The sequence below is a fragment of the Streptomyces sp. NBC_00285 genome (assembly GCF_036174265.1).
Classification (GTDB): domain Bacteria; phylum Actinomycetota; class Actinomycetes; order Streptomycetales; family Streptomycetaceae; genus Streptomyces.
Genome location: NZ_CP108055.1, coordinates 6,951,423 through 7,009,093, shown reverse-complemented (window position 1 = coordinate 7,009,093; position 57,671 = coordinate 6,951,423). Strand labels below are relative to the sequence as shown.

The following is a 57,671-nucleotide window of genomic DNA, read 5'->3' as shown; positions in this document are numbered from 1 at the left end:
ACGCGTACTTCTGTGTTACGCGGACCCTGCCGGGCTGAACACGCCACGGCCTTACCCCATCGTACGTTGCCCGTGCACCCGGGGCTCGCCGGGCTCAGTCCCCCGCGGGCCCGGCAGGGGCCTTGGCGCCCTTCTTCAGGAAGCCCATGTCCTCGTAGACCGGCGTCTGGAACCCGAAGGCACCGGCGTTCACCAGGTCCTTCTTCGCAGCCGTCAGCTGGGGCCGCTGGTACAGCGGGATGGATCCGGCGGCGGCCCAGATCCGGGAGTCGGCCTTGCGGATCAGGCCCCGGCTCTCCCCCTCGTCCAGCGTGGTGAGGGCCTGGTCGAAGAGCTGGTCCACCTGGTCGGTACCGACCCGGGTGTAGTTCTGCTCCACGTTCAGGGACCCGTCGGCGGCCGGCACCGGCTTGGCGAAGATCGGCCGGGCGTCGGTGGCGGGGAAGGCGGACGCGGGCCAGGAGTACAGCGCGAGGTCGTACTGCCCGGACGCGATGTGGTCCTTGAAGTAGCTCTCGTCGGACACCTTGGAGATCTCGGTCCGGATGCCGATCTTCTCCAGCATCGAGGAGATCCGCCCGGCCACGGTCCGCAGCGTCTCCGACCCCGGCCCCGACGGCAGCACGAACCGCAGGGTGAGCGCCTTGCCGCCCTTGGCCAGCACCTTCGCCGCCGCACCCGCCGGAGCGGGCGTGCCCTTGGGTGCGTACGCCCCCGCCGGCGCCCCGCCATGCTTCAGCTCGCCGGCGTACTGCTTGCCGTCCTGCGCGAGGCGCCGGGAGCCGCCGTCGCTCTTCTTCGCGTGGTCCTTGGGGTCCTTGTCGTCGCTCTTGTCGTCCTCCCCGACGATGTACGTCCCGTCCCCGTCTTCGGAGTCCTTGCCGGCCTTGGATTCCTTCTTGGCCTTCTTGGCCTTCTTGCCCTTGGCGCCGGCTGCCTTGTCCGCCTTCTTCTTCTCCACCGGCCCTCCGGGCACCCAGCCGGCGTCGGCCAGGAGCGCCGATGCCTCCTTGGTGTCCTGGCCGCCGAGGGCGCCGCTGTTGTCGGCGTAGGCGTCCTGGCCGGAGAGCGCGAGGTGACTGCCGACGGGTACGGCGGGCAGTCCGAGCGGGGTGAGGACGACGCCGGCCAGTGCCTTGCGGTCGAGGGCACGGGCCACGGCCCGGCGGACCCGCTCGTCGGTGAGCGGGCCCGAGGCGCCGTTGAGGGCGAGCTGAGTGTAGGCGGGCTCCAGCGACCTGCGGACCTCGAAGCCCTTCAGGGCCGTCTGCTCACGCTCGTACGCGGCGACCGTCCTGCGCTCCTTCTCACGGGCGCTGATCTCGTCGTCGGCGGCCTCTTCGTCGTCCCCGTGGGCGACGGCCCAGGAGTGCAGCGCGTCGGAGGCGCCGAGGTTGCTGCCGGGGCCGTGGGCCGGGAGACCGCCCGGACCGGCGAGCGGGGTGCTGCCTGCCTTGGCGCCGGCGCGCCCGGCGAGGCTGATGCGTCCGAGGGCCTCCGGGTCGATCTCGGCGAGGTCGATCTCGCCGGCGGCCAGCGCGGCGGCCCGCTTGTCGCGCGGCACGGCGTGCAGCACGATCTCGTCCAGCTTGGCGGGGTGGCCCCACCAGCGCGGGCTGCGGGTGAGGACGATCTCGTCGCCCTTGCGGTCGACCTTCTTCACCTTGAAGGGACCGGCGGTGACCTTGAGCTTCTTGCGGGCGGAGTCGTTGAAGGAGTCCGGGGTGCCCATGACGTCCTTCGGGTACAGCGGCGAGAACAGCGAGCGCCAGTCGGCGTACGGCCGCGCGAAGGTGACCCGGACCTCCAGGTCGTTGGCGCCGCGCTGGATCTTCTCGATGCGCTCGTAGCCGGCGTTGCGGGCCGTCCAGTACGCGGAGTCCTTGCCGGACAGGGCGCGCCACTGGGCGGCGAAGTCGGCGGCGCCGATCTCCCGGCCGTCGCTCCACACGGCCTGCTGGTTCAGTTTGTACAGCACGACCTGCTTCGGCTCGGTCTCCACGACCTTCGCCGACTCCAGGTAGTCCAGGTCGGCCTGCGGCCGTCCGTCGGCGTCGAGCCGGTACATCGACGGCAGGACCGCCTGGGCGACGGTGGTGGTGGTCGCGTCCGCGTCCGACTGGAACGTGTTGAGGGTCTCCGGCACCGCGTCCGCGGCCCAGTGCAGGGTGCCTCCGTCGGCGACCAGGTCGCGGGGGGCGGGTGCGATGTCCTGCTCCGCGAGTGGCTTGCTCGCCCTCTCCTCGGTACTGCACCCGGCGAGCGCGGGTACCGCGAGCGCACCCGCGGTGAGGAAGGCGACCGAGCGCATGACCGCGCGCAGTCCGACGGCGTGGTGGGACATGCCGGTTACCTCCGTGGGTGCACCGCCTGGTTTTGATCACGTTTGGCGGTATATGGAGTTGATCAGATGTATGCCGACACTGAAGAGGAAAGGGTTCGGCAGCAGTGGGCGACACGGCGCGGGAGGCAGGAAACCCCACCCGGCCGGCCCAATATTTTTCAGCCCGTCCGGCGTTTGAGGACGAGGCCCTTCGGGCGGAAGGGGGGTCTGGGGGCGCACCCCCACGGGACGCGCGCCCCGGCTCACCCACACGCATCCGCCCACCGCCGGAGGCAATCCGTGCACACCCCTTCCACGCGGCAGGTGTGACGCGCAACACTCGCAGGCGCATGACCGTTCCTGCCCAGGGCCACCGCGCCCGCGGAAGTGAGGTCACGTCATGTCCGTGAACGACGAACTGACATCGGCTCAGCGTTCGCTCGACGAAGTGCTCCGGCACGTCAAGCGCCTGGAGCAGCAGTTGGGCAGCGGTGGGCTGGAGATGCGCCGCGTCCGGATGGACGCCGACCGGCTGCGCGAAAGCCTCGCGCTGCTCAAGGAGACCGACCCGGAGCTCGCCAAAGCGCGGCGCCCCGACCTGGTCTCCATCTCGGACACCCCGTACGACAACAGCCTGTGGACGGACTCGGACGACGAGGGTCTGGGGGCCCGCGACCGTCGAGCCCCCTGAACCCGACCGGAGTCAAGAGTTGGCCACTGGTACGGAACCTCCCGACACCGAATCCCATACCGTGCGCGGCGGCGTGAGAACCGGCACGCGCGCCGCGATCGACGCCCCGCACCTGCGCACCGACCGCTGGTGGCTGGCGCCGGCGGCCACGGCTGCCGGGCTGCTCGCCTTCATCGTGTACTCGACCTGGCGGGCCTTCGCCGACACGGACTACTACGCGGCCCCGTATGTCTCGCCGTTCTACTCCCCCTGTCTCGCCGAGCGCTGCGAGACCATGCGCCACGGCCCCAACTGGGACCTCCTGGGCGGCTGGTGGGGCATCTCGCCCGCGATCATCATCCTGATCTTCCCGCTCGGCTTCCGGCTGACCTGCTACTACTACCGCAAGGCCTACTACCGGGGCTTCTGGGCGTCCCCGCCGGCCTGCGCGGTGGCCGAGCCGCACAAGAAGTACACCGGTGAGACCCGCTTCCCGCTGGTCCTGCAGAACATCCACCGGTACTTCTTCTACGCGGCGATCCTGGTCGCCTGCATCCTGACCTACGACACCGTGCTGTCCTTCAGGAACGAGCACTACGAGTGGGGCCACATGGGCCTCGGCAGCCTCGTGTTCCTGGTCAACATCGCGCTGATCTGGGCGTACACCCTCTCCTGCCACTCCTGCCGGCACATCGTCGGCGGCAAGCTCAAGCACTTCTCCAAACACCCCGCTCGCTACCGGGCCTGGCAGTTCGTCGGGAAGCTGAACGCCCGTCACATGCAGCTGGCCTGGGCGTCGCTGGTGAGCGTGGCGCTCGCCGACTTCTATGTGTTCCTGGTCGCCTCCGGCGCTTTCGACGATCCGAGGTTTTTCTGATGTCCGTGGTCGACCGGCAGGAATGGGACGTCGTCGTGGTCGGCGCCGGGGGTGCCGGTCTCCGCGCCGCCATCGAGGCCCGTGAGCGCGGTGCCCGCACCGCCGTGATCTGCAAGTCGCTGTTCGGCAAGGCGCACACCGTGATGGCCGAGGGCGGCATCGCGGCCAGCATGGGCAACGTCAACTCGAACGACAGCTGGCAGGTCCACTTCCGCGACACCATGCGCGGCGGCAAGTTCCTCAACCAGTGGCGGATGGCGGAACTGCACGCCCAGGAGGCCCCGGACCGGGTCTGGGAACTGGAGACCTGGGGCGCCCTGTTCGACCGTACGAAGGACGGCCGGATCTCCCAGCGCAACTTCGGCGGCCACGAGTACCCGCGCCTCGCCCACGTCGGCGACCGCACCGGCCTCGAACTGATCCGCACGCTCCAGCAGAAGATCGTGTCCCTGCAGCAGGAGGACCATCGCGAGACCGGGGAGTACGAGTCGCGGCTGAAGGTGTACCAGGAGTGCACGGTCACCCGGGTCCTCAAAGACGGTTCGCGGGTCTCCGGTGTCTTCGCCTACGACCGTGAGACCGGCCGTTTCCTCGTCCTCGAAGCGCCTGCCGTGGTCATCGCCACCGGTGGCATCGGCAAGTCCTTCAAGGTGACGTCGAACTCGTGGGAGTACACCGGCGACGGGCACGCGCTGGCGCTGCTCGCGGGCGCACCCCTGCTGAACATGGAGTTCGTGCAGTTCCACCCGACCGGCATGATCTGGCCGCCGTCGGTCAAGGGCCTCCTCGTCACCGAGTCGGTGCGCGGCGACGGCGGGGTGCTGCGCAACTCCGAGGGCAAGCGGTTCATGTTCGACTACGTCCCCGACGTCTTCAAGGAGAAGTACGCCGAGTCGGAGGAGGAGGGCGACCGCTGGTACGAGGACCAGGCCAACAACCGCCGCCCACCCGAGCTGCTCCCCCGTGACGAGGTGGCGCGGGCCATCAACTCCGAGGTGAAGGCGGGCCGGGGCTCCCCGCACGGCGGGGTCTTCCTGGACGTGTCCACGCGCATGCCCGCCGAGGTCATCCGGCGCCGGCTGCCGTCCATGTACCACCAGTTCAAGGAGCTGGCGGACGTCGACATCACGGCCGAGCCGATGGAGGTCGGGCCGACCTGTCACTACGTGATGGGCGGTGTCGCGGTCGACTCCGACACGGCGGCGGCACGCGGGGTGCCGGGGCTGTTCGCGGCCGGTGAGGTCGCGGGCGGCATGCACGGCTCGAACCGTCTCGGCGGCAACTCCCTGTCCGACCTGCTGGTGTTCGGACGCCGGGCGGGTCTGCACGCGGCCGAGTACGCGACCGGGCTCGCGGCGGAGCGCCCGCCGGTGGACGAGGGCCAGATCGACGCGGCGGCGGCCGAAGCGCTGCGGCCGTTCTCGGCGGAGGGCACGGAACCCGCCGCGGGGCCCGCGGAGAACCCGTACACCCTGCACCAGGAACTCCAGCAGGCCATGAACGACCTGGTCGGCATCATCCGCCGCCAGGGCGAGATGGAGCAGGCCCTGGAGAAGCTCGCGGATCTGCGGGTACGGGCCCGGCGGGCCGGGGTCGAGGGGCACCGGCAGTTCAACCCGGGCTGGCACCTCTCCCTGGACCTCAGGAACATGCTGCTGGTCAGCGAGTGCGTGGCGCGGGCCGCGCTGGAGCGCACGGAGTCACGCGGCGGCCACACCCGCGAGGACCATCCGGTGATGGACCGCACATGGCGCCGCGTCAACCTGCTGTGCCAACTCGTCGACCCGACCGGCGGGTTGGCGGCCACGGACCCGGTCCGCGGCCAGATCGACCTCACCCGTGAGACCACCGACCCCATCCGCGCCGACCTGCTCGCCCTCTTCGACAAGGAGGAGCTGGTCAAGTACCTCGCCGAAGAGGAGCTGTACGAATGAGCGGCTACACGGCCCACTTCAAGGTGTGGCGGGGTGATGTGAAGGGCGGTGACCTGGAGGACTTCGAGGTCGAGGTGAACGAGGGTGAGGTCGTCCTCGACATCGTCCACCGTCTCCAGGCCACCCAGGCACCCGATCTCGCCGTCCGCTGGAACTGCAAGGCGGGCAAGTGCGGTTCGTGCTCGGCGGAGATCAACGGGCGGCCCCGGCTGCTGTGCATGACCCGGATGTCGGTGTTCACCCAGGAGGAGACGATCACCGTCACTCCGCTGCGGGCCTTTCCGGTCGTCCGGGACCTGGTCACGAACGTCGGCTTCAACTACCAGAAGGCACGCGAGGTCCCGGCGTTCGTGCCGCCCTCCGATCTCGGCCCCGGCGAGTACCGGATGATGCAGGAGGACGTGGACCGCTCGCAGGAGTTCCGCAAGTGCATCGAGTGCTTCCTGTGCCAGGACACCTGCCATGTCGTCCGTGACCACGAGGAGAACAAGCCGGCGTTCGCGGGCCCGCGCTTCCTGATGCGGGTGGCGGAGTTGGACATGCACCCGCTGGACGCCGCCCAGGAGTCCGGCCTGGACCGCAAGAAGACGGCCCAGGACGAACACGGCCTCGGCTACTGCAACATCACCAAGTGCTGCACGGAGGTCTGCCCCGAGGGCATCAAGATCACGGACAACGCGCTGATCCCCCTGAAGGAACGGGCCGTCGACCGCAAGTACGACCCGCTGGTGTGGCTGGGGTCGAAGATCAGGAGGAGGCCTTCGTAGCGTCCCCGGGAGCGCGGCCGTGGCGCTGGGACCGGTGCTGGATCAGGAGGCCTGCCACGAACAGGATCCAGTCGGCCCGATCCACGTACGCGGACGGAAGGTGCCGGGTCCCGTTTATGGGGCCCAAGAGGGTCCACACCATTCCTCCGGCCGCGCTGACCAGCGTTCCGTAACCCCACAGCCTCGGCCGCAGGATCCTAAACCGGAGCCACGGCAGGACCCAGCCCGTCGCGATCCCCGCGACACCGCACACCGCGATCCCCGTCGTGGCGAGCAGGAGGATCCCCGTGCTTATCATGTCCACGTCCACACCGGTCATCGTGGCACAAGCTCCAGCACCCTGACCAGGTTGTTCTCCGCGATCTCCCGCATCCGCTCCGGGTTCGGAAAGGTCACAGTGGGCACCTCGGGGCGCAGATGGTTCTCTAGCGCACCCAGTCCTCCTCGTACGCCCTCCAGTCCCCCTCCGTCGCCGCGAAGTCGACGTACAGCGCGACGCCGAAGTTCGGGCGGTCCGCGTCCGTGCGGGAGAGCCCGAGGCGGACGCCCCGGACGGCGGCGGGGACGGTCTCGGCGAATCCCCAGTGGTCGAAGTTGCTCTCCCGGTAGAAGGGCAGGCCCATCAGCAGGTCGGTGGAGTTCGGGGTGACCTCCAGGGCCAGCGAGGTCTGCTGGGCGACATAGCCGCCGTACAGGCTCTCCAACGGCAGAGCCGTGTCGTACGACATCACCGCGATCTGGTCGACCCGGCGCGCGACCTGGCCGAAGTACGCCTGCGACCACCACTTGGGGTGCTCGGTGAAGGTGCCCGCGACGGAGTGCAGGGCGGGCAGCGGGTCGATCTGGTGGGCGGCGACGGAGAGGGGCACGTTGCGGGCCCGGGTGACCTGGCGGAGGGAGTCGAGAAGGTCCAGGTAGTTCTCGTCTCCGGAGTGCAGGGGCTCCAGGTCGAAATGGGCGCCGTCGAATCCGGCGGCGAGGATCTGGCGGGTGGACCGGACGACGGCGGCACGGGTGTCCGCGTCCGCGAGGTGCAGACCGTCGGGGCTCTCGGTGGCGAGCTTGTCGCCGAGCCAGGCCTGGACCCGGATGCCGGGGGCCGCCTTGTGCACGGCGCCGATGAGCCAACGCGCCCTCGGGTACGCCGATTCGGGCAGCGTCCCGTTGTGCTCCAGGGGTCCCGCGTGGACGTACAGGTCCCTGATGCCGGTGTCCCGGAGGCGGCGGGCGAAGGCGGTGACGTCGGCGTCGGTCTTGCGGCCGTCCACCCAGGCGTGGCCGAGCCAGATCGCGTCCTTGCCGCGGGTGCGGGTGCCGTCGGCGAGATCGCCGGCGTAGTTGAGGCGGAGGGCGGCGGCGACGGCGAGAAGGGGGAGCAGGACGGCGAGGACGAGTCCGAGGGCGGTCCTGCGGATCCACCGGCGGCGTCTCGGCCTCGGCTCCGGTATGTCCTCCGCGCCCTCGTCGGCCTGTGTGTTCTGCCCGTCCGTCATCAGCTCCCCGTCCCCTGTGCCGTACCCGCCCGCCCCGCCCCGCTCGCGCCCCCGCATTTCGGCCCATACGCTCCGAAACGTGACGTCATCCTTGGTACGGGGCCGGCCGCGGCGGAGCCGCTCGCACATATCCGTGCGGGTGGCGCATGCCCTGCTGGGCGTGGTGGCAGCGGTCGTGTGGCTGGTGTTGCCGTGGATGACGATCAATGACGACGCTCCGGTTGCGAGCGCCCGTACGAGTGCCGCGGCGCCCCAGGAGGCCGACTCCTCCTCCGCCGACCTCGTCCTGCCGGGTGCCGTGCTCGTCGTGGTGGCGGCCCTCGCCGCCTACGGCTCCCTGCGCCGGATCCGCCGCACCCGCAGCCGTACGACACCGGCCGCCCCCGGCACGACCCACGTCGGCGCGTACGCCTCCCCCGCGGTCCCTCCCCCGTCGGCCGACCTCGACGACCGCTCCCGGGCCGCGCTCGTCGACGCCGACAACCGCCTGCGCGGCCTCCGCGAGGAACTCCCTTTCGCCGAGGCCGGGTTCGGCTCCGAGGCGGTGGCCCCGTTCGCCCACGCGGCCGAGGCGGCTTCGGCCGAGCTGTCGACCGCCTGCGCGATCCGGCGGCGGTACGACGAGGGCGTGCCGGAGGAGGAGACGGCCCGTGCACATGCCCTCGCCGGAGTCGTGGGGCGCTGCGAGGAGGCCGCACGGCTGCTGACCGGAGAGGCGGCGAACCTGCGCACGCTGCGGGCGCTGGACCGGGACCCCGCCGAGGCCCTGACGACCGCCGAGACCCGCTTCCGTGAACTGACCGCCCGCACGGCGGAGGTCGAGACCCCTGACATGGGTGACTCCGTCACCGGGTACGTCGAGCTGGCCAAGGACAGCCTGGTCACCGCCACCGTCGACCTCAACCGGACCCACCAGGCCGGCGCCTCCGACCAGGCGGACGAGGCGGAGCACCACCTTCGGGCGGCGGAGACCGCGATCTCCCGGGCGGACGTGCTGGTGACGGCCGTGACCCGGCTGGAGGCGGCGCGCGCCGAGGCCACCGGGCTGATCCCACCCGCGCTCACCGGCGCCGAGGCGGAGCTGGCCCCCTTCCGCGACGGCACCGCGCACGGGGGCGGAGCCCACGCCCGGCTCCCGCACGCCGACACGGTCCTGGCCGCCGTACGACAGGAACTGACCTCCGCACGCCCCTACGACCCGCTCGGCGTGCTGCGCCGGATCGTGCGGGCGACCGCGCCCTTCGCGGACGGCCCCTCCGGAGTGCTCGGGGCCGCCGCGCTGCTGGTCGCCCGGGAGTCCGTGGCCGCGGCGGACGACTACGTCACCGTCCACCGTGAGGCGGTCGGTGCCGCACCCCGCGTCCTGCTGTCGGCGGCGCGCCGGCTGCTCGCCGACGATCTCCCGCGGGCGGACGCCCTGGCCGACGAGGCGCGCGACCTCGCCGAACGGGACGTACGTCTGCGCGGGCACCCCGCCTAGAACAGGCTGAGCAACGCCTCCGCCGGGTCCACCATGCCGTTCTCCCCGTCCGGCAAGGGCAGTTCGAACCACACCGTCTTGCCGCGCGGTGTACGGCGGGAGCCCCAGGCCGCGCTGAGGAGGCCGACGAGTTGCAGGCCCCGGCCGCCCTCGTCCGTGTCGCGGGCGCGGCGGCGGCGCGGCTGGACGAGGCCCGAGTCCCAGACCTCGCAGACCAGGGTGCGGTCGAGGAGCAGCCGGAGTCTGATCTCGCCCTCGCCGTAGCGCAGGGCGTTGGTGACCAGTTCGCTCACCAGGAGTTCGGTGGTGTCGACCAGGGGTTCCAGGCCCCAGCTGAGGAGCTGGCGGCGGGCGTACTCGCGGGCCCGGCCGACGCTGCGCGGCTCGCGCGGCAGCGTCCAGTCACCGACGGATCCGGCGGGCAGACCTTGCACACGGGCCATCAGCAGGGCGATGTCGTCCTCGCCGTGGTGGGTGTCGAGGGTGTTGAGGACGTGGTCGCAGACGTCCTCAAGGGGCGCGGAGGGATCGGTCAGCGCGCCCACGAACGCCTGCAGTCCTTCGTCGAGGGGGTGATCGCGGCTTTCGACCAGTCCATCCGTGTAGAGCGCGAGCAGAGCGCCTTCGGGTAGTTCGACCTCGACCTCCTCGAAGGGCTCACCGCCGACGCCGAGCGGCATGCCGGGCGGCACGTCGAGCATCAGCGCGTCCTCGCCGGGTTCGACCAGGACGGGCGGGAGGTGGCCCGCGTTGGCGAAGGTGCAGCGGCGGGTCACGGAGTCGTAGACGGCGTAGACGCAGGTCGCGAGGTACACCTCCAGGAGGTCCGCCTCGCGGGGGCGGCGGGCCGCGCGGGTGGCCTGCTGGACCCCGCCGGGGGCGCCGAGACCGCGGGCGATCTCGTCCAACGCGCTGAGCACTTCGGCCGGTTCGAGGTCCAGGAGGGCCAGGGTGCGGACGGCCGAGCGCAGTTCGCCCATGGCCACGGCCGCGCGCAGACCGCGGCCCATCACGTCCCCGACGACCAGCGCCGTGCGGTGACCCGGCAGTTCGATGACGTCGAACCAGTCGCCGCCGACCTCGCTGGGCCGGTCCGCGGAGGAGTTGCCGGGCAGATAGCGGCAGGCGATGTCCAGGCCGGCGGCCACCGGGTCGCCGGGCGGCAGCAGGGACCGCTGGAGCATCAGGGCCCGTTCGTGCTCCCGCCGGTACAGGCGCGCGTTGTCGATACAGACGGCCGCCCGCGCCGCGAGTTCCACAGCGAGATCACGGTCCCGGTCCCCGAACGGCTCGCTGCCCTTCGTCCGGGCGAACTGCGCGAGTCCTACGACGGTGTCGTGGGCGACCATCGGCACGGCGAGCGTGGACTGGACGAGGCCGCCCTCCTCGGCGGGGATGTACTGCGGGCGTGCGGTGCGCAGGGCGTCCGCGCAGGGCGAGTTGAAGGGGTAGTGGTGGACCGCGCCGACCGCGACGGGGTCGCCGGAGCCGGTGAACGGGGCGTCGGAGACCGCGCTGGCGAAGGCGACCCGGCGCAGTTCCGCGCTGCCGTCGGCGAGGCCGGGCGGGGTCTCGTCGCCGGCCAGGAGTCCCTGGTAGAGGTCGACGGTGGCCAGGTCGCAGAAGCCGGGAACGACGACGTCGAGGAGTTCGCGAGCCGTGGTCTCCAGGTCGAGGGAGTTGCCTATGCGGGCGCCGGCCTCGTTGAGGAGAGCCAGGTTGCGCCGGGCGGAGGCGGCCTCGCGGGCGGCGGCGCGGCGGGCGGTGATGTCGGTTCCCAGCCAGGCGATGCCGATGGGCCGGCCGGAGCCGCTGTGCACGCGGTAGAGGTTGATCGACCAGTGGCGGCGCTCGTCGGAACCCGGCAGGAAGCCGGTGACGTGCATGTCCGTGATGGAGTCACCGGTCTCCAGGACGCGGCGCAGGGTCGCGGTGACCCGCTCGGCCTCGGGACGGGGCAGGTAGTCGTGGACGCCCTTGCCGCGGTGGTCGTCCGGAGAGCCGCCGAAGAGGGAGGCGAACCGCTGGTTGGCGCGGCGGACCCGCAGGTCGGGGTCGATGAGCAGGAAACCGAAAGGAGATTGTCCGAAAATCGCCTGCGAGGCGGCCAGGTCGGTCTCGATGCTGCGCAGCGTGCGCACGTCGACGACGATGCAGACGGCGGCCTTCTCGCCCTCCTCGGTCCGGGTCGGCATGACGTAGACCTCGGCGAGACCCTCGCGGCCGGGCTCTCCGTCGGCCGTGCCGGGGGCGCGGAAGGGAACCACGCCGGTCCACTCTCGGCCGTCCAGGATCTCGGCCATCTTGCGCTGGCCCTGCTCGTGCAGGTCCGGGTCGATGAACGCCTCGATGGGGTCCATGCCGACGGCGCGGCTCGCGGCGATGCCGAAGAGCTGCTCCGCGCGCAGGCTCCACTGGTCGACGTGGCCGTCCGGGCCTATGGAGAAGGACGCGACCTTGATGTAGTCGTAGATCGAACCGGGCGGGCTGCTCTGCCACATGGCATCGCCGAAGGGCGCCTCGTCGGGGCGGACATACGCCCCGGCATCATCCACGGCCTCCACCCTCGCGCCGCCCGACGGGTCTTTCGACTCCGTGGCCTTCGCTGGTATCTCGCTCACGCGAACCGTCCCCTCCAGCTCACCGCGTCCGGTACCGGTCACCGGGGGCGGCTGCCCGCAGTATCCAGCACTACGGCGCCGCACAACACGGTGTTCACGATCACAGCACGATCCCGACGGTTTTCGGTCCGGGCTGCGACAACACTTCCAGTCTTCTAACCAGCGGACACCACGTCGAATCACGTCTGCCGACAACTGCCACAGGCCTGAACCAGCCGCTGGACAGGGGACGGGGTGTCGTACAGGCGTTCTCCATCGCAACCAGGTTCCCTTCGGTGCGCCCTGTCAGTCACGGCACCGCGAGTTCGAACCACACCGTCTTGCCCGTCACGCCGGGCCGGGTGCCCCAGCGGCGGGCGGCATGGGCGACCAGTTGCAGTCCGCGGCCACTCTCGTCCTCGGGCCGGGCGACACGTTCGCGGGGCGGGTCGGGGAGCGGGTCGGAGACCTCCACGAGGAGGACTCCGTCGGCTCTGCCCGGACGGACCAGACGGACGCCGATGGGGCCGGTGGCATGCCGCAGGGAGTTGGTCACCAGCTCACTGACCAACAGGGCGGCGATGTCGGCGAGGCCGTCGAGACCCCATTCGCGCAGCCTTCCGCGGACCGCCGCACGGGCGGCGCGCACGGCGCCGGGGTCCGCGGGAAAGATCCACTCGACGCAGTCGCCTTCGGTGTCGATCACGCCGATCACATCCCGGGCCAGCCCATGTCCGCTTTCGTGGGGTTAATTGGCACATACCCGATATCAGGGTCGCGGTACCGTGCCGAATGGCTTAAGCCGGAACCGCGTGCTCCACGGGTGGGGGGTGGCGCGGGCGCGGACTCGGGGGTCCACCGCGGGACGGGTGCGGGCGGGACACCTACCGCCCTGGAACACGTACTGCCCGGGGACACCTACCGCCGGGGCGCCGCGGGACGGGTGCGGGCTCGGGGATCCACCGCAAGGCAGTTACGGGCTCGATGGTCCATCGCAGGGCGGGTGCCGACGGGGCGCCTGCCGTCCCGGGACGGGTACAGGCTCAGGGTCCGCCGCAGGACAGGTGCGGGAGGGACGCCCATCGTCCCGAGGTGCCGCGGATCGGGCGCGGGCCCGGTGCGGCCGCAGTCGCGCCTCTACTGAAGCCCCGCACCCCTGGAGACCTCGCGCACCGCCGGCACGTCCTGGTCGAGCCAGTTCACGTCCCAGATCTCATCCGGCGTCAGCCAGCGCAGTTCGTCGTGGTCCTGCAGGGGCTTGGGGTCCGGGGAGGCCGGGAGGAGACGGGCCGTCCAGGCCTGGAGGACGTACGGAGATCTCAGGGGCCATTCGCCCGGGACGCGGTCCATGACCTGCGCCTGCACACCCAGTTCCTCGCGGAGCTCACGCGCGAGTGCCGCTTCCGGCGTCTCGCCCTCCTCCACCTTGCCGCCCGGCAGCTCCCAGCGGCCGGCGAGTTCGGGAGGTGCGCTGCGGCGGGCTGCGAGGAGGCGGTCGCCGTCGTACAGGGCGGCCGCCGCCACCACGATCCGTTCCGTCATGCGCCGGAGCCTACGGGAGCTGCGCGCTCCCGGCGGGGTGGGCTCAGTCGGCGGAACTCGAGCCGTTCGCGCCGACACGCTCGACCCAGTAGAGCTGCCTGTGGCCGCGCGAATCCAGGCTGTCCGCGATCTTCTGGGCCTCCGGCCTGGTCGCGTACCTGCCCACGCGGTAGCGATTGCCGTTGTCGTCCTGTCGTATGACGAGCCAGGGAAGCGTGATCGTGCCGTCGTTCATAGCGCCCCACCGCTCCTTCCCGACCTGCGTCGAGCCCCGCCCGATAAGGAAACCGCAATCCGCATATGCCCGAGCCTACGCCCAACCTTTACTCAGCGAACACGCGTTTTCACAAAGAGGTACGCAACCAGCCAGGACGGACTCCCGGGCCGGGGGCGCGCGGTGATGAACACGCCCCCGGTGGAGGGTGATGACTTCGGTCAGCGGCGGCCCGGGAACGGCTGTGCCGAGCTGCGAGAACGGCCGGATTCGAACGACGTTCGCCTGCGGGCCGGTTGGGTGTTCGCCCGGGGCAACTTCCCCGGGGCGCGCGCTACTTCACCGGAAGGTGGTACGCGACCTGGTAGCGGTCCGCCGGAATGACCACGTCGGCCGTCTCCACCGGGCGGCCCGACGCGTAGTAGGTGCGGTGCACCACGAGGACGACATGGCCGGGCACACCGCCCAGCGCGAGCAGTTCCTCGGCCAGGCCGGGGCGGGCGCCGACCTCCTCGGTGACGTTGTCCACGACGACATCGATGGCGGCCATGCGCTCGACGACGCCCATGCCGCCCAGGGGGCCCTCCTCGGGGAGCATCACGGGGGTGCGCCCGGTGACCGCGAGGGGTTCCCAGGAGGTGGAGAGCATGATCGGCTCGCCGGCCTCCCGGAAGACGTACTTCGTGCACATGACGCGGTCGCCGGGCCGCAGGCCGAGCCGCTCGGCGACGGCGACGGAGGCCTCGGCCTGCGCGCTGCTGGACTCCCAGGTACCGCGCCCCTCCCCGTCGGCCTGCTCCTGCCGGAAGGGGGTGGCGCCGGAGGCCGGGCGGTAGCCGGAGCGGGCGATCCGGCGGGGCACGGGCTGCTCGCGGACGTACGTCCCGGAGCCGGACCGGCCCTCGACCAGCCCCTCCGCCATCAGCACCTTGCGTGCCTCCAGCGCGACGGTGTCCGAGACGCCGTACTCCTCGCGGATCCTCGCCTGGGACGGCAGGCGGGTGTGTGGCGGCAGCGAACCGTCGGTGATCTTCTGGCGGAGATCACCCGCGACACGCAGGTACGCCGGCTGCTCACCGAATGTCACTGGCCGCTCCCATCAGGTTGTACAGACAGCAACAGCCTGGCAACCGTGGGTTCGACCATGCAAGCAAAGGCCAGAGAATCACTCGATGTGATGACATGTTCCCGTGGCGGGCTTTACGCAGGCACTTTCTCCCCGCTATGGGGGCGATCACACATCGAGTTCGCCACCGCTCGCGTCGGAGGCCCCGCCGCCCTCGCCGTCGTCGTACGTCGGCGGCTCGGTGGCCAGACCCAGAGCCTTGCGTGCGGTGACCGTGGTGGCCCCGTCGACGTACTCGTAGCCCTTGTCGTAATGGGTGTAGAAGCGGTCCGCGTCGTCGGCCGCGGCCGCGGCGGACGCCAGTCCCCACTGGTCGCGCGCGGCCTCCATGTCTTTCACCAGGGCCGCGACGGTCTTGGTTGCCCCGGCCGGCCAGGAGTGCGCGCGCAACGCCTTGACCTGCGTGTCGAGGCTGTTGCGGACATCCATCGACCAGTCCCGGTAGCCCGGCAGATCGTCCTCCGGGTAGTCCTCGGGCTCCTCCCACAGCACGGCGTCCACGGCGTTGAGGGACTTCAGGAAGGCCACCTGGTCCGTGTCGAGCGTGGTCGCGTCGGCGCGCAGTGAGCCGGTCAGGGTGCCGGCCCCGTCGGTGTTGCCGAAGATGCAGGTGACCGTGCGGTCGCCGAGGCGCCAGCTCTGCCGGGTGGGGCCGAAGTAGTACACGTCGACGTTCTTGGGGAGCGCCCAGGTGTCCATGGCGTAGGCGTCCTGGAGCGGGTAGCACTTCTCGTCGGCGACGTCGGAGACCCCGCTGTCCCCCGGGAAGGCGGAGCCGGTCATCAGGAACTCGCCGAACACCTCGCCCTCGTGCTCGCCCGCGCACGGCACCTGGTCGACGTCGTAGGTGAGGCCTTCGAGGGACTCCCCCGGCGCGTCGAAGCACTGGCCCTTCACCACCGAGAAGGCCGTGCCCTCGGTCGCGCTCTTCTTGAACTCCTCCCACATCGTGGAAGGGCCGCCGGTGGCGAGCACGGTCACCCACAGGGCGAGCCCCAGCGACGACAGGATCGACCCGACGATCGCCAGCGCCTTGCCGGACTGCCCGTTCTTCTTGATCTGCACCAGCGCGATCACGCCCATCACCAGCCCCACGGCCGGGAAGCAGCACAGGACGCCGAGGACGAGGGAGGCGACGGCGAGACCGTTGACCGACTTCGGGCGGGTGGAGGGGCTGTAGCCCTGTCCCCAGCCCTGGTACGGCGGGCCGTAGGGCTGCCCGTACGGCTGCTGTCCGTACGGCTGTCCGTACGGCTGCTGCCCCGGCCGTGGCGGGCCGTACGGGTCCGGGGGCGGCCCCTGGGCGGGACCTGGCTGGTGGGGCCCAGGGGGCGGGGGTATGGACACGGCTACCGTGCTCCTGGTTCAGCAGTGGCGGGGAACTGACGTACGACAGGCGCATGCTATGCGTGGGGCGGGCGGTGCGGAATGCCGGTCACAGGCGCGACGACCTGGGCGGTTGAACGGGCTCAAGGCGCGGAGGCGGGGCGGCCTTCGGAGGCACGGTCCTCTTGGCGACCGAGGTGTGGTCCCCACTGACCTTCCTGACCTTCCCAGGCGACGGGGCGACGGGGCGACGGGTGCGGCACGGGCCCGATCCGGTGGCGACCGCGGGGCTCCCGGCGGATGGATCGGCCGTCGGCGGGTCGTCGAAGACGGTGGCCCGGGTGCTCGTCTCCCGGGCGGCGGTCTCGGGCCGTACGCCGCTGTCCCCTGTCCCCCATCGACGACGCCGGGTACGGGACGTCCGCCCGGTCGGCCGACGGTCTCGACGTGACGGTGGCCCCGCGCACCGGGACGGTCCTGACGACCGTGAGGGGAGGCGCGGGATTCGTCCCGACCCCGGCCCCGTGACCGCCGGTGCGACCCGCCGGTCGGCAGGAAGAGCTGCCCGGCCCGGCCGGCTCATTCGACCGCGGTGACCCTCTCGTCCGTCAGCCCCAGACGCGCCTGCTCCTCCTCGACGATCCGCCGGGCGAGCTCGGTGTCCGACACGTCGACCGCGTCCGGGGTGGCCTCGGCCACGGCGCTGCGGCGGGCGTAGGCGTCGAACAGACGGGTCTTGGCCTCCAGCATCCTCACCATGCGTTCATCGACGCCCCCGGTGGCGAGGAGCCGGTACACCCGAACCGGCCTGACCTGGCCCATCCGATGGGCCCGGGCCACCGCCTGGTGTTCGACGGTCGGCTTGATCTGCGGTTCGCAGATGACGACGACGGAGGCGGCCTGCATGTTGAGACCGACGCCCGCTGCCTGGATCTGCGCCAGGAGCACCGCGGGGCCCGCGACACCGGCGAAGTCGTCGACGATCTGCTGCCGCCGCCCGGCCGGAACGCCCCCGGTGAGCGGACCGAACACGGCGGTGCCCTCGGCGAGTTCCGAGGCCAGCGCTTCCCCCACCACGCCCAGTACGTCCTTGAAGTACGAGAAGACCACCGTCTTCTGCCCGTTCGCGCCGGCCTCCTGAACGATCTCCCGGAGGCGGTCCAGCTTGGCCGACTTCTCGGGGCGCATGTAGGCGGCCCTGCGCATCGCCATGAAGTTGCCCGCGCGCACGGCGTCCCGGTACGCCTCCTCGTCCGACGCGCTCAGCTCCTCCCACTCGTCGGTCTGCTGGAGGCTCGGGAGTTCCGTCAGGACGTCCTCCTGGTTGCGCCGCAGATAGACCGGCGCGACGGCTTTGCGGAAGGCGACCGATCCTGCCAACGCGTCCCGTTCACCGAGGGAGTCCGCGACGTCGCCGTCGAGCATCCGGACCAGGTTGCGGAACTCCACGACCCGGTTCTCCATCGGGGTTCCGGTCATGAACAGGGCACGCCCGCAGTGTTCCGTCCACTCGGCGACCGCCTGGGACCGTTTGGCCTGCGGGTTCTTCACGGAGTGCGCTTCGTCGACCACGAGCAGTCCGACCTCTCCGCCACCCGGCGCGGGAAAACCCCGCAGCGCGTCGAACGTGGTCACCCCGACCCCGCCCCGCCCCTTCCAGTCGGCGAACGCGTAGTGCCGGTCGGGGCCGTGGAGCACCATGACGCGCAGGGCGCTGCGGGCCTCGATCTCCCGGGTCCAGTTCACGAGGACGCTCGCCGGGCAGACGACCATGAAGTGGCTCTGTCCCTCTGCGGCCAGGTGTGCCAGCACCGCGATCGCCTGGATCGTCTTGCCGAGTCCCATCTCGTCGCCGAGCAGTACCTTGCGCTGCGCGAGCGCGAACCGCGCGCCGAACGCCTGGTAGCCGCGCAGGGAGACCTGCCGGTGCGTGTCGTCGAGGTGCTGGGTCCGTACCCGCTCGGCGATCTCGTCCGGCAGGAAGCCCTCGGCGGCGGCCGCATCCGGCTGCCGCCCGGAGATCTCGGCGAGAAGGCTGTAGTACTCGGCGGAGCGAAGTTCGAAGTCCACCCAGGCCGCGACGTCGGACGCGGGTGTCCGGAGCAGGTCCACCGAAGTCTGGGCGAGCAGCCCGGGCAGGTCCGTCTGCTCCGCCTCGTCCACCAGCGCTCGGACCTCGGTGACCGCCGCCGACACCCGGGCCTTCTTCTCCTGGCCTGCCAGAAGCATCCGGATCCGTCCGGCGGCGGGCCTGGCGTCGGCGAGTGACGGACCGAGCCGTTCCGACAGGGCGGCGGCCTTGTCGACCGCACGCCGAGCGTCCGGGCCGGCCTCGACCAGTACGTGCAGGGCCGTGACGAGGACGGTGGTGCTCGGTTCCGGCCGGTCCACGTCGATATGGACGGCCACGGTCTCGTGCGCGGCCTCGGAGAGCCGGTGGGCGGCGGCGAGCATCTGGTCGGCGGTGCGCTGCCCGACCCCGGGAATCTGCCGCAGCCGGTAGGGCCCCGCCTCCAGCACACTCCCCACTGTGCGCAGCCCGCTCTTCTCGACGCTCCCCAGCCGCAGGCGCCCTTCGGTGACGTCCTGCAGTCGGGCGACGGGGATGGCGTCCAACTCCCGCTTCACCGCAGCGTCGTTGATCGGCTTCAGTGCCGCTCGCGCCGCCTCGACCGCCCTGGCGTGGTCATCGACCACCGCCTGAGCCGCCTCGTACAGTCGCGCTCCCCGCGCCACCGTGTCCCGCTCGCCACGCCCCACGCTCCCCGCCCCTTCCTCACCCTCCCCGCATCCTCCCACCGCCCGGGTGGTGCCCGGATCGGGTGACGGAGGACCGGATTCTGGCCGCGCCGACCGGGCACGGGAAGAGCAGAGCCTGGGGCCCGACTCCGGGAACCGGACGCCCGTGGCCGCGTCCTTCTCCGTCGCGCTGGACCCCCAGGTCATCTCCGACGTCAGGATCGTCGGCAACCTGGTCAATACCAAGGGGTTTGATTCGGGCTGCGTACCGCAGAGGCTCTTCAGCGGTCGCTGCTCCGACCGAACGACGAACACAGCAAGGCCCGGCACGGAAGACCGCTCCGCTTCCAGGACTACGGCGGTGGCACCGGCTTCAAGCCCTTCCGCAGCCTCAGCCGCTGATACCGGGGCCGCCACCCATCGCCACAGACCTGCCTCAGGACCGGGCCGAACAGGCCGTCAGCGCCGGGTCCGTGGCCGTTCCGCCTTCCGGATCGCCCGACACCTGGAGAGAAGACCTGACGGCAAGCCTGGCAAACCGAACCGTTTGGTCACCTATCGTGTCCCTATGCCTCGCTCCGCCGTCTCGCGCAAGACTTCGAACTCCCCTACCGCCGACACCCGACAGCGGATCCTCGCCGCGGCCAAGGACGAGTTCGCCCGCTACGGCATCGCCGGCGCCCGAGTGGACCGCCTCGCCAAGCAGGCACGGACCAGCAAGGAACGGGTCTACGCCTACTTCAGCAGCAAAGAGGCCCTCTACCGCCACATCGCCGAGCACGAAACGGCCGCGCTCATCGAGGCCACCCGCATGGACCCGGCGGACCTGCCCGGCTACGCCGGCATCCTCTTCGACCACTTCACGGCCCACCCGGACCACTATCGGCTCATCACCTGGGGCCGCCTCGAACTCTCCGACGGCGAAGCCGCCAGCGACACGGTCGACCCCATGCTGGCCACCATCACCGGCAAGGTCGAACAGCTCCGCGAGGCGCAGCGCGCCGGTCTGATCGATCCCGCCTGGGATCCGGTTGACGTGCTGGCCCTGATCAACCAGATCGCCACCACCTGGTCAGGTCAGCCGGAGATCGGCGCCGCCGCGGCCCAGCTGGCCGCGGACACCTCCGTCGACGCCCGCCGCGCGGCCCTGGTCACCGCCGTCGAGCACCTGTTCCCCCGCCCACACTGAACCCGGCGAGGGGGGGGCGGTGACGGGGCGCACCGGGACGCCGAACCGCAGCCCCAGCACGACAGGCCAAGGGCCCGACTCCGAAGAGTCGGGCCTTCTCCAACCTGCATGTTTGCCAGATCAGCAACGTGGTGTGTGCCAGCCGCTACACGTTGAACCGGAACGTTTAGTACAGAGCTCCCACTTGCAGAAACGTTCTTTCTAGTGATCGTATCCAGCACCCATCCAGCACCGTCGGGACTCATCCAGCACATCCAGCACCACAGGCAACACGGCCTTGCGCCGACAGGCTCCAGAGCACCGGCCGCATGGCGCTCTGCAGGATCTCCCGGCATCGGCTCTAGGCCCGGGGCAACAGGTGTCCGTAGATGTCGACGGTGACCTTGATCGACCGATGCCCAAGCCAGCGTGAGACCTCATGGATCGGGATGCCCTTGGCAAGCGCCGTCGAGGCGAAGAAGTCCCGCAGGTTGCGTGGCGTATACTCCGCCCGCCCCTGGCTGCCCACCAGTCCTGCGGCCACGCATACTTTCCTGAAGTGGTAGTCGTACGTCGATGCGGTGGGCATAACGCCCTTGCCACGGTCGCGGGGTGAGAAGAGCACGGACAGGTGCCGGTACTTGCCGGACGGACTGGTGAAGGCAACGGGCGCGGGAGCCCACTGCGAGAGGTGCGCGTCAATCTCCCTGTCGAGAAACGGCGCGACCGGAACATCGCGGTACTCGCCCTCAACCCGGGCCTTGAGCCCACCCCGCCATGGCCGCACCCACGTGCTCCCCGTCATCACGGACCGCCGCGTCCTCGGCGCCTGCCAGTCGGGCTGCCTAGTGGACACGCGCAAGGACAATCCGCAGCGGCAGATACACCCTCGTCGTTCCTGGGTTGGCGGTTCCTGCCAGACGGGCTCGGGGCCCGACCCGAGGCGATAGGTTTGGGTGCTTGTTCGACGCCGTGACACGGTCGCCGGTGACGCTGACGCTGACGAAGAGTGAAGGGAACGTGGGCCGAGTGCACCAGGCAGCCGACGAGGAAGCCCTCGCGGAGTTGGCCGCCGCTTCCGCGAACTTCGGCTTCCTGCTACCGCTTGAGCCTCTCCTGCTGCTATACGGCGCGGGTGCCGAGGCCGACGCGCACGCCCGCCCTGAACGGTCCCTCGCCCAGGCCCGGCAGTTCGCGGAGGTGCTGAGCGCGGAGTCCGCCCGGCTGCTCGGCCCGGAGTCCGTCGGCGACGCGGCCGACGGCCCGGTGTATCGCGCACTGACCGAACTGCGCCGCTCCAGTGACCCCGCGCCCGACAGCGAGGCAGGACCGGACGACGGGTCCCGTGCCCGGCGTCTCGTACTGCACTGCTTCGACCTGGGCGTCTGGTACTTCCGGCTGCGGACCGGAGTGCGTGACGAGCTCTCCTTCGTCCCGCTGGTCGAATGGGACGACACCCCGGCGGGCTCACCGCACCGGCAGGTCACCGCAGGAAAGCCGGTGACCGACCTGGCCACCTGGGTCGCCCTGCTCGACGAGTACGTCCCCGTGCTGCGGCGGACCTTCGACCGGCGGACGCCCGCCGAGACGGCCACCCGCGCGTCCCTGAAGGCACGGGCGGCCCTCCTGGAGGCGGAGTGGTGCGTCGCGGACCTGCTGACCGAGGCAGGATGGACCGTACGGGACGATACGGACGCGCCGCACGAGCTACCGGTACGAGGGGTCGCGGTACGGGACACGGCGCAACCGGACGGGGCGGCGGGACCGGACTACGTGCTCCACGTCGACGGCCGCCCTGTGGGCACCGTCGAGGTGCGGCCCCGCGGCGGGGATCTGCGGGCGGCAATGGCCCGGACCCGTGGGACCGGTACCTCGTCGAGGGCGTCCGCGGAGCAGCGGATGCCCTACACGTACGCCGCGGACGGCGTCCGGGTGCTGTTCCGGAACGGGGACGACCCCGAGCCGCGCCCCCGGGAGGTCTTCACCTTCCACCAGCCGGACACCGTGACCCGCTGGCTGCGCGAGGCCGTGGCCGACCCCCAGGCGCCTACGTTCCAGGGCCGCGTGCGCCACCGTCTTCCAAACCTCGGCGATGACGGCTACCCGCAGGACTCCCTCCGGCCGGTGCAGTACGAAGCGGTGCTGGCATTCGAGAGCTCGCTGCGCCGTGGCGAGCGCCGGGCTATGGTCCAGATTGCCGTGGGGGGCGGCCGGACAGTCACGGCTGTAACCGCGATCCACCGCCTGCTACAGCACGCCCGGGCCCGCCGAATCCTCTTCCTGGTCGACCGGGTGGAGCTCGAAATGCAGGTGCTGGCGACCTTCGCGGCGTACTCCGGCCCCGGCGACGACGGCAGGAAGTTCACCGAGTCGTACCGGGTAGAGCGGCTGGGCCCGGATGCCGTGTCGTCCCACGGGGTCGTCGTGAGCACCGTGCAGCGGCTCTTCAGGGCCCTGTCCGGGGGCGACCCGACGTCCGGAGTCCGCTATCGGCCCGATCTGGCCCCCGAGTCCTTCGACCTCGTCATCGCCGACGACTGCCACCGGTCCGTCTCCCCTCGGTGGCGTGCGCTGTTCGACTACTTCGACGCCCCGGTTCTCGGCCTGACGGCCACCCCGACGGACCGGGCGCTGGAGCTCTTCCAGGGCAATCTGGTCAGTTCCTACACTTTCGAAGACGCCGTTGCCGACAACCGGGCCGTGGGTGTCACCGTCTACCGCGTCGGCAACCTCCCCACGCGACCGGAGTGGACGGCCGAAACACTGGAGGAGGGGTTCGGCCCCGACACGGAGGAGACCTCCGTGCGCCGTCGCTCCGTGGTGAGCGGCAATGCGCTCCACGCCACGCTGACGGCGTTCAAGGAGGGGTTGCCGTCGATGTTCCCCGAACGGGCAGGGCTCGGTTCCGGGGACATGTCGCTGCCGAAGACCGTCGTCTACGCGGACGACGAACGTCACGCGGCCGAGGTGGTCGCCGCGGTGCGCGCGGTGTTCGGGCAGGGGCCCGGCTTCTGCCGGAAGGTCACGCTCAAGGGCGGATCACCGTACCGGTGGCTCGCGGAGTTCCGTAACACCGTCGAGCTGCGGGTCGTCGTCGTGGTGGGCCTGGTGCTCGCCGGGACGGACACCGCGCCCGTCGAATGTGTGCTGTTCCTGCGGGACGTCAAGTCCGCGAACCGCTATTTCCAGATGATCGCGGTTGGGACGCGCTCCATCGCATCGGCGGAACTGCGGGCGGTCACCCCCGGCGCATCGGCCAAGACCCAATGCGTGGTCGTGGATCCGTTCGACGTCAGCCGGCACCATGCCGGTCGTCGGTCCTCCACGGCGCGGAAGCGGGAGCATGGGAAGGACGCATACGAGGCCCCGACAACGGTCGACGACGACGCCGAGGTCATGGAGCGTTGGCGGTCTTTCCTCCGGGCAGGCAACGGCCCGGCGCGGGAGCTGATCGTCGGCACCAGGCTCCTGACCGAGGGGGACGTCCGACGGCTTCGCTCATGGGCCGAGTCTCTGGCGGGGCCGCCGCACGACCTGACGGCGGAGCGGCTCTGGAGCGCCTACGAACGCGCCGGCGTCACCGTGTCGGATCCGCGCCGGCCGCAGACGCCGAAGGGTCCCGTAGATCTCCTCGTCCTCGTCAGGTACGAAGCGGACCTGGAGCCACGCCCGCGTCCCTACCGCGACCAGGTCTTCGACCGGCTCGACGCGTGGATCGATCACCAAGAGCGCCTGGGACGGTCCTTCGACCCCGACCATGTCTGGTGGATGGAGCACATCGCGGACGGCACGGCGGCCGACGGACACTTCTCCGCTGCGTCCCTGGATGCCGTTCCCTTCACCCTCCGGGGCGGCACGTCGGGCTTCCTACGCGCCTTCGGCGGGCAGGGCGCGGTCCGCCTGCTGGACGAGCTGCGGAGCGTACTCGCGTGAGCGCGGGGCTGCCGCTCGGCTGGACCGACGTGTCACTGGGCGAGCTGCTGCGCGAGCCGTTGGCGGCGGGCCGGTCCGGTTCGCCCGTCCCGGGAGGGCTGCCCGACCTCCGCCTGCCCGCGCTACGGTCGGCGACGGTCGACCTCGCGGAGTCTCGGGAGGGACCGTGGGCCACGGCGACAGAAGCGGCGCAACGTATGATCCGGCCGGGCGACATCCTGATAAGCCGCAACGGCGGACCCGGGACGCGGATCGGGCGGGCGGCCCTGGTCCGGGAGATCACCGACCCCATGACGTACCCCGCCACCATGGTACGGGTGCGGGTCGACGAGCAGCTGATCGACCCCGAGTACCTGGTGCTGTCGTGGGAGTCCCGTGCCGTACGCCGCCAGATAGAGTCGTCAGTCCGCCAAGGATCCGGCCTGCACCACATCGCGGTACGGGACCTGGAACGCGTACGGCTGTCGCTGCCCCCGCGGGCCGACCAGGAGCGAATCAAAAGCTCCCTCGCCTTCTGGCTCACCCGGGTGGACGAGGAGGAGGCCGCCGTCCGCGACACACTGCAGCAGATCAAGAACCTCCGCGCCCTCGTAATCGACCACGGCGTCGTCGGCCGCACCGCGCCCGGCCCACAACCGGACCCGGAGCCCTCCACCACCACCGCCCACCGCGCGCCTCTGCCCGCCGTCCCCAAGGGATGGCGATGGGTTCCCCTCGGCGAGTTGGCCGAGGTAGTGCGCGGGCCCACGGCGGACAGTCGGCGCCCCGACGAACGGCACGGGGTCGAGGTGGGTTCCCTGCGCCCGGCCGAGTTGCTGGGCGAGCGGTGGGCACACGAGCGGATGCCGACAGTGCGCCTCGACGCCGACACGGCAGAGGCGCACCGGCTGAGCCCCGGGGATGTCCTGTTCGTGCTGAGCGGACAGCCCGACAGCCTCGGCCTCTGCCGGGTGTGGGAACAGGACGCCTCGCACCGCACGTACGTGCCGAACCACCACTTGGCACGGGTCCGCATGGCCGGGGACGCCCTGCACCCCCGGCTGCTCGCCCTGTACGCGAACGGGGCCGGCCGCCGATGGCTGCGGGGCGCCGCAAGGGGCACGGCCGGCCTGGCCTCCCTGGGGCTCGACCATCTGCGGCGGACCCCCGTCCCCGTGCCTCCGCTCGCCGAACAGGGGGCTCTCCTTGCCTCTTTGGAGGCGTGGGACGGCGGACTCATCTCCGTCACGACCTCGGCCGAGGAAGCCCTAGCAATAGCGGACCGGCTGCGCGACGGCTGCCGAGAGCAGGCCCTCGCGGGCAGGCTGCCCCACGGCGCCGCGCCGAGCAGCGAGAACGACGTAAGACCCGAGGGAGCAGTGACCGTGCCGCCGCCGACGCCCGCCCGACGGCCTGACGACCGACCTTCCGAGGTCGAGCGCCGGGCCGAGCAGCTGTGGTCCTCCTTCCCACGGCTGAGCGACGACGGCCTCACAGCCCTGGAGTACGTCGAGCAGGTGGCATATCTGCTCTTTCTCAAAGTGGCGCAGGAGTTGCGGCACCGACCTCTCAACCGCGTCGATGTCCTGGGACGCGACGCTTGGGACGAACTCGCGCTGCGCGAGGGCACAGAACTGACCCGGCACTACGGCACGCTTCTGGCGGAGCTGGGCGAGCGCGGCGGCGTGATCGGCCGGATTTTCCACAAGGCCCACAACCCCCTGCGCCGCCCGGTGCACCTCCAGAACCTGATCCAGCAGGTCAGGGAGGGGCTCTCCTGGTGGGACGAGCGGCCGCAGTGGCGCGCTCCGGTCTTCGACGCGTTCCTCGCCCGGTCCGGTCAGCGCCACCGCAGCGGCGCGGGCCAGTACTTTACTCACCGGGGTCTAGTCGACGCCATCGTCTCGTGCACGCGTCCGACCGTCGAGGACACGATCGTGGACCCGGCGGCGGGCACCGGCGGATTCCTGGTGCGGTCCTTCGAGCACATCGCCCGGTGCCTTCCGCCGGGTGTCTCCCCAGCCCAGCGGGAGCGGCTGTCCCACGGCGGGATCCGGGGGACGGAACTGGTGGACGCGACGGCGCGCCTCGCCACCATGAACCTGTTGTTGCACGGCGTTGAGCGCCTCGACGGCGACCGAGCGGCCATCGAGGTACGGGACTCCCTCGCCGTGAGCCCCAGCCGCCGGGCCACCCTCGTCCTCGCCGATCCGCCCCTGGGGCAGCGGCGCTCGACGGTCCCGTCCTCGGGCGCGCCCGGCCTCCACGGCACGGAGGGGGACCTCGCCATCGCCCGGCCGGACTTCTGGGCTGCCACCGGCCACCAGCAGCTCGACTTCCTGCAGCACGTCTACACTCTGCTGGAGATCGGCGGCCGGGCCGCCGTCGTCGTACCCGACGGCGTCCTCTTCCAAGGGGGTGCCGGGGAACGGGTACGGAGGCAGTTGCTGAAGCAGTGCGACGTGCATACCCTCCTCCGCCTCCCTTTCGGGCTCTCCGGAGCCTCCTCGGGGGTCAAGCTCAACGTCTTGTTCTTCGAGAAGGCCGCGGCTCGCCCCGACGGATCGCCGGCCACCCGCCGCCTTTGGGTCTACGACCTGCGGACCGGACACGCGACCGCCGCCGACGCCCCGGATTCCACGGGCTCCGGTCTCGACGCGTTCGTGGCCGCGTACCGGCCCGGGCACCCGCCCGACACCCGCGCCGCGTCGCCAGTGTTCAAGCCCTACTCCGTGGACGCGCTCCTCGCCGGGCAGGCCATCAGTCTCGACCTCGGCGCCGACCTACGCGAGGAGGAGCCGAGGGACGCCCCCGAGCCGCACCTGATTGCCCAGCAGATCTCCGGGCGGCTAGAGGACGCGTGGCGACGGTTCTCCAGGCTCGCGGAGGAGCTCACGCCTCCGCGGGACGCCCGTACGTTCCGGTCCGGTTGAGGGGAATCCGATGCAGTTGTTGCAGCTGAGGCTGCCCGACTACCGCGGCCTGCGGGATTTCACCCTCGACCTGGAAGACGCCGTCGACAAGGGACAGGCCATCGCGGTACTGATCGGCGCCAACGGAGGCGGGAAGTCGCGGGTCCTGCACGCGCTCGCGGAACTCTTCGGGGCCCTCTACCGCTGCGCCCTCGGCCATTCGGGCCGTTCAGACTTCGGATACGAGGTGCGCTACCGGCTCCGCGACACAACCGTCGACATCGTGCAGCCGTCCGCCGACGCTGAACCGGTCATGTGGGTGACGAACGCCGCCGGATCGCGCGACGAGACACCGCATCACGACTGGCTCCGGCACCTTCCGGACCACGTCTTCGGGTACCAGGTACACGGCAAGGTCCCCTGGGGCTCCGAGTTCGAACGGCACGTGCACTTCGCCGAAGCGGAGCTGGTCGCGTGGCGCGAGCAGTGGACGGAGTCCTGGTTCGCCTGGCAGGACCGGCCGGAGAACGAGGACGGGGTGTGGTCGGAACAGCTGGAGCTGCCGATCTCGTGCCCTCTGTACACCCCGGGATTCCTGTGCACGCCCGACTGGCTCCCCTTGGTCCTGCTCTCCCTGGCCACCCAGTGGGCGGATGTCTTCGGCGACTATCTCAGGGAACAGGCCCGCGTGGACGGGGTGGTGTCCGCCGCGCTGCACATACGCGCTCCCGCGTCGGTGGGAGAGGAGCTGTCGGCCCTGCCGTACTGGGGCCTGGGCGGGCCGCCGCGCGTCCTGTTCGCCGAGGCGGCGGCCTCCGGCCGCTTCGGGCCGGTGCCGGACTCGGACCCGCTGTACAGCGCGGGCACCCCCGACGACGGGTTCGCCCTCACCATGAGCAGCCCCGAGGATGTGCTCGCCATCCGAAACCTCTTCGACAGCGACCTGTCGATGTTCGGGCTCCTGTCCACCCTCCAGATGGTCGGCTACCTGACCGTCGACGTACGCGTCCGCAAGGCGGACGGCGTCGTCGTCCGGGCGGATCAACTGAGCTCCGGAGAACAGCAGATCCTCACCGTGCTCGGTCTGCTGCGGCTGCAGCGAGGCCAGGAGTCGCTCTTCCTGCTCGACGAACCCAACGCGCACTTCCACCCCGAATGGAGCCAGCGCTGGTACTCGTCCGTCCAGGAGATGCTGGGCGACGGACAGCGCTCGCAGTTCATCGCCGCCACCCACGAGCCCCTCCTCGTCTCGAATATGCTGCGGCGGCAGATCCGGGTGCTCGACACGGATGCCGACGGACGGACGACGGCGCTCGTCCCGAACACCGCCCCTCGCGGTCAGGGGGCCGGTGGGCTGCTCACCTCCGACCTGTTCCGCCTCCGAAGCCAACTCGACGAGCACACCCAGGACCTGATCGACACCCAGTACCGCCTCATATCGGTGGCCGAGGACGACCCTGAGGCCCGCCGGGAACTCCAGGAGGTGACCGACCAGCTCGACGGACTGGGCTTCGCCACGGGGCGCCGAGATAAGGTGCTTTCCTCCTTCCTGGCGGAACTGCACCGGCGGCGCACGGAACTCATCGAGCGGGCCCGGAACGGCGGCACCGTGACAGGCGAGGAGCTCGAAGCAACTGCACGGGTGCTCTTTCACGAGCGCTTCTCCCGGGGGGTCTGATCCCGGTGCGCCACGTAGACAACAGCGGACTCACCGCGCCGCAGAGGTGGGCGGACCGGGCCGCCAAGGAACTCGAGAAGCTCCAAGAGGACGCGGAGGACGCGGACAAGAAGTTCTCCTTCCGCGAGATGTGGCGGGAGGACGCGATCCGCGACCGGCTGATCGCCCTCATCGGGAAGAAATGCTGGTACTGCGAGACCAGGTTCGTCCGCTCGCCCTACCACGTCGACCACTACCGGCCGAAGTCCGTTGTCGTCGGTGAGGCGGAGCGCCGCGGGTACTGGTGGCTCGCCTACGACCCCGCCAACTACCGTCTCGCCTGCCACCACTGCAACAGCGGCGGTGCCCGCTACGGCAATGAGAGCGCCGGCCCGGGCAAGGGCGCACGCTTCCCCCTGCTCGGGCAACGCGCGTCGGAGGGCGAGAGCCTGGACGGCGAACTGCCGGTGCTGCTTGATCCCGTGGTGGCCAAGGACGTCGAACTCGTGGGGTTCGACAGGCAGGGCAACGCCCGGCGGAGGCCCGAGCGGCCGTACTCCGACGACGAGGTAGCCCGGGACCTCTGTCGGGTGGACGAGACCATTCGCATGCTCGCGCTCAACTCCGACCTGCTCATCGAGTGCAGATCCAGCGTGATCGACAGGGTGGTCGGACTCGTCCAGCTATACCTCACCAGCGGAGGCAACGCCGGTGTGACGCTGTACGCTCGCACCGAGATCGACGGCCTGACACGGACGACCGCCGAGTGGAGCGCGGCGGCGGCAGCAGCCGAACGCCTGGCCCTCCTCGCACACGACCGCCCGGGAGACGACACGCTCCCTGATGGAGAGGCGGGGGGCGAGGTAGCGACAGGCGCGAACCACGGAACCGAGCCCCCGGCGGCCCCGGCGACGGGCAACCACGTCGACCTGCGGACCCTGGTGGCCGCCTTGCCTCCCGAGGCGTTCTCCGCAGGCGGGATCGCGCTGACGGGCCAGGGGAAGCGGGGCCCGGCCAGGGCGACGCTGCTGGAGGACGGCAGGATCATCTACCTCCAGCGTCCCTTGAACACGCCCATGTCCGCGGCACGGATGGCGACTGGCGACGACCATGTGGACGGATGGACCTTCTGGTCGTTGACGGTGGACGGCACGACCCGGACGCTCTCCGACCTGCGCGACTCCCTGATCGCCCAGGACGGCTGACTGGCGGTCGCTCCCAGGGGCGAGCCGCGTCTCATCACCTCCGACCTGAGCGGATGGCGTCTCAGACCCACACCTTGCACTCATCGGTGAAGTAGGGCCATGGCTGCCATCCGGCTACCCCCTTTCGGAGCAGCTGGTCCATGCCATGCGCCCAGGCTTGCAGATCGGTCAGCTCCAGCATGAGCTGTTCGATCCCTGCTCTGGCCATCGTGACCCGTCGACCGTGCCCCTGAATAATAACGACAGGCTGGGCATGCTCCATATCCGCTCCGCGCGGTAGGACCCACTCCGCGTCCAACCCCTGCTTGCGAAGCTCTTCGATGAAGTTGTCAGACGACAGCGTCACGGTGAAGACAAGAACATCGGCAATGAGGCCGGCGCACTGTGCGGGCTGCAGCGGATAGATACCCCACGGTGGGGCCATGGTGTTGCGAGCGGCGCTGTCTCCGCTGCTGAAGGGAATCGTCTGCCCGGTCAGCCGCATTCGGCGTAGCAGCGCCGCGTATGCGGCGTGGAACTGTCGGGTCGCCTCCTGTCCGCCCCATCTGTTGCCAGCTACCGCGATATCGAGGGCCAGGACACCGCGCTGACCCGGCGCCCGCATCGTCTTCAGCCCGCTCTGATGGGCTCGGGCCAAGGCATCGCTCAGCACGGACAGATGAGTGGCATAGGGCACGCCGGTCTCGACGAGAACGGCCTTGTCCTGGCCTGGGAGCGGCCCACCCATGTGCAGTGCCTCGGCCGCCAGCCGGGTCCGGGTCAGCTGGGCGCTCTCCCGCCGCCTCGGATTCGTCTTCAGCTCGTACAGCAGGATGTCCTGCTCACCGTTGTCCCCTTCTTGAAACACGCTGACGTCGCCGATACGCAGACAGCCGGTCAGGTCATGCAGGAGGGCGAAGCGCCTGTGCTCGCTCCACTGCTGCTCCGCGAACTGGATCTCATGGACCGTGCCCTCCTTGCTGAGAGTCATGGGTCCCGGCGATTCGTTGCGGCGCAGCGTGAGAATGTAGCGGCGGTCGTACCGGAAGACCCGCCACGCCAAGGCATCACCGATAGAGCGCAGTTGGCGTCCTACCCGCTCCAGGACGTCCGACTCCAATCTCCAGGCGTCCAAGTCGTGAGGATCGCCAACGACGAGATCGGGAGCGTCGGCAGGCAGCGACTGCTTCTTCCTGAGGCGCTTGATCACTCGCGAGCGCTCCGCACGCGCAAGGTTCGCGGCAAGCGTGGCGTGCAGAAGTTCCCGCTGGAACGTCGCGAAGTCCTCTGCACTACGGCACTCGCGCAGATCCTTGATGAAGCGGATCAGCCGCTCACCGTTCTCCCGGTGAAACGGGTGCTTGATCAGGGTGTCCAACCGGTCAGACGACATATCGGTGAGCATCGGTGCCATGGGAGTAATTCTCCCTGGGAGCCGACCCCGATCTCTACTGAATTCGCCGACATGCACCGCGACGTCAGACAGGAAGCACGGCACCGACGAACTGCTGCGCCAAGTCGTCAGCAGAACGACCGTCATCTGACTCGGCATTAGAGATGGACCAGGACGCCCCGCCACCGCCAAGCCGTCCTCCGCGGCGGCGACGAAACCGAGGCCGCCGTGGAGAACGTCAGGAAATGATCAGCAACGGGCCGACCTAACCCGACATCTCAAGCCACTTGCACTTTGGAATCTCATTTCACCAGGTCAGCGATGTGTTGGAGTTCATACGCTGAAGCGGAATATTCAATGCACCGCTCCCACCTACGGAAACGTTCCTTCGAGTGATCGTATCCAGCACCCATCCAGCACCGTCGGGACTCATCCAGCACATCCCTCACGTCAAGCCGCGGAGACAGACTCCTCCGAGCCCTCGACCGCAGGGCGCATAGCGTTCTGCATGATGTCTCGACAACGGTCCCACGCCTCTGGGACAAGGTGACCGTAGATATCCACGGTGGTCTTGATCGACTTGTGGCCGAGCCAGCGCGAGACCTCGCGGATCGGCACGCCGTTCGCCAACGCGGTCGAGGCGAAGAAGTGCCGCAGACTGCCAGGCGTGTACTTGGCCTTGCCGTCCACGTCGACCTGGCCAGCCGACACGCACGCCTTCGTGAAGTGGTAGCCGTAGGTGGAGGCGGTGGGCATCCGACCCTTGCCACGCTGGCGCGGGACGAAGAAGACCTCCAGCCGACGTCGCTTGCCCCGCTGACCGGTGAAGATCACAGGCACCGGCTCCCACCGCGACAGGTGGGCATCGATCTCCTGCTCGACGAACAGAGCGACCGGGATGTCCCGGTACTCACCCTCCGCCCGGTGCTTGAGCGGCACGAAGACCGAGCGGCAGTCATCGCGGTGCGCTTTGGCGCTGACCTGCCAGCGGACCCTGACGAAGCCAGATCGTCGGCACTCGGTGGCGAAGGCCAGGGCCTCGCTGGGGCGCTGGCCAGTACCCGACTGTAGGTAGACCGCGAGCCGGTACTGCGGGGCGATGTGCTCCGCGATCAGATCGACCTCGTTCAGCGTGGGAATCTCGTCTTCGTCCACCGCGCACGGGGCCGCCCGGGATATCCGGACGCCGCGCGCGGGATTGTCCGGGATGCGTTTGTCAACGACGGCCGCCTCCAGCATGGCGGCCACCATCACCATCCGGTCATTGACCGTGGAGACCGCCAACCCCGCACCGGAGGCATGCACGTCCCTGGCGAACTCCTCGAAGTCGCGCCGCGCCAGCCCGGCCAGCATCTTCCGCCCCAGGCGCGGCACGAGATGGTTACGGATGAACCCTTCGTAGTTGCGGCGCGTCGACTCACCGATGACCCGCCGCTCCAGCCACTCCTCGGCCCAGACCCGCAGCGGCACAAGCCCACGCGCAGGATCGAAGCGAATGCCCGCCTTCTTGTCGTTCTCGACCTTGTCGGCGAAAGCGTCCGCACCATCCGAGCCCACCCGACGGGGAAACGACCTCTCCAGCTGCCGCCCGCGTCTACCACCCGGTTCCCGGTACCGCACCGTCCACCCATGCCGACACCGCGGGCGGTCACAGGGGAAGTTCCGGTCCCGGACGTCCCTCTTGCACCTCTGGAAAACGCTCGCCACCCACGCCCCGATCCGTCGCCTGGCCCGTGCTCAAAACCGTGCACCGCCGCCTCGGGGCCGAGCAACATATTCGTCACTAATCCGCCCTTTCTGGGGAATGTGGACCCGGCTTCACCCGCAGCCCTGCGGGCCATCGAGTCGGCAAGGCCCTCCTCACGCACCTCAGCAACGAAGGCCATACCGCGCTATGGTTGATGTATGGCTACCAAGAAGGTGACTATCACTCTCGACGAAACCCTGGTCGAAGCCCTGGCCGGAGCCGCCGAGGAAGAAGGCATCCCACTCTCCCGACTCGTCGCCGGAGCAGCAGAACGCGAGCTGCGCCTGCGCGCCGGCCGGGCCGTCATCCAGGAGTGGCAGGCCGAACACGGCGCCTTCACCCCGGAAGAGCTCGCCGCCGCCCGCGCGGACCTGGCCGCCGCCGACGCCGAGTACCTCAGCAGCCCGGGAGCCTCGGCCGCGTGAACATCCCCTACCTGTACGACGCCGGGGTACTCATCGCCATTGACAACGACGACCGACGCATGTGGGCCCGCCACAGCCTGGCCCTTGAAGACGGCCGGGACATCCACGTCCCGTCCGTCGTCGTCAGCCAGGCATGGCGAGACTCTCGCCGCCAGGTCAGACTCGGCAAGTTCCTCGCCGGGTGCCACGTCGTACCCGTCGGCCTCGAAACCGCCAAAACCGCAGGCATTCTCTGCGGCAAGGCAGGCACCTCCGACATCGTCGACGCCACCGTCGTGACCATGGCAGCCAGCCTCGGCGCCATCATCTGGACGTCGGACCCGAACGACATCCGCACCCTCATCGACACCCAGGACATCAAACCCGCCCCTGTCATCCGCACCGTCTAACGATGGTGTCCCGCCGAGTGGTATAGCAGCGATCTCTGCGTAGCCCCTGGTCATGGGGCAGCCATCGCACAACTCTCCGAGTAGCGAGGCTCATTGAAACGAGAGGTGACGCGATGGGCTCGTCCCAGCATGACTTACTCCGCCTGATGGAGTCACCGCGTACGGCGAACGGAATCGAGTTGATCGGGGTCCTGGCCCAGCGGATCCCGCAGGAACTCATCGAGTCCGAGGCCACGGCCCGGATCGGATCGGTGCCGAGCCCGGCGAGCACACCGAGACACGCACGACGATGCGCAACGGGCACAGGGAGAATCTGCTGACAACGCAGGCCGGAGACCTGGACCTCGACAAGCTCACACCGCCCGAAGCAGCTGAAGAGTCAGCAACATGTCAGCACGGGAACGCGGAAGGGGGTCGGACTCAGCAGAGTCCGACCCCCTTCCGACCTGCAATATGATCAGTAGTGGTAGCGGGCGGCGAGGATGACGATCTCTTTGTCTGTAACCACGTAGACGAGCCGGTGCTCGTCGTCGATCCGCCGCGACCACGCCCCGGGCAAGTGGTACTTCAGCGGCTCGGGCTTGCCGATCCCTGTGAAGGGGTCACGCTTGACGTCCTCGATGAGCCTGTTGATCCGAGCGAGCATCTTGCGGTCGTTCTTGAGCCAGGACGTGTAGTCCTCCCAACCCTGATCCTCAAAGACAAGCCTCACATAGCACCCACAGCAGGATCCATGGCATCCGGGTCGATCAACTCGCGCTCCGACACGTTGATGTTGCTAAGAGCGTTCTCGTACGCCTTGAGCAGCCGCCGTGCGTTCACCGGGGAGCGGAGCAGATACGAGCCCTCGCGCAGCGCCGCATAGTCCTCGGCCGAGACCAGCACGGCATTGCCGTGCTTGGAGACGATCTCGATGGCCTCGTGATCGTCGTTGACCTTCTTGATCAGCGGGAAAAGAGCCTTGCGGGCTTCGCTCGCGGTTATGGACATGAGCTGACTCCCTCCTTCAAGTGGTACCGAATAACGTACCATTTTCAGCCTACCCTCCCAGGGCCATACAGGTGACGCTCCGTCAGGAAATCCAGCACACTCTGCCACCGTTCGTTGTTCCTGCGTTGTACCGATCAACCTTGACGGAACCCGGCGAATGAGTCCACACTCCTGGTACACCGCAGGAACAACGAACGGGAGAGGGCTGTGAGGTACTACACCGCCAGTAAGAGTCGCAATCAGGGGCGGGAGTCGTGGTCCGTCATCTTCCGGCACCCCGCTCGCCTTGACCTCACGACCGGGAAGACCGGCCGCCGCGTGCGCCGAGGGCTTGGCACCAACGACGAGACGGAAGCCACGTTGCTCGTCGAGCAGTTGAACACCATTCTCAGCACTCCAGAGTTGTGGGAGGTGACAGCTCGCCCGAACGCGTTGGGCCGCTTCGACGGCCGCGTCGTCGACATCTTCTATGACGGCCTTGAGTCGTCCCAGGTCGACTTCGTCCAGTTGAGGCAGGATGCGTTGCCACTGCCGAGCGATGATGACGGTTATCGAACGGTTCTACTGCTCGGCACCACGGGTGCCGGAAAGACCACTGTCGTCCGTCAGATCCTTGGTACCGACCCGACGACCGAGCGTTTCCCATCGACATCAACAGCTAAAACCACTGTCGCCGACACCGAGCTGATCACGACTGAAGACAGTTCGTACCGGGCTGTCGTCACCTTCGTTCCCCGAGACGAGGTCATCGACTATCTGACGGAGAACGTGTCCGAGGCGGCTCTGGCTGTCCTTCGCAAGCGGTCCGAAGACGAGATCCGCCGCCGACTGCTCGACCACGTCAACCAGCGCTTCCGCTTCAGCTACGTCCTCGGTCGGGGAGTGGTCAAGGACGATGACCTCGATCTGGCCGATGACGACGAGGAAGAATTCGCTGACATCGACCCCGCTGATTACGGCTCCGTCGACTTGACGGCCACGAACACTGTCGTCGCCGCAGCAGTCGAGGCGGTGAAGTCGGTCGTCGAACGGCACTCGAGCGCCACCGCCGAAGCGTTCAAGGAGATCGAGGACGATGAGCGCGTCGTGGAGGAGCTCATCGAGGAGAGCCTCGACAGCGACCTGCGGCAGTCCGGCGAGTTCCACGCGATCGTGGACTCTTTGATCGACGAGATCGAGAAGCGATTCTCGACGCTGGAAGTCGGCGAGCTGCGGCGCAATCGTCAGGGCTGGCCGATCACGTGGTCGTGGGAGTCTGACGACCGTGCAGCGTTCCTCAAGATGGTGACCCGCTTCTCCAGCAATTTCGCCCCGCTGTTCGGACGCCTGCTCACGCCCCTGGTCAACGGCCTCCGTGTCAGCGGTCCCTTCCAGCCAGGCTGGGCATCGGAGCCGGTCCATCTGGTGCTCGTGGACGGCGAGGGGTTGGGACACACGCCGAAGTCCGTCGCAGCACTCTCGACCCATGTCGCGACGCAGCTGCAGAATGTCGACGCCATCGTGTTGGTGGACAACGCCGCTCAGCCGATGCAGGCGGCGCCGGTCGCGGCGCTCAAGGGGATCGCGGTTTCCGGCAACGCCGGGAAGCTGCACGTCGTCTTCACGCACTTCGACCAGGTCAAGGGTCCCAACGTGCCCACCTTCGGTGACCGCGAGCAGCACGTCCTCGCGTCCGTCGAGAACGTCCTGAAGTCGATCGGCGACGAGCTTGGACCTGCCGCCGAGCGGGTCCTGCATCGACGTATTGATCAAGCTCGGTTCTTCGTCGGCGGGATTCAGGGCCAGCTTGATGCAAAGAAGCAGGCCGGCTCACGCACGATCGATCAGCTCGACGCGTTCCTGACGTTGCTCGCTCACCCCGAGCGCGCCACGGAGACCGGCCCGAGCCGCCCGGTGTTCAATCGCATGAACCTCTCCTTGGCAGTCATGGAAGCCGCCAAGACCTTCCACACCCGCTGGCGCGGAACCCTCGGTCTCGACAACAACCCCGATGCGTCGAAGGCGCACTGGACCCGGATCAAGGCGCTCACCCGGCGCCTGGCTACCGAGGGATGGGCTGACGAGTACGACGACCTCAAACCGGTCGCCGAACTTCGCTACTACCTGCAGACACAGATCCTTCTGATGCTGCAACGCCCCGAACGCTGGTCCGGTGACGAGCCCGGTGAGAACGAGAAGCAGGCGATCCTGGACGCGTTGTTGAACTCGGTCACCAACCGCCTCGTCGAACTGACCCAGCGCCGACTTCGGGACGAGGTGCGGCGCGGCTGGCAGAACGCATACCTACAGAAAGGCCCCGGATCGACGTTTGTACGGGCCCGGATCATCGCCAGCGAGGTCTACGAACGCGGCGCCCCGATCCCGACCGTGACCGCCTCGCCCGACCAGAACCGGTTCCTGCGCGACGTGGCCGAGGCCGTCGACGAGGTCGTCCGAGAATTCGGCGGCGATCTCGAATGACCGCTCTGCCAGAACTTCGGTTCCTGCTCGCCGTTGAGTGGATCCCCGCTGGACGAAGGGGCCGAGCTCACGAGAGGGCTCGGCCCCGAGACCGCACGCCAAAAGAAGTCGACTCCAGTCACGGCAAGGAACACGCGGAGACCAACGGAGAACAGAAGAGGCAACGGGCAACCCCGCCGAACCCCGATTCTTGAGGAGCACCTCGTGCCAAACTCCTCTCGGATGCGAAGCGAAACGACTCCGTCACCACGGGTGTTCATCGCCGGTCTTCGTGTCGGCCAGCGAACGTCGAACACAAAGTTCGTGAAGGCGCACGGCCCTCACGATCGCTGTTCAAGGGGAGGTCAATGGTGAGTGCAAATTTATGTTTCGGCCCGGAGCTTCGCCGTTTACGACAGGAAGCGGGGCTCACTCTGACCGAGTTCTCCGTGGCGCTCAACTACGACAAGGGGCACCTCAGCAAGGTCGAGCGCGGAGAGCGTTCCGCATCCCCTGAACTGGCCCGGCGGTGCGACGCCTTCCTCGGCGCGAACGGCGAGCTGCAGCGCTTGGTCGTCCGCCTCGAGACCGACTCGCACACCACCGAAATCCCTGCTACCCCGTGCCTCGGGCTCGTCGGGCGCCGGGCGGTCCTCGCGGCGGGTACGGGGGCGCTGATCGACCTCGGACTGAGTCTCGGCGGTCAGGTGTCCTCTGCCGCCGACTCCCTCCTCTCCTCCTTCCTCGCACAGTTCGACCAGCTACGAAAGCTCGGCCAGTCCACCGCGCCGAAGGTCCTGCTTCCCCTTCTGGAGACGCAGACGCGCACGGTCGCAGGGCTGGCCGCCGACACCCCGTACTCCACTCGGGCCCCCGCACTCCTGCTCGCGTCGCGGTTCGCGGAGTTCACCGGCTGGATGGCCCAGGAGGCCGGGGACAGCGACGCAGCGCTCGGCTGGACCGTTGAGGCCGCCGAACTGGCGCGCGCCGGGGGCGATCCGTACCTCGGTTCCTACGCGCTCGTGCGCCGCGCCCTGGTCACGCTCTACGACGGGGACGCCGCAGGCACCGTCGCCCTGGCCCGCCGGGCCCAGAGCGACGAACTCCCGCCGCGCATCCGGGGACTCGCCGCCCAGCGGGAGGCACAGGGACACGCGCTCGTCGGAGACGAACGCGACTGCCTCCGCAGCCTCGACAGGGCGCAGGAGCTGCTCGACAGTGACGACGCCCGCAGCGGCGCCAAGCCCGTGATCGGCACCACCCACGTGAGCGATCCGGCGGCGATGACGACCGGCTGGTGCCTGCATGACCTCGGTCGCCCCAAGGCCGCCGCCGAGGTCCTCGACCGGGAGTACCGCCGCCTCCCGCCGCACGCGTTGCGCACCCGCGCCCGGTACGGCTTCCGCAGGTCCTTGGCCCACGCCGCCTCCGGAGAGGTCGAGCACGCGTGCACGATCGCCGGAGAGCTCTTGGGGGTGATGCCGGCCGTGCCGTCGGCGACGGTGAACAGCGACGTCCGGCGTCTCGCGCGAGAACTCTCCCGGTTCCGGAGCAGCCGGGCCGTACGCGATCTGCAGCCAGCCCTGGCACGGGTACTCGCCCCCGCGCACGATTGACACCGGCTCCACGACCGACACCGGCTCGAGCCGCCCGGCTCGCCGGACTTCGCGGCCCTCCAGATCCCACGATCCCCGGCGGGCCCCTCTGCTCCCCGCCCGACGCCTAGCACCGCGCCCCGGCTTCTTCGGGCTGCCCGCGACCAGTGACGCGCCAGGCGGCGCACCTCCATCCGCCCCGTGGACCCGCCATGCCGTAACACGGTCGGGACCTCATGGCCCGGGCTGACCGGGGCCTCGGAGCCCGGGTCGGCAGCCCTCGCGCTCGTACCCATTCACCCCCGTCTTCCTCTCACGAAGGGAACCTTCATGTCCGACGTCTTCGTCAACTACCGCACAGGCGACGAGGAATCCGTGGCAACCATGATCGCTCGGGAGCTCACCCGGCGGTTCGGCGGCGAGCGGATCTTCTTCGCCAGCAACTCGATCGAGCTTGGACACCGCTTCCCGGTGGAACTGGCCAGGGCGGTGGAGGAGTGCAAGGCGCTCCTCGCCGTGATCGGCCCGCGCTGGGCGGAGGTGCGGGGGGCCAACGGCCGCCCCGCCCTCGAAGCCGAGCAGGACTGGACCCGTCGTGAGATCCAGACCGCGCTCGACCGCGGAATCCTGGTGATTCCCGTGCTCGTCGGAAAGGCCACGCGGATCGACCACGCTGTCCTCCCGGGCGATCTGCGGGAGCTGGCGGACTGCCAGTACAGGCGGTTCGACCACCGCAACGCCGAGTCGGACCTGATTGCGCTCGGCGACGCCCTCGCCCGGCTGCTGCCCGAGCTGGGCGCGGTGGACCGCGACGCCCGTGCGGCGCGGGAGCGAGCGGAGACGAAGTCCCGCAAGAAGTCGGCCCAGGACGCCGAGCCCACCAGGATGCGGACGCGCGACGTCGAGCAGCGCGTGCGGGGCGGCATCGGAAACCTCAACGGAGACCTGTCCGGCACCTTCGTCAACGAGCCGCAGGGGCCCGTGAACACCGGTCGGGGACACCAGTACAACGCGCCCCACTTCCAGGGTGACAACACCGGGGTCCAGTTCACGGCGGGCGACAACAGCGGTACGGTCCACCAGCGCTTCGAGCGCGAGCGCCGGCGCTCGGACGACGGACGATGACCGAGCAGGACCACGTCACCGTCAACGATCCGCGCGGCCCGGTGAACAACGGCGAGGGGCACCAGTACGTCTTCTACGGCGTCGGCGCAGACTGGATGATCCGCAAAGGGGTCGAGTCCCTCCGGATCGCCCGTGAGGACCGGGTGCGCCTGGCCGACCGGTTCGTTCGGCCGGTGGGTTTCCGCGTCGCCGCCGACCGCCTGGAGAAGCCCGGATCGGTGGTGCTGCTGACTGCTCCGCCCGGCAGCGGCCGCCGCGCCGCGGCGATCATGCTGCTGCACGGCCTCGGTGAGGAGGGGGGCGCCGACGAGGAGGGTGCCCGGTTCGAGGAGCTTCCCGCCACGGACAAGGACGAGACCCCTCTCGCCCCCGGTGAGGGCGACCGTTTCCTCCTCGACCTCTCCGGGATCGCCGACGAAGAGGCGTACGCCAAGGCCCAGCGCCTCCTGGCCATGCGCCGGTCGCAGGTCCAGAAGGCGGAGGCCCACATGGTCGTCGTCCTGCCGTCCGGCCTGGAGCACACCCATGCGCCCGACCTCGAACCGCACACGGTGACGCTGGGGCGCCCGCGGGGCGTCGCCGTCGTCACCCGGTACCTCCGCATGGACCGGATGGCCTTCCGCCCCGCCGACCTGGGGAGCGCCGACCTCCAGCGCCTGTGCGACCGCTCCCCGATGCGGGAGCTGGCGCGACTCGCGGGGCTGGTGAGGGCCGCTCGCGATAGCGGCCGGTTCGGCGCCGACTTCGCAGGTTGGCTCGACCAGGCGATACACGCGGTGACCGACCGTGCCGATGAGGCGGGTCGACAGGTGGCCACGGTCCGCTCCGCGCCCGAGCGCGCCCTCCTGCTCGCGACGGCGGTGTTCGAGGAGGCCCGCGCCGACACCGTCTACGAGGCGTGGCACGGCTTGATGAGGACGGTGCGGCACGCGGAAGAGGAGACGACCGAGCTCGCGCGGACGGATTTCGGGGAACGGCTGGCGGCGCTCGGGATCGAGCGGGGCCCGGACGGTCGGCTCCGCTTCGGACGGCTGGCCTACGCCGACGCGGTACGGACGTACTTCTGGGCGAACTTCCCCGGGGTGCGCGACGACCTCAGGGACTGGATCGGTCACGCCGCCGGACTGCGCGGTCTGACCACCGACGACCGAGTGAACGTCATCGTCCGCTTCGGCGAGCGGTCCCTGGCCGTCGGGCGCCCCGACCACCTCTTCGACCTCGTGGTGCGCTGGGCTGACCGCGCGGCCGGGGCGTCCATCGACCCGCGAGCCGTGGCTGCCCTCGAACTCGGTCTCAGCCACGAGAGGTTCGGGGGATGGTTCCGCAGACGGATGTACGAATGCGCGAGATCCGGCCCTTTGTCGGACGGTCTCGCCCGCGTCCTGACCGCCGCCTGTCACCAGACTCTCGGCGCGTCGCACCCGGACCAGGCGATGGTGCGGCTCCATTACCTCGCCGTACGGAAGGGGATGGCAGCGGGTGAGGCCCGGGAAGCACTTCTCGACCTGGCCGGCCGTGACCGTCGGCTCTACCGGCTGCTGATCGACCGCCTCCGGGACCGGACGCGTGGGCAGCCGCACGCGGCGGAGCCTCAGCTCCGGCTGCTCACGGAGCTGTTGAGGAGCGACCGGGCACCGGACCCCCCGCCGTGGCCGGACCTGTTCCTGGGCTGGGAGACGGTTTTCTTCCAGCCGCCCACGGAGCTCTGGATCCCGCTGGTGAGTAGCTGGCTGAACGCCGTGGCGAGCGACAGTACGCGGGAGATGGCGCTGGACGTGATGGTCGGGGCGACGCACTGCCGCGCGGCCGCTCTCCACCGCCTCTACGCCATCGCCTGCGGCTGGGCGGGGGGCTCGCACCACTCCTCCCGAGCGGCCGTCGCCGCCCTCTTCTGGCAGCACATCGACCATGCGCAGTATGCCCGTACGGAGAGTACGGGCGCCGGACCACGGATCACGGAAGAGGCACGATGAAACACCGCATTTCCAGCCTCCTGTTCGTCGCCCTCTGCGGCCTCGCACCGGCTGTGCTCGGAAACCTCCTGCACTGGTCAGCGTTACTTTGGGGCTTCATGTCCATGGTCACGGCCTCGGGCTCCTTGCTGCTCCTGATGACGGTCCTCAGCAGTGACCGCGCGTCGGCCGACCCGTACGAGCCCAGGGAACCCGAACCGCCCGCAGCGCCGACGGAGCGGCCGTACCAGGAGACACGGGTGGAAGACGCGGCGCTGCCGAGCGCGGCGGACGGCTACGACTTCCTGTTCTCCGCCACCGTGTTGTGGAGGTCTGTCTCCAGTCACGCCGACCGGTCCGATGATGCCTCCCCAGCTCTCGCCGTCTCCTCGGTCGTCAGCCGGGCCGTGGAGGTCGTCCGCCGCGAGCAGCCCGGCCGGGCGAGCTTCGCGCGGTATCTCCTGGAGGGGGAACTGGGCGTCCCGCTCCCGGACCGGAGCGGCCGGGTGACGGCCGTGGCGGCCGATGTGACGCTGACCCTCACCCCAGCCGACCGTGAGCGCCTGCGGACGTTGAACGACCTTCGCAAGGACGAGGAGATCTGGGAGTACGAGCGTCAGCACGAGCGCAACAAGCGGCGCTACCTCGGTGACGACGTGCTCAAGAGCGCGGGCAGCGCGGTGGTGTGGTGGTTGGCCCGTCACGAGAACGAAATCGAGAAGGCGGTCGACATGATCGGCCCGCTCGCCCAGATCGCTGCGGCGGCCAACGACAAGGAGGTGCCCGAGCTCTTCCGCCACCTGCTCGTCCCGCCCGTGGGCGGGCGGAGCGAAGCTACCGTCGGGGACCCGCTGTGGGACGGGGACGGCCGGAGCGGAGGGATACTCGACCGCGAGGAGGAAGTAGGGGTCTCGGATCGGCTGCTCCTGCTGCTAGCGGCACTGGGCCTGAAGCCGGACATGGACGAGTACACGGTGTTCGTGCACCGTGTGGTGCGGAGCCTGGAAGCGGCCGGGTTGGATGAGGCTGCCGAGGAGATCAGGCGGACACTTCTCCCGATGCCCGACAAGGGCGGATGCGAGGGGCCGGAAGATGGGCCTTCGGACAGGGGGGAGCCCTCGGGGCCCTGGTCATCGGGCTTCCCCTCCCCCGAGGGCTCACCGTTCACCGACGCGACCGCAGGCACGTTCACTCCGGGGGCGGCGGAGAGCGGCGCAGGCGAACGGAACCAAGGCTGGCGGGAGACGAGCGAGGACGACATGACGCCTCCGTACTTCTGGGACACCTCGCACAGCCCGCACCGGCCCGCCGCACCTCGCGCACGGGACGAGGACGAGGACGGGAGCTGATCCGGTACGCGGTCGGCTCTCCGCGGCTCTCCTTCACCGCACACCGCGGCGGGGGAGTCCTTTCCTGCCCCGAGACCAGGGCAAGACCATCACTCGCTGGGACGCTGCCGACTCTGTTTCCCAATTCGCCGTGGCTGCTCTACGTTCGCGGCCTCGGAAGCCAGCGTGACAGGCCGGCGAAGGCAAGGCTAGTCCTTCCCTACGCCTTCCACGATGGACATACGACCGGGAACAAGCCCCTGTGACAGCGAAGGATTGCCAAGGGGGGGCTGGGACGAACCGTCCCAGCCCCCTCTTGGCCACTTGTACTTCTGCGTTGAACTCCACCACGTCAGCGACGTGGTGGAGTTCAGTTGTTGAACCTGAACTCCACCACGTCCCCGTCCTGCATCACATACTCCTTGCCCTCCATCCGCGCCTTGCCCTTCGCGCGGGCCTCCGCCACCGATCCCGTCTCGACCAGGTCGTCGAAGGAGATGACCTCCGCCTTGATGAAGCCCTTCTGGAAGTCGGTGTGGATGACTCCGGCGGCCTCGGGGGCGGTGGCGCCCTTCTTGATGGTCCAGGCGCGGGATTCCTTGGGGCCGGCCGTGAGGTAGGTCTGCAGGCCGAGGGTGGCGAAGCCGACGCGGGCCAGGGTGGCCATGCCGGGCTCCTCGACGCCGACCGACTCCAGGAGCTCCATCGCCTCCTCGTCGTCGAGCTCGGCGAGGTCCGCCTCCAGCTTGGCGTTGAGGAAGATCGCCTCGGCGGGGGCGACCAGGGCGCGCTGCTCGGTCTTGAAGTCCTCGTCGACCAGTTCGTCCTCGTCGACGTTGAAGACGTAGAGGAAGGGCTTGGTGGTGAGGAGGTGCAGGTCGTGCAGGAGTTCCTCGTTGCCGGAGCCCTGGACGATGCCCGCGGAGAACAGGGTGTCGCCCTTCTCCAGGATCTCCTTCGCCGCCTCGACCGCGGCGACCTTCGGGCCGATGTCCTTCTTGATGCGCGACTCCCGCTGGAGGCGCGGCAGGACCTTCTCGATCGTCTGGAGGTCCGCGAGGATCAGCTCGGTGTTGATCGTCTCGATGTCGTCCTTCGGCGAGACCTTGCCGTCGACATGCACGACGTTCTCGTCCTGGAAGGCGCGGATGACCTGGCAGATCGCGTCGGACTCACGGATGTTCGCGAGGAACTTGTTGCCCAGGCCCTCACCCTCCGAGGCGCCCTTCACGATGCCCGCGATGTCGACGAAGTCGACGGTCGCCGGAAGGATCTTCTGGGAGGAGAAGATCTCGGCCAGTTTCGCCAGGCGCGCGTCCGGGACACCGACCACGCCGACGTTCGGCTCGATCGTGGCGAACGGGTAGTTGGCCGCCAGCACGTCGTTCTTGGTCAGGGCGTTGAACATGGTCGACTTGCCGACATTCGGCAGACCGACGATTCCGATCGTGAGCGACACGTTGCGACTTCCCGTAGTGAGAGGGCCAGGGGGCCGGTACCCGTCCTGGGCGGGCCAGAGGCCGGCAGACCGGCCGATCCCCCAGTTTACGGGCTGCCCGGCCCCGCTCCGGCGGCCCTCTCGAACGCATGGCCAAGGTCTTTCCTACGGCGTGTCTGAGAGCCGACTGCACACATGATCAGACCTAAGTTGGTCCAGTGGAGCAACACAGGACCCGCCCCCCGCACAACGGAACACGACGTGGAGCACCGGGAGTACCGGCAGCGCCGCTGCCCGCGCAGGCCCGCGGTGAGCTGAGGCCACCGGTGGCCCGCCGCCCCGCGCCTCCCATGGCCCGGACGCTGCGCAGACTGCCCGATCCCCGGCTCACCGGACTCGGCGGTGGGCTGTTCTGCATGACGGTGATGTTCGTGCTCGGCTGTCTGATCTCGCTGCTGCTCGGCCCCTCGCTGACGGTGTACAGCGTGCTGTTCCTGCCCGTGTGCGTGCTGACGGCGGTCTGGATCCGCCGGGCCGACCTGCTGACCGCACCCATCGTCGTCCCGATCGCCTTCGCGGTCGGCCTGCTCCCCGTCGCCGACTCCGGCGACGGCACGTCGGGTCGCCTGATGGGCCTGTTCACCGCCCTCGCCACCCAGGCGGGCTGGCTCTACGCCGGCACCCTGGCCACCGGCCTCATCGCACTGGTCCGCCGGATCTGCCTGGTACGACGCCGCACCCGCTGACGCCGACCGCACACCTCACACCGGCCGACGGGAGCCGGTCATGCCGGGCTCACCCGGAGCCCGGCGCCGACGCCGGCGCAGGCTCGCTACGCCTGGACCGCCCGCATCGCCGCTCCCACGATCCCCGCGTTGTTCTGCAACTGCGCCGGGACGATCTCGGCCTTGATGCCCTCGATGTGGGGCAGGAACTTCTCGGACTTACGGCTGACGCCGCCGCCGATGATGAACAGCTCGGGCGAGAACAGCATCTCCACGTGGGCGAGGTACTTCTGGACGCGCCGGGCCCAGTGCTCCCACGTCAGCTCCTCGTCCTCCCGGGCCTTGCTGGAGGCCCGCTTCTCGGCGTCGTGACCGTGGAGTTCGAGGTGACCCAGTTCGGTGTTGGGGACCAGGACGCCGTCGACGAAGACCGCGCTGCCGATGCCGGTGCCGAGGGTGAGCAGGATGACCGTGCCCTTGCGGTCCTTGCCCGCGCCGAAGCTCATCTCGGCGACGCCCGCCGCGTCCGCGTCGTTGACCACGGTCACGGGGAGCCCGCCGAGCCGCTCGCTGAACAGCGTGCGCGCGTCGGTGTCGATCCAGCTCTTGTCGACGTTGGCCGCCGTGCGGATGTGCGATCCGCCGGTGACCACGCCCGGGAAGGTCAGTCCGACCGGTCCCGTCCACTGGAAGTGCTCCACGACCTGCTTCACCCCGTCGGCGACGCTGTCGGGCGTCGCCGGGTGCGGGGTGAGCACCTTGTGGCGCTCCAGGGTCAGGTCGCCCTTGTCCAGGTCCACAGGGGCGCCCTTGATCCCGGATCCGCCGATGTCCAAGCCGAAGATCTGCATGGCCCTACGTTACGACGAAGGACTGACAGTCACTCCCCCGAGGTACCCGAGGCGCCTGAGGCCCCCGAGACCCCGGTGCGCTCCGCGACCAGCGCCGCCGCCTCCTCACGCAGGTCGCGGCGCAGCTCCTTCGGCAGCGAGAAGGTGATGGACTCCTCGGCCGCCTTCACGAGTTCCACGTCGCCGTAGCCGCGCTGCGACAGCCACTCCAGGACCTCCTCGACCAGCACCTCCGGCACCGACGCGCCAGAGGTCACGCCGACCGTGGTCACGCCCTCCAGCCAGGCCTCGTCGATCTCGGCGGCGAAGTCCACGAGGTGGGCCTCGCGGGAGCCGGCCAGCTTGGCGACCTCGACGAGCCGCACGGAGTTGGAGGAGTTGCGGGAGCCGACCACGATGACCAGTTCGGCCTCGGCGCCCATCTGCTTCACCGCGAGCTGACGGTTCTGCGTGGCGTAGCAGATGTCGTCGCTGGGCGGGGAGATGAGCTGCGGGAACTTCTCCTTGAGGGCGTCGACGGTCTCCATTGTCTCGTCCACGCTCAACGTCGTCTGGGACAGCCAGACGATCCTCGACGGGTCGCGGACCTCGACCTTGGCGACGTCGGCCGGACCGTCGACGATCGTGATGTGGTCGGGGGCCTCGCCGGAGGTGCCGATGACCTCCTCGTGGCCCTCGTGCCCGATCAGGAGGATGTCGTAGTCCTCATTGGCGAAGCGGACGGCTTCCTTGTGGACCTTGGTGACCAGCGGGCAGGTCGCGTCGATGGTGGCGAGCCTGCCCTGCGCGGCCTCCTCGTGGACGACGGGGGCGACACCGTGCGCGGAGAACATGACGATGTTCCCCTCGGGAACCTCCTCCGTCCGCTCGACGAAGATGGCGCCCTTCTTCTCCAGGGTCTGTACGACGTACTTGTTGTGGACGATCTCGTGCCGGACGTACACCGGAGCGCCGTACTGCTCCAGGGCTTTCTCGACGGCGATCACTGCGCGGTCCACGCCCGCGCAGTAGCCCCGGGGGGCGGCGAGCAGGACACGGCGGCCGGACGAAGCAGTCATGCCTCCCATCGTAAGGCCGCGTTCGGCCGGTCAAAGATCGCGTGCCTACGACCTTCCCGGGAAGACTGGCCAGGACATGTGAGGGGCGGGACGGGCGAGGCACACGCGGAGGCATGATGTCCGGTACCGGCACGGCGGACTCCACGGCCGTGGAGGAACGCGACGGCCTGCGGCGCAGCATCGGTTTCCGGGACCTCGTCGTCTATGGGCTGCTGTTCATCGCCCCCATGGCCCCCGTCGGTGTCTACGGCACCCTGGACGCCAAGTCGCACGGGGCGGTCGCCCTTGTCTATGTGTTCGCCACCGTGGCGATGGCGTTCACCGCGTTCAGTTACGCGCAGATGGTCCGGGTCGTCCCCCAGGCGGGGTCGGTGTTCGCGTACGCGCGCGCGGGGCTCGGCAAGGAGGCCGGGTTCGTCGCGGGCTGGATGGCGATGCTGGACTATCTGCTGATCCCGGCCGTGGCGTACCTGTTCTCCGGTATCGCGATGAACTCCCTGGTACCCGAGGTCTCCCGCTGGGTGTGGACGGCGCTGGCGGTCGTCGTCACGACCCTGTTGAACCTGTGGGGCGTCCGGGCCGCGGCCCGGGTGGGTTTCCTGGTGCTGGCGCTGGAGATCGTGGTCCTGCTGGTCTTCGCGGTGTCCGCGATCGTCGTCCTGGCGCGCGACGGCGCCGAACGCGGCTGGCTGTCGCCGTTGTCCGGGGACGGCTCCCAGGGCCCGTTCGCGCTGTCGGCGGTGATCGGCGCGGTGTCGGTGGCCGTCCTGTCGTACCTGGGCTTCGACGCGATCGCCTCGTTCGCGGAGGAGGTCACGGGCGGTTCGGAGAAGGTCGCCCGCGCGGTGCTGTTCTGTCTGGCGCTCGCAGGTGTGCTGTTCGTGGCGCAGGCCTATCTGGTGGCCCTGCTGGACCCGACGACCTCGGCACAGTTCGCGGCGGACCCGGGCAGACAGGGGTCCGCCTTCTACGACGCCGTCGACTCCTCGGTCGGCACCTGGCTGCACGATCTGGTGGCCGTCAGCAAGGCGATCGGCGCGGCCTTCGCGGCACTGGCGGGCCAGGCGGCGGCCGGGCGGCTGCTGTTCGCGATGGGCCGCGACCGGCGCCTGCCGCGTGCGCTGGCGAAGACGGACTCGGGTGTGCCGCGCGTGGCGTTGCTGTGCGCGGCCGTGATCACCCTGGTCGCGGCGGTGTGGGCGGCCCGCCGCGACGACGGCATGGACCACCTGGTGTCCATGGTCGACATCGGCGCCCTGACGGCCTTCACGCTGCTGCACGCGAGCGTGGTCGGCTGGTTCGCGGTCAAGAAGCGCGGGGGGCCGGTGGTCGGCTGGCGGCATGTGCTGGTGCCGGTGGTGGGGGCGGCGATCACGGTGGCGGTGATCGTGGAGGCGTCGGGGGCGGCGCAGGTGGTGGGCGCGGTGTGGCTGGCGGTCGGACTCGGGGTGCTGTTCACCCAACGCGACCGTGACCGCGACAGCGACCGAGACCGTGACCGTCAGGGCCTGTCCGGCGAACCGGGCAGCCTGTAGGCACCTGTGCGCTGACCGCCAGAGTCGAACGGGGGCGATGGGCAGGACCCCTTCCCCCAGTCAGGCCCCCTCCCGCACAAGCGACGCCGAGCGCGCCCCCGCGCCCCGCCACACCGGCATGATCCGCCGGACAGGCTCTGGTTGCCTTGCGGTGACGGTGCGTTGTCGTACCCGGACGTTACGCTCGCGGCATGGCTGTGAACTCGACTCCCGAAGCGCCCCTGCCCGTCGGCGAGGTGTCGCGGCTCATCGGCGGCTGGATCGACCGGCTCGGCGCCGTGTGGGTCGAGGGGCAGATCACGCAGCTCTCCCGGCGCCCGGGTGCGGGTGTCGTGTTCCTCACACTGCGCGATCCCTCGTACGACATCTCGGTGAGCGTGACCTGCTTCCGCCAGGTCTTCGACGACGTGGCCGATGTCGTCAGCGAGGGCGCCAGGGTCGTCGTACTGGCGAAGCCGGAGTGGTACGCGCCGCGGGGGCAGCTCTCGCTGCGGGCCACAGAGATAAAGCCCGTCGGCGTCGGTGAGCTGCTCGCCCGGCTGGAGCAGCTGAAGAAGTCCCTGGCCGCGGAGGGGCTGTTCGCGCCGGAGCGCAAGAAGCCGCTGCCGTTCCTGCCGCAGTTGATCGGGCTGGTCTGCGGGCGTGCCTCGGCCGCCGAGCGGGATGTCCTGGAGAACGCCAGGCACCGCTGGCCGGCCGTCCGCTTCGAGGTGCGCAACGTCCCGGTGCAGGGGGTGCACGCCGTCCCGCAGGTCGTGCAGGCGGTCAAGGAGCTCGACGCGCTGGACGGCGTGGACGTGATCATCGTGGCGCGCGGCGGGGGCAGCGTGGAGGATCTGCTGCCGTTCTCCGACGAGCAGTTGGTGCGGGCGGTCGCGTCCTGCCGTACACCGGTCGTCTCCGCGATCGGGCATGAGCCGGACACCCCGCTGCTCGACTACGTCGCCGACGTTCGGGCGTCCACGCCGACGGACGCCGCCAAGAAGGTCGTCCCGGACGTCGGGGAGGAGTACGAGCGGGTGCAGGCGCTGCGGGACCGTGCGCGGCGCTGTGTGGAGGGGTTCCTGCAGCGGGAGGAACGCGGCCTGGCGCACGCGCTCGCGCGGCCGTCGATAGAGGATCCGCACCGGATGATCGACGAGCGCGCGGACCATGTGACCTCCCTGACCGACCGCGGTCGCCGCACCCTGGGTCATCTGCTCGACCGTGCCGACTCCGAGCTGACGCACACGCACGCACGCGTGGTGGCCCTCTCTCCCGCCGCGACGCTCCAGCGCGGATACGCCGTGCTGCAGAAGGCCGACGGGCATGTGGTGCGGGCACCGGACGAGGTGACCGGGGAGGAGACCCTGCGGGCGCGGGTGGCCGAGGGTGAGTTCACTGTCCGAGTCGATGCATAGGGTGAGCGGATGACCAGCAAGGTGGCGGAAGAGACGCTCGGGTACGAGCAGGCGCGGGACGAGCTGATCGAGGTCGTACGGCGGCTGGAGGCGGGCGGTACGACGCTGGAGGAGTCCCTGGCGCTCTGGGAGCGGGGCGAGGAGCTGGCGAAAGTGTGCCGGCGCTGGCTGGACGGGGCGCGGCAGCGGCTGGACGCGGCGCTGGCCGAGGAGGACGTGGCGGCCGACGAGGGCGACGCGGAGTAGCGGCGGCCCGGTAGTGGCTGCCGAGCAGCGACTCCGCGTCGCGGCACCGGAGCGTCGGGCGGTGTTCTGCCGGGGAATGCGCCGTGTGAACTTCCGGTTGATCTGCTCGGTGATCTGTGAAGCGGATCACCACCCCCAGGTTTTTGTTGAAGGTTGAACTTAGTTCGCGTACCTTCGGAGACGTCAACCGGTCCACGGTCCGTTTCTGGGGCCGACGCACTCTCCGAGAAGGTTCCCGCATGTCTCTCGTTCTTGACCCCGCCGCCCAGGACCTGCTGTTCCGCGAGGCCCGCACCGCGAACACCTTCACCGACGAGCCGGTGACCGACGAGCAGGTCCAGGCGATCTACGACCTGGTCAAGTACGGCCCGACGGCCTTCAACCAGAGCCCGCTGCGCATCACCCTGGTCCGCTCCGCCGAGGCTCGCGAGCGCCTGGTCCAGCACATGGCCGAGGGCAACCAGCCGAAGACCTCCACCGCCCCGCTGGTCGCGATCCTCTCCGCGGACAACGAGTTCCACGAGGAACTGCCGGCGCTCCTCCCCCACTTCCCGCAGGCCAAGGACCTCTTCTTCAGCGAGCGCCCCGCCCGCGAGGGTGCCGCCGGGCTGAACGCCGCGCTCCAGGCCGCGTACTTCATCATCGGCGTCCGCGCCGCGGGCCTCGCCGCCGGTCCGATGACCGGTCTCGACTTCGCCGGTGTCCAGAAGGAGTTCCTGGACGGCGACCACACCCCGCTGATGGTCATCAACATCGGCAAGCCGGGCGAGGACGCCTGGTTCCCGCGCTCCCCGCGTCTGGCGTACGACGAGGTCATCACCACCGTGTGAGACGGCTGACACACGAGAGGGCCCGGCTGCCTGGCAGCCGGGCCCTCTCGGCGTTGCCTCACGCCGTCCTGAGCGACTTCGCCATCTCGGCCAGCTGGGCGAACGACCCCGTACCCGCGACCACCGTCGTCGCCCCGTCGCCGCTGTGCACGAGGGCGTCGTAGCGGCCGCCCGTGTACCGCGTCCAGGTGCGGCCCGCGATCTCCTGGGTCTGCTTCGTCGCCTCGGCACCCTGACTGGCCTCGTCGACGAACGGCGAGGGCTTCTGAGTCGACTGCTCGATCTGCACGTACTCACCGCCGGGGGCCTGGAAGCCCAGGTGCCAGGCGTCGAAGTCGTCGGCCCGGAAGCGCACCGAGGTCGCCTTCCAGTCGGCCGACAGGCCTTCGGGTGCGGCCACCGGATAGGAGGCCGCACGGCGGGCCGTGAGCAACTCGACGCGGTAGTCGACCTTCTGGACGTCGGGAGCGGAGTCGTCGTGCGGGATGAACACGTAGATGACCGCCGCCGCGATCCCGATCAGGCCCAGGGACAGAATCATGTCCCGGACCGTCTTCTGCTTGCCGTTCGAACCTGCCACGCCCCCTATCGTCGCAGGTGCCCGGCCCGCTCATCCGTGGGGGCCCCTGCTCATTTTGTCGGACTGACGCTAGAGTCGACGGTCGAACCCTCATCCGGCCGTCGTCGTATCAGAAAGGTGCGCTCCGATGACCGAGCATCATCATCTGCCGTCCGAACTCGAGGTCCCCTCAGAGGCCCCCGACCGCAACCTCGCCCTGGAACTCGTCCGGGTGACCGAAGCCGCCGCGATGGCCGCGGGCCGCTGGGTCGGCCGGGGCGACAAGAACGGCGCCGACGGCGCCGCGGTGCGCGCCATGCGATCCCTCGTCTCCACCGTGTCGATGAACGGCGTGGTCGTCATCGGCGAGGGTGAGAAGGACGAGGCCCCGATGCTCTTCAACGGGGAGCGCGTGGGCGACGGGACCGGGCCCGAGTGCGACATCGCCGTCGACCCGATCGACGGGACGACGCTGAACGCCAAGGGCATGCCGAACGCGATCGCGGTCCTGGCCGCGGCGGACCGGGGGTCGATGTTCGACCCGTCCGCCGTCTTCTACATGGACAAGCTGGTCACGGGCCCGGAGGCGGCGGACTTCGTCGACATCAACGCTCCGGTCTCCGTGAACATCCGACGGGTCGCCAAGGCCAAGCGGGTCACTCCGGAGGACGTGACCGTGGTCGTCCTCGACCGGCCCCGGCACGAAGGGATCATCAAGGAGATCCGGGACGCGGGCGCGCGGATCAAGCTGATCTCCGACGGTGACGTGGCGGGATCGATCTACGCGCTGCGCGAAGGCACCGGCGTGGACCTGCTGCTGGGCGTCGGCGGCACCCCTGAGGGCATCATCTCGGCCTGTGCCGTGAAGTGCCTCGGCGGCACGATCCAGGGCAAGTTGTGGCCGAAGGACGACGCGGAGCGGGCGCGGGCGATCGACGCCGGGCACGATCTGGACCGGGTGCTCACGACCGACGACCTGGTGTCCGGGGAGAACGTGTTCTTCGTGGCCACCGGGATCACGGACGGTGAGCTGCTCCGGGGTGTGCGGTACCGCTCGGAGACGGCGACGACCGACTCGATCGTGATGCGGTCGAAGTCGGGGACGGTCCGGCGGATCGACTCGGAGCACCGGCTCAGCAAGCTGCGTGCCTACAGTGCGATCGACTTCGACCGCGCCAAGTAGCCCGGTCTGCGCGGGGCTCAGGACGTGCAGCCGAGCCCCGTTCAAAAGGCGCCCCCGGTGCGGTGGGGGCGCCTTTCGCTGTTCGTTCAGCCTGCCTGGGCTATGCGGGCCGCCCTTGAGGCGTTCTTCAGTTCCATGTCGCGCCGGCGCCTGCGGGCCAGGACGACTCGGCGTTCCGCTGCTGTAAGGCCGCCCCAGACGCCGTAGGGCTCCGGTTGCAGCAGGGCGTGTTCGCGGCACTCCACCATCACCGGACAGCGGGCGCAGACCCGCTTCGCGGCCTCCTCGCGGGAGAGCCTGGCTGCGGTGGGTTCCTTGGACGGGGCGAAGAACAGGCCGGCCTCGTCGCGCCGGCACACCGCCTCGGTGTGCCATGGAGCGTCTTGGTCCCTGTCCCGCACTGGCACCCGCTGGGCTGGAACAGCAGCGACCTGCAGGGACGAATGCGGCGGTTGCAGCACGGTCTACTCCTGACGACGGCTTCGCGAGCGAGAGACGATGCAGCAAGCCCTACCCGCTGTGCGCGCGCCTATGCACTGAGTCCCGAACCGCTGGATCCCGCATGGTCGCGCGCGCCGCCGGGAGCCGCCCGGGGGCGGATCCGCAGGCTTCGGGAACACCCGGATTCACGACCGTCAACGATCCAGGTGTTTGCGCAAACTCCTGTCGAGCTTGTGGTCGACCGCGCGATGCACCCGGTCGAGGATGTCGGCGACGAGCTTGCCGCGCTTGGGCCGCCCCTCGATGTTGCCGAGGACCGCCCAGCCGTCGATGTACACCACGGGCGCGTCGGGCTCGGCCGAGTCCAGGGTGTCCACCTCGAAGTTGCCGAGTATGCCGCCGCCGGTGCCGCGCAGCGAGACGTTCTCCGGGACGCGCACCTCGACGTTGCCGAAGACCGAGAACGCCTTGATCACGACCTGGCGGTACTCGAAGATCGCCTCGCTGAGGTCGATCTCCACGCTGCCGAAGATCGCGTAGGCGTGGATACGACGGCCCGCGCGCCAGCGGCCCTTGCGGACGGCGGCGCTGAAGACCGCCACCACGTTGTCGTCGGGATCGTGGGGCAGCGGGTCGGTCGGCCGGTTGGGGGCCGGGGTCCAGACCGGGGCCGCACGGCGCTCATGGGCCGCGGGCAGGTCCCGGATGAAGACCTCCAGCTCACCCGCCGTCTTGGCACTCAGCACCCCCTCGACCCGCTCGGCGTGCTCGTCCGCGGTGAGGCGGCCCTCGGCCAGGGCCTCACGCAGGATGTCGGCGACACGGTCACGGTCGGCGTCCGAGACACGCAGGTCGGCCGGCGCGAGCCCGGGGCCCGCGTGCTTCTGAAGATCGGGCTTCTGAAGGTCCACGGCAGCAGCGTACCCAAACGCGATAGATCGCGACTAGCCCTGTGGGCAACTGTCCGCGCACCGCTGACAACTCCTTGACGGCCAACTGAGCCGACCAACTGAGCCTTACCTCACAAGCTGCTGCCCTTGGACAGGTTCTACGCTGGTGAGGCCCGCCAACGGAGGCGGGTGGCCGTCCGCAGAGTGAGGAATGGGCTGAGATGCCTGAGTTCGCGTACACCGATCTGCTCCCCATGGGAGAGGACACCACCCCCTACCGGCTGGTGACCTCCGAGGGTGTCTCCACCTTCGAGGCCGACGGGCGGACCTTCCTCAAGGTGGAGCCGGAGGCGCTGCGCGAGCTCGCCGCGGAGGCCATCCACGACATCCAGCACTACCTGCGGCCCGCACACCTCGCCCAGCTGCGCCGCATCATCGACGACCCCGAGGCGTCCGGCAACGACAAGTTCGTGGCACTGGACCTGTTGAAGAACGCCAACATCGCCGCGGCGGGTGTCCTGCCCATGTGCCAGGACACCGGTACGGCGATCGTGATGGGCAAGCGCGGTCAGAACGTACTGACGTCCGGCGGCGACGAGGAAGCCCTCTCCCAGGGCATCTACGACGCCTACCTGAACCTCAACCTGCGCTACTCGCAGATGGCCCCGCTGACCATGTGGGACGAGAAGAACACCGGCTCCAACCTCCCCGCCCAGATCGAGCTGTACGCCACCGACGGCGGCGCGTACAAGTTCCTGTTCATGGCGAAGGGCGGCGGCTCGGCCAACAAGTCGTTCCTCTACCAGGAGACGAAGGCCGTCCTGAACGAGACCTCCATGATGAAGTTCCTGGAGGAGAAGATCCGTTCGCTGGGTACGGCCGCCTGCCCGCCGTACCACCTGGCGATCGTCGTCGGCGGCACCTCCGCCGAGTACGCGCTGAAGACCGCCAAGTACGCCTCCGCGCACTACCTGGACGAGATCCCGGCCGAGGGCTCGGAACTCGGGCACGGCTTCCGGGACAAGGAGCTGGAGCAGAAGGTCTTCGAGCTGACGCAGAGGATCGGGATCGGCGCGCAGTTCGGCGGCAAGTACTTCTGCCACGACGTGCGTGTCGTACGGCTGCCCCGGCACGGTGCGTCCTGCCCGGTCGCGATCGCCGTCTCCTGCTCCGCCGACCGCCAGGCCGTCGCGAAGATCACCGCGGAGGGCGTCTTCCTGGAGCAGCTGGAGACGGACCCGGCGCGGTTCCTGCCGGAGACGACCGACGAGCACCTCGACGAGGCGTCGGACGTGGTCCGCATCGACCTGAACCAGCCGATGGACGACATCCTCGCGGAGCTGACCAAGCACCCGGTGAAGACGCGGCTCTCACTCAGCGGTCCGCTGGTCGTGGCCCGTGACATCGCGCACGCCAAGATCAAGGAACGCCTCGACGCGGGCGAGGAGATGCCGCAGTACCTCAAGGACCACCCGGTGTACTACGCGGGTCCCGCGAAGACCCCCGAGGGGTACGCGTCGGGTTCGTTCGGCCCGACGACCGCCGGGCGCATGGACTCCTACGTCGAGCAGTTCCAGGCGGCGGGCGGCTCCAAGGTGATGCTGGCCAAGGGCAACCGCAGCAAGCAGGTCACCGACGCGTGCGACAGCCACGGCGGCTTCTACCTCGGTTCCATCGGCGGCCCCGCCGCCCGTCTCGCCCAGGACTGCATCAAGAAGGTCGAGGTCGTCGAGTACGAGGAGCTCGGCATGGAGGCCGTCTGGAAGATCGAGGTCGAGGACTTCCCTGCCTTCGTGGTCGTCGACGACAAGGGCAACGACTTCTTCCAGGATCCCGCCCCGGCGCCGACGTTCACGTCGATCCCGGTGCGGGGGCCCGGCCTCGCGTGACGGTGTGATCCTTGACGGACGCCCGCCCCTGATGGGTGCAGGGGCGGGCGTCTTGTCGATGGCTCGGTGGCTCGGTGGCTCGGTCAGCCGACGCAGACGATGAAGCTGACCGTGTCGCCCTGGTGGACGATGCTCGGGGCGTGCGGGGAGACCCCGAGCACCGAGTTCGGCTTGCAGCCTTGGACGGCCTTCTTGGTGACAATCCCCGCCGGCGGTCATTGGCCAGGTTCACCGTGATCCGCCGGACGTAGGCGTCCGGAGCGTCCTTTCCGGGGCGACCTCGTCCTCACGGGGAAGCGTGAGGCGGCGGGAACAACGCGGCCGATCGAACGGCCACGAATTCCTGGAAGTCCGTCTGCCGGAAGTACGTCTCCACACGCTCCTCCCTTCCTGTCACCCGTTCTCGACGGAGACGCGTTCGCTTCTGCTGCACGGCCGACGTGCGACCTGGGTCACGTCACCGAACCCGTACGGGCGCAGAAGTACGGATTCCGGAACATCCGCGCCGTCCCGTTCGCTGTACGGGACATGAGCGACTACCGCATCGAGCACGACTCCATGGGTGAAGTACGCGTCCCCGCCGACGCCAAGTGGCGTGCCCAGACCCAGCGGGCCGTGGAGAACTTCCCCGTCTCCGGCCAGCGCATCGAGCGGGCGCACATCGAGGCGCTCGCGCGCATCAAGGGAGCCGCGGCGAAGGTGAACGCCGAGCTGGGGGTGCTCGACAAGGACATCGCCGCGGCCATCCAGGAGGCCGCCGAGGAGGTCGCGCGCGGGGACTGGGACGAGCACTTCCCCGTCGACGTCTTCCAGACCGGTTCCGGCACCTCGTCCAACATGAACACCAACGAGGTCGTGGCCACGCTCGCGACCGAGCGGCTCGGCCGTGACGTGCATCCCAACGACCACGTCAACGCCTCCCAGTCGTCCAACGACGTCTTCCCCTCCTCCATCCACATCGCCGCCACCGCCGCCGTCACCCGCGATCTCATCCCCGCGCTCCAGCACCTCGCCGCAGCCCTCACCCGCAAGTCCGAGGAGTTCGCGGACGTCGTGAAGTCCGGGCGGACCCATCTGATGGACGCCACCCCGGTGACCCTGGGCCAGGAGTTCGGCGGGTACGCGGCACAGGTCCGCTACGGCGTCGAGCGACTGGAGGCGTCGCTGCCCCGGCTCGCCGAACTCCCCCTGGGCGGCACGGCGGTCGGCACCGGCATCAACACCCCTCCCGGTTTCTCCGCCGCGGTCATCGAGGAGGTGGCCCGCACCACCGGGCTGCCGCTCACCGAGGCACGGGACCACTTCGAGGCGCAGGGCGC

46 protein-coding genes and 1 pseudogene (1 of these 47 only partly in view) are annotated in these 57,671 nt (G+C 69.6%); 26 read left to right on the top strand and 21 right to left on the bottom strand.

Annotated features, from left to right (window positions below):
• Positions 1–94 precede the first annotated feature (94 nt).
• Entirely contained in the window at positions 95–2,344 is a 2,250-nt protein-coding gene (locus OHT57_RS32540) for an ABC transporter family substrate-binding protein (RefSeq protein ID WP_328750284.1), read from the bottom strand.
• A gap of 379 nt (positions 2,345–2,723) precedes the next feature.
• On the opposite strand from OHT57_RS32540, the gene OHT57_RS32535 reads away from it, so the two are divergent.
• Genes OHT57_RS32535 through OHT57_RS32520 form a run of 4 tightly spaced genes read left to right on the top strand, consistent with a single transcriptional unit; the run spans position 2,724 to position 6,571 of the window.
• Positions 2,724–3,014, top strand: a complete 291-nt coding sequence (locus OHT57_RS32535) for a hypothetical protein (protein WP_328750282.1) — start codon at positions 2,724–2,726, stop codon at positions 3,012–3,014.
• Positions 3,015–3,033: 19 nt separating this feature from the next.
• Complete coding sequence (locus OHT57_RS32530) at positions 3,034–3,870, top strand: hypothetical protein (protein WP_328750281.1); 837 nt, start codon at positions 3,034–3,036, stop codon at positions 3,868–3,870.
• A complete protein-coding gene (locus OHT57_RS32525; RefSeq protein WP_328750280.1) occupies positions 3,870–5,804 on the top strand; it encodes a fumarate reductase/succinate dehydrogenase flavoprotein subunit in 1,935 nt (644 codons plus the stop codon). The genes OHT57_RS32530 and OHT57_RS32525 overlap by 1 nt, the downstream gene beginning before the upstream one ends.
• The gene (locus OHT57_RS32520; RefSeq protein WP_328750278.1) at positions 5,801–6,571 is read left to right on the top strand and encodes a succinate dehydrogenase/fumarate reductase iron-sulfur subunit; all 771 of its coding nucleotides are present in this window, start codon (positions 5,801–5,803) and stop codon (positions 6,569–6,571) included. Before OHT57_RS32525 ends, OHT57_RS32520 begins: the two co-directional genes overlap by 4 nt.
• Here OHT57_RS32520 and OHT57_RS32515 read toward each other — a convergent pair.
• Positions 6,552–6,890, bottom strand: a complete 339-nt coding sequence (locus tag OHT57_RS32515; RefSeq protein ID WP_328750277.1) for a hypothetical protein — start codon at positions 6,888–6,890, stop codon at positions 6,552–6,554. The genes OHT57_RS32520 and OHT57_RS32515 overlap by 20 nt on opposite strands.
• 106 nt (positions 6,891–6,996) lie before the next feature.
• Positions 6,997–8,064 (bottom strand): glycosyl hydrolase family 18 protein, encoded by a 1,068-nt coding sequence (locus OHT57_RS32510; protein WP_328750276.1) that lies wholly within the window; start codon positions 8,062–8,064, stop codon positions 6,997–6,999.
• Between the two features lie 79 nt (positions 8,065–8,143).
• On the opposite strand from OHT57_RS32510, the gene OHT57_RS32505 reads away from it, so the two are divergent.
• Positions 8,144–9,544, top strand: a complete 1,401-nt coding sequence (locus tag OHT57_RS32505) for a hypothetical protein (protein WP_328750275.1) — start codon at positions 8,144–8,146, stop codon at positions 9,542–9,544.
• On the opposite strand, the gene OHT57_RS32500 is transcribed toward OHT57_RS32505, so the two are convergent.
• From OHT57_RS32500 to OHT57_RS32470, 7 genes are all read right to left on the bottom strand, one after another.
• Positions 9,541–12,165, bottom strand: a complete 2,625-nt coding sequence (locus OHT57_RS32500) for a SpoIIE family protein phosphatase (RefSeq protein WP_328750274.1) — start codon at positions 12,163–12,165, stop codon at positions 9,541–9,543. The two genes, OHT57_RS32505 and OHT57_RS32500, sit on opposite strands and share 4 nt — an antisense overlap.
• Positions 12,166–12,454: 289 nt before the next feature.
• Positions 12,455–12,859, bottom strand: coding sequence for an ATP-binding protein (locus tag OHT57_RS32495; RefSeq protein WP_328750273.1), 405 nt, complete (start codon positions 12,857–12,859; stop codon positions 12,455–12,457).
• Between the two features lie 422 nt (positions 12,860–13,281).
• A complete protein-coding gene (locus OHT57_RS32490) occupies positions 13,282–13,686 on the bottom strand; it encodes a (deoxy)nucleoside triphosphate pyrophosphohydrolase (protein ID WP_328750272.1) in 405 nt (134 codons plus the stop codon).
• Between the two features lie 43 nt (positions 13,687–13,729).
• A complete protein-coding gene (locus OHT57_RS32485; RefSeq protein ID WP_328750271.1) occupies positions 13,730–13,921 on the bottom strand; it encodes an SPOR domain-containing protein in 192 nt (63 codons plus the stop codon).
• A gap of 313 nt (positions 13,922–14,234) precedes the next feature.
• Positions 14,235–14,987: a GntR family transcriptional regulator gene (locus tag OHT57_RS32480; RefSeq protein ID WP_328750270.1), complete on the bottom strand. Its 753-nt coding sequence runs from the start codon at positions 14,985–14,987 to the stop codon at positions 14,235–14,237.
• A 147-nt stretch (positions 14,988–15,134) separates the two neighbouring features.
• Entirely contained in the window at positions 15,135–16,373 is a 1,239-nt protein-coding gene (locus tag OHT57_RS32475; RefSeq protein WP_328750269.1) for a DUF4190 domain-containing protein, read from the bottom strand.
• Positions 16,374–16,931: 558 nt separating this feature from the next.
• Positions 16,932–19,112 (bottom strand): DEAD/DEAH box helicase, encoded by a 2,181-nt coding sequence (locus OHT57_RS32470; RefSeq protein ID WP_328750268.1) that lies wholly within the window; start codon positions 19,110–19,112, stop codon positions 16,932–16,934.
• A 547-nt stretch (positions 19,113–19,659) separates the two neighbouring features.
• On the opposite strand from OHT57_RS32470, the gene OHT57_RS32465 reads away from it, so the two are divergent.
• A complete protein-coding gene (locus OHT57_RS32465) occupies positions 19,660–20,280 on the top strand; it encodes a TetR family transcriptional regulator (protein WP_328750267.1) in 621 nt (206 codons plus the stop codon).
• 340 nt (positions 20,281–20,620) lie between these two features.
• On the opposite strand, the gene OHT57_RS32460 is transcribed toward OHT57_RS32465, so the two are convergent.
• Entirely contained in the window at positions 20,621–21,067 is a 447-nt protein-coding gene (locus OHT57_RS32460) for a tyrosine-type recombinase/integrase (RefSeq protein WP_443053509.1), read from the bottom strand.
• Between the two features lie 221 nt (positions 21,068–21,288).
• On the opposite strand from OHT57_RS32460, the gene OHT57_RS32455 reads away from it, so the two are divergent.
• From OHT57_RS32455 to OHT57_RS32440, 4 genes are read left to right on the top strand one after another with little or no spacing between them, the layout of a single operon-like run.
• Positions 21,289–24,192 (top strand): DEAD/DEAH box helicase family protein, encoded by a 2,904-nt coding sequence (locus tag OHT57_RS32455; protein WP_328750266.1) that lies wholly within the window; start codon positions 21,289–21,291, stop codon positions 24,190–24,192.
• On the top strand, positions 24,189–27,104 hold the full coding sequence (locus OHT57_RS32450) for an N-6 DNA methylase (RefSeq protein WP_328750265.1): 2,916 nt from the start codon (positions 24,189–24,191) through the stop codon (positions 27,102–27,104). The genes OHT57_RS32455 and OHT57_RS32450 overlap by 4 nt, the downstream gene beginning before the upstream one ends.
• A 10-nt stretch (positions 27,105–27,114) precedes the next feature.
• Positions 27,115–28,761, top strand: coding sequence for an AAA family ATPase (locus tag OHT57_RS32445; RefSeq protein ID WP_328750264.1), 1,647 nt, complete (start codon positions 27,115–27,117; stop codon positions 28,759–28,761).
• Positions 28,762–28,766: 5 nt separating this feature from the next.
• Entirely contained in the window at positions 28,767–29,945 is a 1,179-nt protein-coding gene (locus OHT57_RS32440) for an HNH endonuclease (RefSeq protein ID WP_328750263.1), read from the top strand.
• A 61-nt stretch (positions 29,946–30,006) separates the two neighbouring features.
• Here OHT57_RS32440 and OHT57_RS32435 read toward each other — a convergent pair whose 3' ends face one another.
• Together OHT57_RS32435 and OHT57_RS32430 are read right to left on the bottom strand one after the other, a co-directional pair.
• Positions 30,007–31,338 carry a hypothetical protein gene (locus OHT57_RS32435; RefSeq protein ID WP_328750262.1) on the bottom strand — a complete coding sequence of 444 codons (1,332 nt, stop codon included), beginning with the start codon at positions 31,336–31,338 and terminating at the stop codon, positions 30,007–30,009.
• 429 nt (positions 31,339–31,767) lie between these two features.
• Positions 31,768–32,874 carry a tyrosine-type recombinase/integrase gene (locus OHT57_RS32430; protein ID WP_328750261.1) on the bottom strand — a complete coding sequence of 369 codons (1,107 nt, stop codon included), beginning with the start codon at positions 32,872–32,874 and terminating at the stop codon, positions 31,768–31,770.
• A 348-nt stretch (positions 32,875–33,222) separates the two neighbouring features.
• Here OHT57_RS32430 and OHT57_RS32425 point away from each other — a divergent pair, with 348 nt between their 5' ends.
• From OHT57_RS32425 to OHT57_RS47515, 3 genes and pseudogenes are all read left to right on the top strand, one after another.
• Positions 33,223–33,489, top strand: coding sequence for a hypothetical protein (locus OHT57_RS32425; RefSeq protein WP_328750260.1), 267 nt, complete (start codon positions 33,223–33,225; stop codon positions 33,487–33,489).
• On the top strand, positions 33,486–33,878 hold the full coding sequence (locus tag OHT57_RS32420) for a PIN domain-containing protein (protein ID WP_328750259.1): 393 nt from the start codon (positions 33,486–33,488) through the stop codon (positions 33,876–33,878). Before OHT57_RS32425 ends, OHT57_RS32420 begins: the two co-directional genes overlap by 4 nt.
• Positions 33,879–33,991: 113 nt before the next feature.
• A pseudogene (locus OHT57_RS47515) lies at positions 33,992–34,224 on the top strand (transposase); the annotation flags it as partial.
• 111 nt (positions 34,225–34,335) lie between these two features.
• On the opposite strand, the gene OHT57_RS32415 reads toward OHT57_RS47515, so the two are convergent.
• Positions 34,336–34,590: a Txe/YoeB family addiction module toxin gene (locus tag OHT57_RS32415; RefSeq protein ID WP_328750258.1), complete on the bottom strand. Its 255-nt coding sequence runs from the start codon at positions 34,588–34,590 to the stop codon at positions 34,336–34,338.
• Positions 34,587–34,868, bottom strand: a complete 282-nt coding sequence (locus tag OHT57_RS32410; RefSeq protein WP_328750257.1) for a type II toxin-antitoxin system Phd/YefM family antitoxin — start codon at positions 34,866–34,868, stop codon at positions 34,587–34,589. The genes OHT57_RS32415 and OHT57_RS32410 overlap by 4 nt, the downstream gene beginning before the upstream one ends.
• Positions 34,869–35,075: 207 nt before the next feature.
• Between OHT57_RS32410 and OHT57_RS32405 the strand changes: the two genes are divergently transcribed.
• The 5 genes from OHT57_RS32405 (at position 35,076) to OHT57_RS32385 (ending at position 43,328) form a co-directional block, all read left to right on the top strand.
• Positions 35,076–37,328 (top strand): hypothetical protein, encoded by a 2,253-nt coding sequence (locus OHT57_RS32405; RefSeq protein ID WP_328750256.1) that lies wholly within the window; start codon positions 35,076–35,078, stop codon positions 37,326–37,328.
• A 347-nt stretch (positions 37,329–37,675) separates the two neighbouring features.
• The gene (locus OHT57_RS32400) at positions 37,676–38,923 is read left to right on the top strand and encodes a helix-turn-helix domain-containing protein (protein WP_328750255.1); all 1,248 of its coding nucleotides are present in this window, start codon (positions 37,676–37,678) and stop codon (positions 38,921–38,923) included.
• Between the two features lie 309 nt (positions 38,924–39,232).
• Complete coding sequence (locus tag OHT57_RS32395; RefSeq protein WP_328750254.1) at positions 39,233–40,027, top strand: toll/interleukin-1 receptor domain-containing protein; 795 nt, start codon at positions 39,233–39,235, stop codon at positions 40,025–40,027.
• The gene (locus tag OHT57_RS32390) at positions 40,024–42,000 is read left to right on the top strand and encodes a hypothetical protein (protein WP_328750253.1); all 1,977 of its coding nucleotides are present in this window, start codon (positions 40,024–40,026) and stop codon (positions 41,998–42,000) included. Before OHT57_RS32395 ends, OHT57_RS32390 begins: the two co-directional genes overlap by 4 nt.
• A gap of 98 nt (positions 42,001–42,098) precedes the next feature.
• Positions 42,099–43,328 carry a hypothetical protein gene (locus OHT57_RS32385; protein WP_443053508.1) on the top strand — a complete coding sequence of 410 codons (1,230 nt, stop codon included), beginning with the start codon at positions 42,099–42,101 and terminating at the stop codon, positions 43,326–43,328.
• Positions 43,329–43,677: 349 nt separating this feature from the next.
• On the opposite strand, the gene ychF is transcribed toward OHT57_RS32385, so the two are convergent.
• Entirely contained in the window at positions 43,678–44,766 is a 1,089-nt protein-coding gene (gene ychF, locus OHT57_RS32380; RefSeq protein WP_328750251.1) for a redox-regulated ATPase YchF, read from the bottom strand.
• A 197-nt stretch (positions 44,767–44,963) separates the two neighbouring features.
• Between ychF and OHT57_RS32375 the strand changes: the two genes are divergently transcribed.
• Positions 44,964–45,491: a DUF6542 domain-containing protein gene (locus OHT57_RS32375; protein WP_328750250.1), complete on the top strand. Its 528-nt coding sequence runs from the start codon at positions 44,964–44,966 to the stop codon at positions 45,489–45,491.
• An 86-nt stretch (positions 45,492–45,577) separates the two neighbouring features.
• Here OHT57_RS32375 and ppgK read toward each other — a convergent pair whose 3' ends face one another.
• Together ppgK and OHT57_RS32365 are read right to left on the bottom strand one after the other, a co-directional pair.
• Positions 45,578–46,321, bottom strand: a complete 744-nt coding sequence (gene ppgK / locus OHT57_RS32370; RefSeq protein WP_328750249.1) for a polyphosphate--glucose phosphotransferase — start codon at positions 46,319–46,321, stop codon at positions 45,578–45,580.
• Positions 46,322–46,350: 29 nt separating this feature from the next.
• On the bottom strand, positions 46,351–47,388 hold the full coding sequence (locus OHT57_RS32365; RefSeq protein WP_328750248.1) for a 4-hydroxy-3-methylbut-2-enyl diphosphate reductase: 1,038 nt from the start codon (positions 47,386–47,388) through the stop codon (positions 46,351–46,353).
• 107 nt (positions 47,389–47,495) lie between these two features.
• Between OHT57_RS32365 and OHT57_RS32360 the strand changes: the two genes are divergently transcribed.
• From OHT57_RS32360 to OHT57_RS32345, 4 genes are all read left to right on the top strand, one after another.
• A complete protein-coding gene (locus OHT57_RS32360) occupies positions 47,496–48,914 on the top strand; it encodes an APC family permease (protein WP_328753393.1) in 1,419 nt (472 codons plus the stop codon).
• 191 nt (positions 48,915–49,105) lie between these two features.
• Positions 49,106–50,314, top strand: a complete 1,209-nt coding sequence (gene xseA, locus OHT57_RS32355; RefSeq protein WP_328750247.1) for an exodeoxyribonuclease VII large subunit — start codon at positions 49,106–49,108, stop codon at positions 50,312–50,314.
• Between the two features lie 9 nt (positions 50,315–50,323).
• Positions 50,324–50,560 carry an exodeoxyribonuclease VII small subunit gene (locus OHT57_RS32350; protein ID WP_328750246.1) on the top strand — a complete coding sequence of 79 codons (237 nt, stop codon included), beginning with the start codon at positions 50,324–50,326 and terminating at the stop codon, positions 50,558–50,560.
• Between the two features lie 239 nt (positions 50,561–50,799).
• Positions 50,800–51,390 (top strand): malonic semialdehyde reductase, encoded by a 591-nt coding sequence (locus tag OHT57_RS32345; RefSeq protein WP_328750245.1) that lies wholly within the window; start codon positions 50,800–50,802, stop codon positions 51,388–51,390.
• 58 nt (positions 51,391–51,448) lie between these two features.
• On the opposite strand, the gene OHT57_RS32340 is transcribed toward OHT57_RS32345, so the two are convergent.
• Positions 51,449–51,970: a DUF4245 domain-containing protein gene (locus tag OHT57_RS32340; RefSeq protein ID WP_328750244.1), complete on the bottom strand. Its 522-nt coding sequence runs from the start codon at positions 51,968–51,970 to the stop codon at positions 51,449–51,451.
• A gap of 127 nt (positions 51,971–52,097) precedes the next feature.
• Here OHT57_RS32340 and glpX point away from each other — a divergent pair, with 127 nt between their 5' ends.
• On the top strand, positions 52,098–53,132 hold the full coding sequence (glpX, locus tag OHT57_RS32335) for a class II fructose-bisphosphatase (RefSeq protein ID WP_328750243.1): 1,035 nt from the start codon (positions 52,098–52,100) through the stop codon (positions 53,130–53,132).
• An 86-nt stretch (positions 53,133–53,218) separates the two neighbouring features.
• On the opposite strand, the gene OHT57_RS32330 is transcribed toward glpX, so the two are convergent.
• Both OHT57_RS32330 and OHT57_RS32325 read right to left on the bottom strand, forming a co-directional pair.
• Complete coding sequence (locus tag OHT57_RS32330; RefSeq protein ID WP_328750242.1) at positions 53,219–53,593, bottom strand: WhiB family transcriptional regulator; 375 nt, start codon at positions 53,591–53,593, stop codon at positions 53,219–53,221.
• 174 nt (positions 53,594–53,767) lie between these two features.
• Complete coding sequence (locus OHT57_RS32325; protein ID WP_328750241.1) at positions 53,768–54,484, bottom strand: DUF1707 SHOCT-like domain-containing protein; 717 nt, start codon at positions 54,482–54,484, stop codon at positions 53,768–53,770.
• Positions 54,485–54,684: 200 nt separating this feature from the next.
• Here OHT57_RS32325 and OHT57_RS32320 point away from each other — a divergent pair, with 200 nt between their 5' ends.
• Both OHT57_RS32320 and OHT57_RS32315 read left to right on the top strand, forming a co-directional pair.
• Positions 54,685–56,352, top strand: coding sequence for a fumarate hydratase (locus OHT57_RS32320; protein ID WP_328750240.1), 1,668 nt, complete (start codon positions 54,685–54,687; stop codon positions 56,350–56,352).
• A gap of 528 nt (positions 56,353–56,880) precedes the next feature.
• Positions 56,881–57,671: the 5' portion of a class II fumarate hydratase gene (locus OHT57_RS32315; RefSeq protein ID WP_328750239.1), read on the top strand. 595 nt of this gene lie beyond the right edge of the window; only the first 791 of its 1,386 coding nucleotides appear in the window; it begins with the start codon at positions 56,881–56,883; the stop codon falls past the right edge of the window.

What these genes read in the sequence shown, in the direction of transcription:
- OHT57_RS32540 (WP_328750284.1), bottom strand. Translation starts at nt 2,344, where the DNA reads ATGTCCCACCACGCCGTCGGACTGCGCGCGGTCATGCGCTCGGTCGCC.
- OHT57_RS32535 (WP_328750282.1), top strand. Translation starts at nt 2,724, where the DNA reads ATGTCCGTGAACGACGAACTGACATCGGCTCAGCGTTCGCTCGACGAA.
- OHT57_RS32525 (WP_328750280.1), top strand. Translation starts at nt 3,870, where the DNA reads ATGTCCGTGGTCGACCGGCAGGAATGGGACGTCGTCGTGGTCGGCGCC.
- OHT57_RS32520 (WP_328750278.1), top strand. Translation starts at nt 5,801, where the DNA reads ATGAGCGGCTACACGGCCCACTTCAAGGTGTGGCGGGGTGATGTGAAG.
- OHT57_RS32515 (WP_328750277.1), bottom strand. Translation starts at nt 6,890, where the DNA reads ATGACCGGTGTGGACGTGGACATGATAAGCACGGGGATCCTCCTGCTC.
- OHT57_RS32510 (WP_328750276.1), bottom strand. Translation starts at nt 8,064, where the DNA reads ATGACGGACGGGCAGAACACACAGGCCGACGAGGGCGCGGAGGACATA.
- OHT57_RS32490 (WP_328750272.1), bottom strand. Translation starts at nt 13,686, where the DNA reads ATGACGGAACGGATCGTGGTGGCGGCGGCCGCCCTGTACGACGGCGAC.
- OHT57_RS32485 (WP_328750271.1), bottom strand. Translation starts at nt 13,921, where the DNA reads ATGAACGACGGCACGATCACGCTTCCCTGGCTCGTCATACGACAGGAC.
- OHT57_RS32465 (WP_328750267.1), top strand. Translation starts at nt 19,660, where the DNA reads ATGCCTCGCTCCGCCGTCTCGCGCAAGACTTCGAACTCCCCTACCGCC.
- OHT57_RS32445 (WP_328750264.1), top strand. Translation starts at nt 27,115, where the DNA reads ATGCAGTTGTTGCAGCTGAGGCTGCCCGACTACCGCGGCCTGCGGGAT.
- OHT57_RS32435 (WP_328750262.1), bottom strand. Translation starts at nt 31,338, where the DNA reads ATGGCACCGATGCTCACCGATATGTCGTCTGACCGGTTGGACACCCTG.
- OHT57_RS32425 (WP_328750260.1), top strand. Translation starts at nt 33,223, where the DNA reads ATGGCTACCAAGAAGGTGACTATCACTCTCGACGAAACCCTGGTCGAA.
- OHT57_RS32410 (WP_328750257.1), bottom strand. Translation starts at nt 34,868, where the DNA reads ATGTCCATAACCGCGAGCGAAGCCCGCAAGGCTCTTTTCCCGCTGATC.
- OHT57_RS32400 (WP_328750255.1), top strand. Translation starts at nt 37,676, where the DNA reads ATGGTGAGTGCAAATTTATGTTTCGGCCCGGAGCTTCGCCGTTTACGA.
- OHT57_RS32395 (WP_328750254.1), top strand. Translation starts at nt 39,233, where the DNA reads ATGTCCGACGTCTTCGTCAACTACCGCACAGGCGACGAGGAATCCGTG.
- OHT57_RS32390 (WP_328750253.1), top strand. Translation starts at nt 40,024, where the DNA reads ATGACCGAGCAGGACCACGTCACCGTCAACGATCCGCGCGGCCCGGTG.
- OHT57_RS32385 (WP_443053508.1), top strand. Translation starts at nt 42,099, where the DNA reads ATGTCCATGGTCACGGCCTCGGGCTCCTTGCTGCTCCTGATGACGGTC.
- ppgK (WP_328750249.1), bottom strand. Translation starts at nt 46,321, where the DNA reads ATGCAGATCTTCGGCTTGGACATCGGCGGATCCGGGATCAAGGGCGCC.
- OHT57_RS32365 (WP_328750248.1), bottom strand. Translation starts at nt 47,388, where the DNA reads ATGGGAGGCATGACTGCTTCGTCCGGCCGCCGTGTCCTGCTCGCCGCC.
- OHT57_RS32360 (WP_328753393.1), top strand. Translation starts at nt 47,496, where the DNA reads ATGTCCGGTACCGGCACGGCGGACTCCACGGCCGTGGAGGAACGCGAC.
- xseA (WP_328750247.1), top strand. Translation starts at nt 49,106, where the DNA reads ATGGCTGTGAACTCGACTCCCGAAGCGCCCCTGCCCGTCGGCGAGGTG.
- OHT57_RS32350 (WP_328750246.1), top strand. Translation starts at nt 50,324, where the DNA reads ATGACCAGCAAGGTGGCGGAAGAGACGCTCGGGTACGAGCAGGCGCGG.
- OHT57_RS32345 (WP_328750245.1), top strand. Translation starts at nt 50,800, where the DNA reads ATGTCTCTCGTTCTTGACCCCGCCGCCCAGGACCTGCTGTTCCGCGAG.
- glpX (WP_328750243.1), top strand. Translation starts at nt 52,098, where the DNA reads ATGACCGAGCATCATCATCTGCCGTCCGAACTCGAGGTCCCCTCAGAG.
- OHT57_RS32320 (WP_328750240.1), top strand. Translation starts at nt 54,685, where the DNA reads ATGCCTGAGTTCGCGTACACCGATCTGCTCCCCATGGGAGAGGACACC.